This is a genomic window from Corynebacterium sp. LK14, from assembly GCF_008042215.1.
GTDB classification, from domain to species: domain Bacteria; phylum Actinomycetota; class Actinomycetes; order Mycobacteriales; family Mycobacteriaceae; genus Corynebacterium; species Corynebacterium striatum.
In genome coordinates, this window is record NZ_NOVQ01000009.1 from 339,496 (window position 1) to 397,166 (window position 57,671).

Genomic DNA, 57,671 nt, shown 5'->3' on the forward strand with positions numbered 1-57,671 from the left:
TTGATGGCGTGTCAGACGGATAGGCGCCGTTTCCATGGTTCTTTGGAAGACATGCGCGCGGCGCGCTCAGCCATTGATATCCCGATGATTTGCCGTGACATCGTGGTGGACCCCTATCAGATTCACGAGGCGCGCTGTTACGGTGCCGACGCCGTGCCGCTGCAGGTGGAGCTTTTGGAACAGGCACGTTTGGAGGCTCTGCTCGACCGCATCGAGTCCTTAGGGATGACGGCCATCTTGGAGGTCCGGTCCTGCGACGAGGTTGACCGCGCTATCAAAGCCGGCGGCAGCGTGGTGGCCATTAATGCGTGGTCGGTGGTCTCGGATGCGATTAACCGCGAGGCCTTTTCGGAGATTGTGCCGGGCCTGCCGGAATCGATTGTCCGCATCGCGATTGGTGGCGTGAATTCGCCGCGCAACGTGCTCTCCTATGCTTCGCAGGGGGCGGATGCGGTGTTGGTTGGCGAGGCGATCATGGCCGCCCAAGACCCAGCGGCTACGGCGCGTTCCTTGGTGGCGGCGGGCCAACACCCGGCGTGTCCCTCGCGCAAGATGGACTAGGCGGCGTCACATAGGGCAAACTATTTAGCGTGCAAATCCTCGCGAACATCCCTTCCCCGCCGCAAGGCGTGTGGCAACTTGGTCCAATCCCGCTGCGTGCGTACGCACTCTGCATCATTGCAGGCATTCTGGTGGCGATGTGGATGACTCACCGGCGCTACGTAGCGCGCGGCGGCAACCCAGATGTGGTGTGGGATGCCGCGATTGTCATCATCCCGGCCGGAATCATCGGCGGGCGTTTGTACCACGTCATCACTGACCACGAGAAGTACTTTTGCGCGGACTGCAACCCGGTCGATGCGCTGAAAGTCACCAACGGCGGACTCGGCATCTGGGGCGCGGTGGCGCTTGGCGTGTTTGCTATCTGGGTCATGTTCAAGGTCAAAAAGGTGCCCATGGCGCCGTTTGCCGACGCCGTCGCCCCCGGCCTCATCCTGGCCCAAGCCATCGGACGCTTGGGTAATTGGTTCAACCAGGAACTCTACGGGCGCCCTACCGACGTTCCGTGGGCACTTGATATCTTCTACCGCGTTAACGAGGCGGGGGAGTACGCACCAGTCTCCGGGCACTCCACGGGCGAGGTTATGACCTCCGTGCATCCGACCTTCCTCTACGAACTGGTGTGGAACGTGCTCGTGTGCCTGTTCCTGTTGTGGGCGCAAAAAGCTTGGAAACTGGGCCATGGTCGTCTCTTTGCCCTCTACGTGGCGGGCTATACGTTGGGCCGCTTCTTCGTGGAGAACATGCGAGCCGACGAGGCCACGTTGGTATTCGGGCTGCGCATCAACGTCATTGTTTCGGTGGTTCTGTTTGTGGTGGCGCTCATTGTGTTCTTCCGTCTGCCGCGCGGGCAGGAAAGTCCGGAGGAGGTCAATCCACGCGGGGATGAGGGGGGCGTCGTCAAGAGCGTCGGCTGAATCACACTAGGAATTTGGCAGCGTTTATGCTTCTTTGACGCGTGGCCATTCTGCCCGCTCACGCCCGTTTATGACCGTTTTAAGGTCCTTTTTACCCGGTTTCCCAAAGATTTTTCTGTGGGCGTGAGGTTTTGTGTTGGCTTTTGCAGTGGCCGTTGAGCGCGAACGCGGGTACGTTGGGTGGCGTTAGCATTTCCGACGTGAATAGGGCTTTCAATGCTGGATAGAAGAACCAAAATCGTTTGTACTCTGGGACCGGCCGTGGCAAGCAAGGACGGAATCCTTGGCCTCGTGCGCGAGGGTATGGACGTAGCACGCCTCAATATGTCCCACGGTGATCACACCGATCACGAAGCCAACTACCGTTGGGTTCGTGAAGCAACGGACGAGACTGGCCGGGCAGTCGGCATCCTCGCCGACCTGCAGGGGCCAAAGATCCGTCTCGGTCGCTTCGTCAATGGCGAAGAGATGTGGGCAGACGGCGAAATCGTCCGCATCACCGTGGATGACGTCGAGGGCACTCACGACCGAGTTTCCACTACTTACAAGAACCTGGCCAACGACGCGAAGCCAGGTGACCGCCTGCTTATCGACGACGGCAAGGTCGCCGTTGTCTGCAAGGAAGTGGACGGCAACGACGTCGTATGCGAGGTCACCGAGGGTGGCCCAGTGTCTAACAACAAGGGTGTTTCCCTGCCAGGCATGGACATTTCCGTGCCTGCCCTGTCCGAGAAGGACATTGCCGACCTGCGCTTCGCCCTGAAGCTGGGCGTCGACATGATTGCGCTTTCCTTCGTGCGCTCGCCAGCTGACGTGGACTTGGTTCACGCCATCATGGATGAGGAAGGCCGTCGCATTCCTGTCATCGCGAAGCTGGAGAAGCCAGAGGCAGTCGATGCTCTGGAGTCCATCGTTCTGGCTTTCGACGCCATCATGATTGCTCGCGGCGACCTCGGCGTTGAGGTTCCGCTCGAGCAGGTTCCGCTCTTCCAGAAGCGCGCTATCCAGATTGCACGCGAGAACGCCAAGCCAGTCATCGTGGCTACCCAGATGCTGGATTCCATGATCAGCAACTTGCGCCCGACCCGTGCCGAGGCTTCCGACGTCGCCAACGCCGTCCTTGATGGCGCCGATGCCGTGATGCTCTCCGGAGAAACTTCCGTTGGTATCGACCCGCAGAACGTCGTCCGCACTATGAGTCGCATTGTCCAGAACGCTGAGTCTGGCGGACAGGTTCCGCCGCTGTCGCACGTTCCACGCACCAAGCGCGGCGTTGTGTCCTACTCTGCTCGCGATATCGCAGAGCGCCTCAACGCGAAGGCAATCGTTGCGTTCACCACCTCCGGTGACACCGCAAAGCGCGTGGCTCGTCTGCACTCCAAGCTACCGCTGCTGGCCTTTACACCGGACCCAGCTGTCCGTTCGCAGCTTGCCCTGACCTGGGGCGCTCAGACTTTCTTGAGCGACGCTGTCGACTCCACTGACGACATGATGGCCACCATCGATCGTTCTCTGCTTGCTATGGAGAACTACAAGGAAGGCGACCTCATCGTGGTTATCGCCGGTACTCCTCCGGGAATCGCTGGCAACACCAACATGATTCAGTGCCACCTGCTTGGTGAGAGCAACTAATTCTCACTCGTTGACTCCCTGCCTCGCGCAGGGGGTTTCGTGGTTTTGGGGATAACTTTGTTGTCGGGTCATCTGAGGCTGTGAAAAAAGCAGATTTTTGCGGGAGTTATCCACAGGCTTAGAAATCGCTCTTGTAGGGGCCTGGGAAATGCTTCTAGCGTGTGAGGTATGAACCTTCAGACGTATTTTCAGGCGCGTGCCCTCGGCGTGGAACTCCTCGCCGAGGCAGCTGCGCTGAGTAAGTCTGACATGGTTTCCATGGGAGCCGCGCCTGACGACGCCGACTTCCTGCTCACCCTCGCAGCGGCTTACTATGGCAAGACACCTTTTAGTCGCAAACAAGCGCAGGCGGTCGCCGGTGCGCGGCGCCAGCGCCATGGTCTCAGCACGCTGGGTCAGATTGAGAAGTATGTCTCGCGGGTGCGCGGCCAGCGACAAGCGTGGGACCTGCGCGTCGAGCTGTGCCAGACTCCGGGCAACCGTATCGACTTTGTCGCCCGCAAGCGACTGCGCGAAATCCTCACCCCACCGCAACCGGCTCCGAAGGTTACACACTCCCGTCACGCCAACGGACTCGGGTCCATCCGCATCACCGACACTGCGCTAACCATTGCCGACTTCCGCGCCCTGCTCCGTCATGCAGAAGGAGAGCTGGAAGGATTCCGGGCTTTGGTCGCAGGAGGAAGCGATAGCGGGGTAGTAAAAGTTCATACCTCGGCGATTGTGTATCTGGACCAGCTCGACCGCATCGTTGACGGCGACGGTGAGGAAGTCACCATCGAGCTCAGCAATGGTGCGGTCATGTCTGGGGCGCAGTACATTCAACGAGCGCTTTCCCACCATGGCGAGGCCGTGCTGGTGCATCCGCTGGAAGGCCCCATAGACGCTTTCCGGACTCAGCGCGTGGCCAACGATAAGCAGCGTGCAATCCTCAAAGCACGCTTCCGCCATTGCGTATGGCCAGGCTGTAAGGTGCCTTTCGACGAATGTCAGATCCACCATATCGAGTCGTGGCGAGGTGGTGGGATGACTAACCTCGACAACCTGGTTCCGTTGTGCGCTTATCACAATGGCCTCAACCAAGACGACCCTGCCGGACCAGCCCACCGCGGACGTATCGGCCGGGTGGGCGGCCGGCTGGCCTGGATATCGCCTAAGTCAGGCAAGCCGGTGTTTATCAAACAAGACCTGCGGCCGCCGCCTTAAGATTCGACCACCACACGCGCAAAAGGCGCTAGGGAAGATCCCTAGCGCCTACTAGTCGTGCCTGCGGTTAGCGGTTAATCGGAGCGGGGTTGAGCTTCCACACTTCGTTGGCGTAGTCGGCAATCGTGCGGTCGGAAGAGAAGCGGCCAGACAGGCAGATGTTGAGCCATGCCTTTTTCGCCCAGTCGAGTGGGGCGGCGACGTAATCATTCGCCATACGGTCGCGTGCTTCGCGGTAGGACTCAAAGTCACCGAGGACGTAGTAGATGTCCTGGGCATGTACTCCCTGGCCGTCGAGAAGCGAAGAGCGCAGGTCCCCAAACATGCCGGAATTCTCGTGGCCCAACGTGCCGTTGTTAAGCGCATCGAGGACACGCTTGAGGCCTCGAACCGTGTTGTACAGCTCGCCTGGGTTGTAAGATTCGCGCAGGGACGGAATCTCCTCGTTGCGTGCGCCGAAGATGTAGGCGTTGTCCTCGCCAACGGCCTCCACGATCTCAACGTTCGCGCCGTCCATCGTGCCCAGCGTCAAAGCACCATTCATCATGAATTTCATGTTGGACGTGCCGGAAGCCTCTTTACCGGCAACGGAAATCTGCTCGGAAACATCCGCCGCTGGGATGATGTGCTCGGCAGGAGAGACGTTGTAGTTCTCTACGAAGACCACGCGAATGATGTCGCGGGTGTCCTCGTCGTTATTCACCAACTCCGCAATGGTGTTGATGAGCTTGATGATTTCCTTGGCGCGCACGTAACCCGGAGCCGCTTTGGCGCCGAAGATGAAGGTACGTTTCGGTACGGATTCGCCGTCTTCCTTGATACGGAAGTACAGGTCCAAGATGTACAGGGCGTTCATGAGCTGGCGCTTGTACTCGTGCAGGCGCTTAATCTGAACGTCGAAAATCGAATCCGGATCTATCTCGGCGCCTTGGTGCTCCTTTACCCACTGGGCGAAGTCCACCTTGTTCTTGTGCTTGATCTCCATGAGCTTGCGCAGAACCTTCTCATTCTCCGCCAACTCAGCCAGCTCAGCGAGCTTGGTGAGGTCAGTGACCCACTCATCCGAGCCGGACTGCTTGGTCAAAAGCTTGGCCAAGCGCGGGTTACACATCTTCAACCAGCGACGCGGGGTAACGCCGTTGGTCTTGTTGTTGAACTTCTTCGGCCACAGCTCGTGCCACTCGGACAGCGTGTCGGCCTTGATGATCTCCGTGTGCAGTGCAGCCACACCATTGATGGAGTACGCGGCGTAGCAGGCAATCCATGCCATGTGCACCTGGCCATTGGACACAGGCGCCATGTAGTCTATGCGCCCTTGATCGAGGCCCCTGGTAGCCATGTCCTCGCGGAAGCGGCGGTCGATTTCCTCCACGAGCTCCCAGATGCGCCAGAAAAGCTTCTGGAAAATGGAGACTTCCCAGCTCTCCAGCGCCTCGGCCAGCACGGTGTGGTTGGTGTAGGCAAAGGTCTCGGTCACGACCTTCCACGCGTCGTCCCACGACAAATCGTGCTCATCAAGCAGCAAACGAAGCAGCTCCGGGATGGCCAGAACCGGGTGGGTGTCATTGAGTTGGATGCTGTTGTACTTAGCGAACCCGCGCAGGTCGGAACCGTGGTGCTCGATGTAGTTATCGATCATCGCCTGCAAGGACGCAGATACGAAGAAGTATTGTTGGCGAACGCGCAGCACCTTGCCCTCGTAGGTGGTGTCGTTGGGGTAGAGCACGCGGCAGATATCCATGACGCGCTCGCGCTCGACAATCGCGTCGGTGAAGCGCTGTGAGTTGAAGGCATCGTAATCGAACTCATCGATCGGCTCAGACTTCCACAAACGCAACGTACCCACGTTGTCGGTGCCGTAGCCAGTGATTGGCATGTCATAAGGAATCGCGCGGACGTCCATGTCGTCGAAGTGAACGCGGCGCTGCTCGGAAGCGCGACGAATCACAAACTCGTAGCCATTTTCCATCCACGCATCTGGCTCCTCTTTCTGGCGGCCATTCTCGAAGGACTGGCGGAACAGACCGTAGCGGTACAACAGGCCATAGCCGGTCACCGGGTAATCCTGCGTGACCGCGGAGTCAAGGAAGCACGCTGCCAGGCGGCCAAGGCCACCGTTGCCGAGGGCCGCATCGTGCTCGGCTTCGAGGACGTTGGAAAGCTCGCGTCCGCCCTGTTTGGCGGCGGCCTTTGCCTCGTCGACGAGGTCCAGGTTCGTGAGGTTATTCAGCAGCGCGCGACCCTGCAGGAACTCGGCGGAGAAGTAGTGCTGCTGGCGGGTAGCGGCATAAGCGGCGCGGGTGGCCTCCCAGTTGTCGGCGATTTGCGCCATGACGGCAGAGGAAAGACCGGACCAGAACTTGCGGTCGGTCGCCGTGGCGGGGCGAACGCCGGCTGCGGAGCGCACGTGCGCAGGAACAGTGGACTGAAAAGCGGAGTGCTTTGGCTGGCTCAATGTTTTACCTATCCCTAAGAAGAAGATTTCCGTGTGTCAGCTTAACGGTATCGGTTCAGTTGCGCTGGCATGCGCTTGGCGACGCCGCTATTTCCCCAAGTAGGCCAGCACCGCCGCGGCAGCTGCGCGGGTACCGGATTGAACGGTGGGGGCATAGTCCGGCAGGAACGTCGACTGGTGGTTGACTGGCGGATTGTCCGCGAATTCTGCGGGCGTGGAGCCGACGAACCAGAAGTAGTAGGGAACTCCCCAAGCCTGCGGCAGATAACAGAAGTCTTCGGATGCAGTGGAAGGGGAGGCGGTGACGGACTGTTCGTCGAAGACGTCGTCGAAGATGCTGCGAACGGTTTCGTGGGTGGCTGGGTCGTTGTCGGTGACCTCGCCGTGGGCGAAGTACTCGAAGGTCGGCGGAGTAGGAGCCCCAGAGGCCTCGCACTCGGCGCGCACCATGCGCTCCAGCGACGCGTAGACGCGGGTGGCGATTTCCGGCTGGTAGTAGCGCGTGTTGAGCACCAGCTCGGCGGTCTCAGGGATGATGTTGTTCTTATCGCCCGAATGCAACTCGCCGACAGAAATAACGAAGAAGTCATGTGGAGCAACCTCGCGGCCCACGATGGCCTGCAGGCGAGTGACGATCATCGCCGCTATATATGTCGGGTCGATGCACTCGTGGGGCATGGATGCATGCGCGGAGCGGCCAAAGACGCGGATGCGGAGCGAATCGCAGCCAGCCATGATGGGTCCAGGACGTGACTGCACGTCGCCCGCTTTACCCGGCATGATGTGCTGGCCCAGGCAGATGTCGGGCTTCGGTACACGGGAGGTCAGTGAGTCGGAAATCATGAACTTTGCGCCCATCGACGACTCCTCCGCCGGTTGGAAAAGCGCGAGGAAGGTGCCGGTCCAGGCGTCGCGGTGGGCGTCGAGAAGCGCACATGCTCCCAGCAGAGTCGTGGTGTGCATGTCGTGGCCGCAGGCGTGCATCTTGCCGTTCGTGGCGGCAAAGTCGACACCCGTTTCCTCCGCGACAGGCAGCCCGTCGAAGTCCGCGCGCATCAGTGCCGTAGGGCCGTCGCCGTTGCGGAAGATCGCGACGATGCCGTGGCCACCGATGGAGTCGACAATCTCGCAGTCGAAAGCGCGCAACTTCTCCAGGATACGGCCCGCGGTTCGTTCCTCTTCGTGGGAGAGCTCGGGATGGCGGTGGAGGTCTTCGTAGAATTCGCGCTGCCAGCTTAGGTCAACGCCACTGGTCGTGAGGAGGTCTGCGATTTTAAGGGAGTCTGCCATAGCTAATCTTCTTCTAGTTTGGGTAGGGTTACCTACATGCCAATTATTCAGTTTGATGTCCTTGTGCCGGATGCCCAAGCCGAGCGCGTCGCCGAAGTCTTTAGCACCGCCACTCAAAAGCTCCTAGATAACGGAACTCTGTCTGCCGCAAACGTTACTCGCGTGGCCGATCCCAAAATCCCAGAGGGCCTCGATGCGCAGCTGCGCCAGACCTACCGCGATGAGCACGAGGATCGCGAGCTAGAAGACGCTAACGTTTACCGCTACGACATCAACGTCGAAGGAGTAAAAGGCTCCGTCAATCAGCTGACGATGGTGCTCGCGCGCCTGCTTACCCCGCATGCGGTGCTCCCGAAGGACCACGTCTTGTTGGAAGACGAGGTGGCACACGAGCGTCCTGCTATCTTCCCATGGTCCGTCCAGGTGCAGCCCTAGCTTGCAAACTTAGCTGCTAGCTGGATGGCTGCTTCACGCAGTTGCTCGATGACGTCGCCTTCCTCACCCAGCTCCACGCCTATCGCGCCGTCGGGCAGTGGGGCGTCGATGCTCCCGGCGATGATGCCTAGGGGAGTCTTGTCCGCCAGGTCCGCGAGGGTTCCCACGACCTTGCCGGTGAGCGACTGCTCGTCGAAGCGGCCTTCACCGGTGATGATGAGGTCTGCCTGAGAAATCTTCTCGGGCAGGCCCATTTTTTCTGCCACGTAAGCTCCGCCGGCAAGCAACTCGAAGTGCTCGTCGTTGCCCCACAGCGTTTCCGAGAGCCAGCGCAGCGCAATGGGGATGCCGCCTGCGGCGCCGAAGGATTCGGCGGTTTCGTCGACGCCCGTTACCTCGCACAGCTGCAGCAGCGCACCCGCGAGCAATGCAACTTGTTCGCCCTCGGCGCCCTTTTGTGGGCCGTACATGGTGGCGGCCTGGACAGGGATGGCGCGGGTATCTGCGAGGAGCGTGTAGTCGAGCGCACCCGCCTTGATGTTGAGCTGCGCAGTATCGATGCTTGCCAGGCGCACCAGCGGGGCGCCGCCCTTTGGCAGGGCATAGCCACGGTCGTCGTGAGCCGCTGCGCCCAGCGCCGCAAGGATGCCCATGCCGCCGTCGATGGTGGCGCTGCCGCCGAGGCACAGCACGATGTGCTTGGCGCCGCGCGACTCCGCGTCAGCGATGAGCACACCCGTGCCATAGGAATCCGAGTGCAGTGGGTTCAACGCATCGGCGACGGCGGGCAAACCGGTGGCGGAGGCGACGTCGATAAGCGCTTGCTCGCCGGCCAAGTAGTAGCTGGCCTCGGTGAGTCGGCCCACGGCGTCGGTAGTCGGAAGCGTGACGGTCTGCACTTCAGCTCCGAAAAGGGCGGCGGCGTTAGCGAGGATTTCTGCTGTGCCTTCGCCGCCATCGGCCATGGGGAGGGTGGTGATGGTGGCGTCGGGAAGCGCGGCGCGCAAGCCCCCAGCGATGGCTGCGGCGGCTTGGGCTGCGCTTGCCGTTCCTTTGAAAGAGTCTGGTGCGACGATTATATGCATGCGGAAAAGTATAGGCGTAGGGGTGTTTCTGCTCATACCGAGTTGCATTTTTGGTCGATTAATAGAAAACTACTTCTTGTTCTGCAAGACATAAGCCGCCCTGCGGCCGCAGCGAAAGGTGACCCACGTGTCGATCGACCAGCAAATCTCCGAATACTACGACAAGCTCCTCAAGCGCAACGCCGGCGAGCCAGAGTTCCACCAGGCATTGTTCGAGGTCTTGGATTCCCTCAAGATCGTCTTGAATAAGGATCCTCACTACGCTGATTACGGCCTCGTTGAGCGCCTGTGTGAGCCGGAGCGTCAGCTGATTTTCCGTGTTCCGTGGACCGACGACCAGGGCAACATTCACGTCAACCGTGGCTTCCGCGTTCAGTTCAACTCCGCGCTTGGCCCGTACAAGGGCGGCCTGCGTTTCCACCCGTCCGTGAACCTAGGGATCATCAAGTTCCTGGGCTTTGAGCAAATCTTCAAGAACTCCCTGACCGGCCTGCCCATCGGCGGCGGCAAGGGTGGCTCTGACTTCGACCCGAAGGGCAAGTCCGACGCTGAAGTCATGCGCTTCTGCCAGTCCTTCATGACTGAGCTACACCGCCACATCGGCGAGTATCGCGACGTTCCTGCGGGCGACATCGGCGTCGGCGGCCGCGAGATTGGCTACCTGTTTGGTCAATACCGTCGCCTGGAAAACAAGCACGAATCCGGCGTCCTTACCGGTAAGGGGCTGACCTGGGGTGGTTCCTTGGTGCGCACCGAGGCTACCGGCTACGGCCTGGTCTACTTGACCTCCGAGATGATGAAGGCCCACGGCGAGTCCTTCGAGGGGGCAAGGGTCATCGTCTCCGGTTCCGGTAATGTGGCCATCTACGCCGCAGAGAAGGTTCAACAGCTCGGCGGCACCGTCGTAGCGATGTCTGACTCCGCTGGTTACGTCACCACCCCGAATGGCGTGGACATCGAGCTGATTAAAGACATTAAGGAAGTCCGCCGCGAGCGCATTTCCGCCTATGCTGCAGAAGCCGGCGAGGGAGTGGAGTACCACGCAGGTGGCAACATCTGGGAGGTTGCTGCCGACGTCGCCCTGCCTTGCGCAACTCAGAACGAACTCGACGTCGACTCTGCTAAGGTCATGGCAGCGAACGGCGTCCGCTACGTCGCTGAAGGAGCAAATATGCCGTGTACCGCGGATGCTGTCCACTACTTCTTGGGCTCTGACGTGAACTTCGCGCCGGGCAAGGCTGCTAATGCCGGCGGCGTTGCAACGTCTGCTCTGGAGATGCAGCAGAACGCTTCGCGTGATTCTTGGTCTTTCGATTACACGGACCAGCGCCTGCACGAGATCATGTCAAACATCTTCAAGAACATCGACAAGACTGCCAAGGAATACGACATGGCAGGCGACTACGTCGCTGGTGCGAACATCGCTGGCTTTAAGAAGGTTGCTGACGCCATGCTCGCCCAGGGTGTCATCTAAGACTTAAGGTACCTGCATAAGTGGAAAGAGCTCTCCGGGGCTCTTTTTTCATGCCAACTTCAAGTCGAACTTGAGATTTTTGGCTAAAGTGCCGCGTGGGATACGTGTGACGAAAGTTTCTTTGGTTACTCTGAGCGCATGTACCGCGTATTTGAGTCCCTCGATGAACTTGTTCGCAACCTGGAGCAGGCTTACTCCGTTCCCATGACCGCCAACTGCATGGTTCCGCGCCACGAAATGCTGGCGCTTCTTGACGACCTTCGTAACGCCCTACCTGTCGAAATGGACGACGCCCAAGACGTCCTCGATAAGCAGGACGAAATCCTGGCTGGCGCCGAGGAGCGCGCCGCCCAGATTGTCGCCGACGCCAACGCGCAGGCTGATGAGATCATGTCCCGCGCGCAGGAAGACTCTGACGCCATGCTTTCCGACGCCCAGCACCGTTCCACCACCATGGTGGCTCAGGCAGAAGACGACGCCAGTGCCATGATCGAAAGCGCCCGTGCCGACGCGGACCGCACCATCGCACAGGGCAACAAGGAGTACGAGCGCAGCGTCGCTGCCGGCCAGGCCGAGCAGGACCGCTTGGTCTCCGAGTCTGAGGTGGTTCGCCGCTCCAACGACGAGGCACACCGCATCGTCGAGACCGCCCACACCGAGTCCAACCGCCTGCGCACCGAGTGCGACGAGTTCGTTGATTCCAAGCTGGGCGAGTTCGAGTCCACGCTGTCTGGCCTGCTGCGCACCGTTAATTCTGACCGCCAGGCGCTGCGTCGTGGCGCCGGTGTGCGTGCGCGCGGCACCGAGCGCAGCTCGGAACGCTACGAGCGTTAAATCCTGTCCCTAGCGGGGTTCTGCTAGGGACGTCGCCAGTGGCCCCTGCTGGTGGCCAGACGGTCTGTCGTACACCGCCTGGCCATCAGCAGGGGTCGTTGTCTTTGCTGCGGCGGCAATAGCGGCACTCACGAAGGCAGGGAGCCCGAAGATGGCCCAAAGAAGCAGGCACATGCTCGACGGGCTGGATGCGAAGGCGTCGAACTGCGTGAACGCTTCGACGACGTACATCAGGGCGACCATCGTGCTGATTCCGGCAATCGTCGAGGCGGTAGTCATGAATACGCCCGCCACCGATTCGCGGGAGTACCACGTCAGCCAGCCCACACCAACGCCGAGTGCGCCGGAGGCGATGATGATAGTGACGTCGAAAGGCAGTGGCAGCGCGAAGAACGCTCCGAGAATCATCCCGAACATCAATCCGCGCCATGCAACCGAGCGCAGCGGATATCCCTGAGCAGTGCGTTTGGCATGGCGATGACAGTAAGCTGCGACACCAACGAGCAGGCACACGGGAGTTACGCAATAGAGGGGAAACGCCCAACCAAGCTGGGACAATTCGCCGGGCAGGCCTGCGGTGTCGAAATTCATAAGAGCTAGCGTAGGGGCGTTTAGGTCATGTGTGAACCCTATAAACATGGTGCATAGGGGCTTGTGCGGTGGGTTTCAGGTAATCCCCAGGTATGGTTGCGGCGGCTAGGTGCGGCGTCGGCTAAGAGTATGACGCCCCACAGGGTAGGCTATGAGGCGTTATGGCAGATGTATTGGAATCACCGCTGAAATTTAATGTGGCCGAGTTGCTGCGCAGCCAGGGCGCTGCCGCGATGCCTGAGCAGCGCGTGCAGAAGGGACCCGCGCCGGAGCGCATCGGTGTGGAAATGATCGCCGTCGAAAAGGGCGACGAAATCACCGTCGACGCCACCTTGACGCCGCTGGGATCGGGCGTGCTTGTCGACGCCGCCGTTACCGGCACCCTCACCGGGGAGTGCGCGCGGTGCCTTAAGGAGCTCCATCCGGAGCTGGACCTCCACGTATCGCAAGTATTCGCCGCGGATGAGGGCTTCATTGGCGGCGACGAAGCCGACGCCGAGGACCAAGGCTCGGGCGACGAAGTCCCGGAAATCGTCAACGACGAGCTCGACCTTCTGCAGACCGTCATTGATGAGGCGGGCCTCGGCTTGCCCTTCGCACCGGTGTGCGAGAACGGCTGCGACATCGAAACCCCAGAGGGTGTCACCACCGGAGTATCCGGTGAGGAGGAAGATAAGGTCGATCCTCGATGGTCCGGACTGGAGAAGTTCCTGTGAGCAAGAAAAATAAGCTAACCGGTGAAGAGGCTCTCGAGCACGCATATGCTGCGGTCGACCATGCGCCACTTCTGAAGTCTTTGGGCGTCGAGCTGGCCGATGAAAACCTGCGTCTGGCCCTGACGCACCGCTCTTTTGCCAACGAAAACGGCTACCTTCCCAACAACGAGCGGCTCGAGTTCTTAGGCGATGCAGTCCTCGGATTGTCTGTGGCTTCGAAGCTGTACGAGCAGTACCCGTCGCGTCCGGAGTCGGATATCTCGAAGATGCGTGCTTCCATCGTGTCTCGCTACGGCTTGTCCGATATCGCCCGCGAGATCGAGCTTGGCCAGCACATTCTGCTGGGCAAGGGCGAGCAGTCCACGGGCGGTCGCGACAAGGATTCCATCCTTGCGGATACCACCGAGGCCATCTTTGGCGCCATCTACCGCCAGTACGGCTTTGAAACCGCACGCGACGTCATCCTGCGTCTGTTCCAGAAGAAGATCGACAACGCTGTCGTCTCCGGTCGCCACATGGACTGGAAGACCAACCTGCAGGAACTCTGCGCTGAGCTCAAGGCGCCGATGCCGGTCTACACCGCGACGTCGACGGGCCCTGAGCATGATCAAACCTTCACCGCTGTGGCTACCGTCGCCGGCCTGACCGTAGGAAATGGTGTGGGCCACAACAAGAAGTTGGCCGAGCAGCAGGCCGCGCAAGAAGCGTGCCAAACGCTGCGCGAGACTCCGCTTCTCGTTCAGGGCACCGCAAACCGCGAGCTTTAATGCCGGAGCTGCCCGAAGTTGAGTCAGTCCGCCGCGGGTTGGAGGGTTACCTTCCCGGGCGGACTTTCGAGCGCGTTGAAGTCCTGCACCCGCGCGCGAACCGTGGGCAGGAAGGTCCTCTCGACCAGCTGTTGGTGGGGCGGGAGATAGGCGGCGTCGCAAGGCGCGGCAAATTCATGTGGATTGAGTTCGCCGACGAGAATCTCCACGACCCCGGTCGCGACGTCCTCTTCGTGCACTTGGGCATGTCCGGCCAGATGCGGGTGGGGGAGACGGACTCGAAACATGTGCGGATCAGGGCGTCGTTAAGCGGCGGCGTGGACCTGTCCTTTATTGACCAACGTACTTTTGGCTACTGGTTGTTGGCCCCGTGGCTGAAGATTGCGCACATCGCCCCGGACCCCCTCGAGCCTGATTTCGATATCGTCGCGGCCGCGCGGCGGATTCGCGCGAAGAAAACCGCGGTGAAGACCGCCCTGCTGGACCAGACGGTGGTTTCGGGCATCGGCAACATCTATGCCGACGAGGCTTTGTGGGCCGCGCAGGTGCAGCCCCAAAAGAAGGCTTCTACACTGCGGCAACGTGACGCTATAGCGCTTATCGACGCCGCCGCCTCCGTCATGCGCGCCGCCCTCAAGGTCGGTGGCACGAGCTTCGATGCCTTATACGTCAACGTCAATGGTGAGTCGGGGTATTTTGAGCGATCCCTGCACGCGTATGGGCGCACCGGAGCGCCGTGCGACAGGTGCGGAACCGAGCTGGTGCGCGTCGTAGTGGGTGGTAGATCCACCCATTTTTGCCCCCGCTGCCAGACCTATTAATGGATCGATAGGGGATACATAGCGTTAAATATTCTCCATGGAATTTCTTGAGAACGCTGTGACAACGTTCAATGACTCAGTCTGGACCTATCTGATCCCATGGATCTTGATCGCTGCCGGACTCTTTTTTGGTTTCCGTACCGTTTTGGTGCAAATCCGAATGGTGCCGGAAATGTTCAAGGCCGTGGTTGAGCGCCCGAAGGGCGTCGGTCGCGACGAAGACGAGGACTACGGCGGCATTTCTGCTTTTAAGGCCTTCACCATTTCGGCGGCGTCGCGCGTGGGCACCGGCAACGTGGCTGGTGTGGCCGTGGCCATCTCCGTTGGCGGCCCGGGTTCTGTCTTCTGGATGTGGCTCATTGCGATTCTGGGCGGTGCGACTGCGTTTGTCGAGTCCACCCTGGCGCAGGTGTGGAAGGTCCGCGAGGGCTCCGCTTATCGCGGTGGCCCGGCCTACTACATGAAGCGCGGTCTGGGCTGGGGCCCGCTGGCTGCGATTTTCTCGGTGGCTATCGCGTTTACCTTCGGCTTTGTCTACAACGCTTTCCAGACCAACGCGATTGCTGACTCCATCGCGTTCTCCTTCGGCTGCGAGGACACCATGTTCCGCGCTATCGTCGGCCTGATTGTGGCTGCTGTGGCTGCACTCATCATCTTCGGTGGAGTGCAGCGCATCGCGAACATCACCCAGGTCATCGTTCCTTTCATGGCTATTGCTTATCTGCTCATCGGTGGCTTCGTGGTGATTATGAACTTCGACAAGGTGCCGGGCATGATTGGCGACATCATCGGCCACGCCCTCGGCTTCAAGGAGATCGCCGGTGCTGGTTTGGGTACCGCGATGATGAAGGGTATCCAGCGTGGTCTGTTCTCCAACGAGGCCGGTGAGGGTTCTGCTCCTAACGCAGCTGCCACCGCAACGGTGTCCCACCCAGTTAAGCAGGGCCTCGTGCAGACCTTGGGCGTCTACTTCGATACCTTGGTGGTCTGCTCCATCACGGCGTTCATTATTTTGCTCGGCCCGTCCATTGCTTATGGTGAGGAGGCTGAGGGTGTTTCCCTGACCCAGGCGGCTTTGGCTTCTGAGGTCGGGAACTGGGGCATTCACTTCGTGACCTTCATCCTCTTCTTCCTGGCTTTCTCTTCAATTCTCGGCAACTACTACTTGGCCGAGGCCAACGTTGAGTACCTGACCCGCAGCAAGGTAGTCCTCAACATCTTCCGCTTGGTCGTGCTTTTCTTCGTGTGGTTCGGTGCGGTCGGCTCCCTTCCGTTCGTCTTCGCACTGGCCGATACCGGCGCTGCGACGATGGTCTTCCTCAACATCCTGGCTATCGTTCCGCTCTCAGGCGTGGCCATCAAGCTGCTCAAGAACTACAACGAGCAGCGCCGTAAGGGCATCGATCCCGTCTTCCACCGCGACATGTTGCCGGAGCTTAAGAACGTCGAGTGCTGGGACGGCTCTGACCCAGTTACCCGCCGCAGTCCGGAGGACCGCCAGCGCCTGCAGCACCAGTACGACCTGGGCGACCACTCCAACTTGAGGGAGTACTAAATGGAGCGCATGACTGCGTTTGTCCACGGTTCGGTCCAGGGTGTGGGCTTCCGCTGGTGGACGCGTTCGCGCGCTTTGGAGCTAGGCCTTGCCGGCCATGCCACCAACTTGGCTGATGGCCGCGTGCAGGTGGTGGCGGAGGGCCCATGCGTCGACTGCAAGCGTTTGCTCGAGTTGTTGCGCGAGGAGCCTTCAACCACTCGCCGCCCGGGCGTGGTCACCACCGTGGTGGAGCAATGGTCGACGCCGCGGGGCGAAAGCGGATTCATCGAACGCTAGCGCCGTAGTAGTTGCTAAACTTTCACGAATGCACCTCAAATCGCTCACGCTCAAAGGCTTTAAGTCTTTTGCGTCTGCGACGAACCTAAAATTCGAGCCCGGTATCTGTGCCGTTGTGGGGCCCAATGGCTCGGGCAAGTCGAACGTCGTTGACGCCTTGGCGTGGGTAATGGGCGAAGGCAGCGCCAAGACCCTGCGCGGCGGCAAGATGCAGGACGTCATCTTCGCCGGAGCGGGCGACCGCAAGGCGCTGGGGCGCGCCGAGGTCACGCTGACCATCGATAACTCGGATGGCGCGCTGCCCATCGACTATTCTGAGGTCTCCGTTACCCGCCGCATGTTCCGCGACGGCGCCAGCGAATACGAAATCAACGGCTCTAAAGCCCGTTTGATGGACATTCAGGAGCTGCTATCTGATTCAGGCATCGGCCGCGAGATGCACATCATCGTCGGCCAGGGAAAGTTGGCGGAGATTCTTGAATCGCGCCCTGAGGACCGCCGCGCCTACATCGAAGAGGCCGCCGGCGTGCTCAAGCATCGCCGCCGCAAGGAGAAGGCGCAGCGCAAGCTTACCGGCATGCAGGCCAACTTGGATCGCCTCCAGGATCTTACCGACGAACTGGGAAAACAACTCAAGCCGCTGGCGCGTCAAGCAGAGGCAGCCAAGCGCGCCGCCACGGTGCAAGCAGATCTGCGCGACGCGCGCCTGCGGATCGCCGGCGACCAAGTAGTCCAACTGCGCAAGAAGTTCGCCGACGCCAAGCACCAGGCTGCCATGCTGGCGGAGCAGGTCGCCGAAATCACCGAGCAGCTTGAGGAAGCCTCCGGCGTGCAGCTCGAAATCGAGGCTGAGCTCGGCGAGACCATCCCCAAAGCCGAGGCCGCTCAGAAGCTGTGGTTTGACCTTTCGACCCTTTCCGAGCGAATCTCCGCGACCCAGCGCATCGCCGCCGAGCGTGCCAGCAATGTCGGCGCGCAGGTCGCCTATGCAGGTCAAGACCCCGAGGAACTCGAGGCCCGCGCACTCCGCGCAGATGAGGAGCACGCGGAGCTGCTCATGGTCGCCGAGGAGGCCGCTGAGCGTCTCGAGGGCATCCGCGAGGAAGTCGCGGAGCGCCGCGCAGCCTTCGAAGAGGCCGAAAAAGAACACATGGCGCAGCTGCGAGCCATCGCGGACCGCAGAGAGGGCGTCGTCAGGCTCATCGCCGCTGAGGATAACCTGGCAAGCCAGGTCACCGCAGCAGAAGAAGAGCTGCAGCGCCAGGAAGAGACCCTGCAGTCCACCAAGTCTCGCACGCGCACGGCGCAAGCCGAGGCAGACGATGTCGCCGACAAACTCCGAGCGCTCAATGCCGAGCGCGAGCCTCTCGAAGAGGCACACGTGCGCGCTGCCAGCGAGTCGAGCGCCGCCGACAAGCGCCTCGAGCAGCTGCGCGACGGCCAACGCGAACGCGAGCGCGCCGTTTACACCCTGCGCTCGCGTATCGATACCCTGGCGCAGACGGCGCCTGAGCACATCGACCTGGGCGAGGACTTCCAGCCGCTGGCAAACTTCATCTCCACCAAACACGAGACCGCCGTCGCGGCAGCATTGGGTGCCTTTGCAGAGGCCCAAGCCGGCGAGGTCACCGACAGCGTCGTTGAAAGCCTCAACAACGCCACGCGCACCCCGCTCATTGACATCGCCAGCAACGCTGCCGCACAGTGGCGCTTGGACTCCGACCTTCCCTCCACAGCCACGTGGTTGCTCGACGAAGTGGTGCTGGTGCCGGAGGTGCAGGCTGCGGTCACACGCCTGCTTTCCGACGTCGTCCTGGTCCCGGATCTCTCCGCCGCCCGCGAGGTGGTGCGCGAGGACCCGCGCCTGCGCGCCGTGACCCCGGAAGGCCTGCTGGTGGGCGAGGGCTGGGTCGAGGCCGGCACCGGCGCTTCCTCCACGGTAGAGGTCTCCGCCCGCATCGCGGAGGCTGAGTCCCAGCTGGAGTCCGCTACGCAGGAGCTCGAGGAACTCTCCGGCACGTTGGAGGGCGCCAAGATTGCAGCTGACGAAGCCCGCGTTGCCGCGGCGTCGGCTAAAGCTGCTCTCCGCGAGCACGACACTGAGGTCGAGGCCTGGCGCCGCGACCACCAGCGTCTTATCAAGCAGCACGAGGTCAACAAAGCCGAGCACGAGAAGGCCGCCGCGCGCGCAACCGACATCGAGGTCAAACTCGCGGAGCTGCGCGAGCAACTTGCCGAAGCTCGGGATCGCCTTGCGCGCGTCGACGATGACGAGCACGACAACGAGCCTTCCTCCGTCGAGCGTGACTCCGCGTCGAGGATACTCGAGCAGGTCAAAGCCATGGAGATGGAAGCTCAGCTCGCGGCCCGCACCGCCCAGGATAGGGTGGGCCAGGCTGCGGGCAAGGGGGACGCGCTGCGTCGCCAAGCAGAGCATGAACGTCAGGCAAAAGCTCGCCATGAGCAGGCGATGGCGCGTCGCAAAGCGCAAGCTGCCCTGGCTGGCGCGGTGTCCAAGCACGCCCAGGACCTGGCTACCCGCACGGCCCATGCCTTGGAGCGTGCCACCGCCGAGCGCGATGACTTGGTCAACCAGCGCAACGTCTTGAACGCCCGCTTGCAGTCCGCGAAGCAGCACGTCTCTGCCACCCGCCAGCAGCTCGACCACCTGACCTCCAATGCTCATGACTCGGAGATTGCGCGTTCCCAGGCGCAGGTGCGTGCCGATGAGGCGGAAGCGAAGATTGTAGAACAGCTGGGGATCGCCATCCCGGACCTGCTCAAGGATTACACCCCGGGCGAGGATTTCGACCGCGGCGCCGAGACCGCGCGCCTGAAGCAGGCGGAGAAGGACCTCAACTCGTTGGGCAAGGTCAACCCGTTGGCGCTGGAGGAGTACAAGGCTTTGGAGGAGCGTTACTCCTTTTTGTCAACGCAGCTTGACGACGTCATCCAGGCCCGCAAGGATCTCTCGGGGGTTATTGAGGATGTCGATAAGCAGATCCTGCAGCTGTTCACTGATGCCTGGAAAGACGTGGAAGCGGAGTTCCCGAAGGTCTTCCAGACGCTGTTCCCAGGCGGTGAGGGACGCCTGATTTTGACGGAGCCGGACGACATGTTGGCTACCGGAATTGAGGTGGAAGCCCGTCCGCCGGGCAAGAAGGTCAAGCGTCTGTCCTTGCTCTCTGGTGGTGAGAAGTCCTTGACGGCGTTGGCGATGCTGGTGGCGATTTTCCGCGCGCGACCGAGCCCGTTCTACGTGATGGATGAGGTTGAAGCCGCGCTTGACGACGTCAACCTCCGACGTCTCATCGCCCTTTTCGAGGAGCTGCGCAAGGACTCGCAGCTGATTGTGATCACGCACCAGAAGCCGACAATGGACGTGGCTAACGTCTTGTACGGCGTGACTATGCGTGGCGACGGTGTCACGCGTGTGATTTCCCAGCGCATGAGTCCAGCTGGCGCTGCGCCGGGAACTGACGCTGCGGCCCAGGACGCCACCCGCCTGGGCGTCGACGCGCCGCGCGGACCTGCCGCTGTTGACGGCGCAGGAGATACTGACGGCAATTAATGTACGGCAAGTGGTGCCCGATGGGGTTAAGCCTGGCACTATAGAGGGCATGAATACTATCTCGTGGATTCTTATTGCCGTAGCTGTCATTGTGGTGCTGGCTATCGTGCTGATAGTTGTTGGCAAGAAGCGTGGTGATTCGAAGAAGGTTTCCTTCGAAAAGCCCGCCGAGGAAGCACCGAAAGAGCTGACCCAGGAGCAGAAGTCTGGCAACTACCAGGCTAAATCCGGTTTTAACTTCGCTCCGGCTGGTAGCGGCGCCGACAAGCAGCCAGAAAAGGTTCCTGCTGCTCAGCCTGCAGCCCAGCCTGAGGCAAAGCCTGCAGAGGCGCCAGCCGAGCCAAGCGATACCCGCGATGCAACCGAGCTCGCCAATGCCCAGCTCGCAGACGAGGACGTTGAGGCTCCTGTAGCCGAGGAGACTCCAGAAGTTGACTCCACCGATACTGCGGCGGGCATTGCCGCAGGCGCCGACGAAGAGGAGCCAGTCGCGCAAGACGTGCCAGACCTTCCAGAGGCTGAGGAAGCGGCTGTCGCTGCGGAAGCGCAGACTGCGGGCGCTGAGGCCGCTCTTGATGCTGAGCCGGAGGATCTGCAGGTCTCCGAGGACGCTGAAGTTATTCCAGCGCCGTCCGAACCAGATGCTGACATCGAGCCGGCGGGCGGGCGCCTGGGCCGCTTGCGCGGCCGTCTGTCCCGGTCCCAGAACGCTATTGGTCAGGGCCTCTTGGGCATCCTGTCTGCAGGCGACCTCGACGAGGACGCCTGGGAAGAAATCGAAGACACCCTCATCATGGCAGACCTGGGCACCAAGTCCACGCTGAAGGTCACCGAGTCCCTGCGCGACAAGATCGCTGAGCGCGGCGTGTCCAGCGAGGAAGAAGCACGCGCGATGCTGCGTGAGTCCCTCATCGAGGCCGCCCACCCAGAGATGGACCGCTCTATCAAGGCCATGCCAAACGAGGGCAAGCCGGCCGTCATCATGGTCGTCGGCGTCAACGGCACCGGCAAGACCACGACCACAGGCAAGCTGGCTCGCGTTCTCGTCGCCATGGGCCACAAGGTGTTGCTGGGCGCGGCCGATACCTTCCGCGCTGCTGCCGCCGATCAGCTGGAGACCTGGGGGCGCCGCGTCGGCGCCACGACCGTTCGCGGTAAGGAGGGGGCTGACCCCGCATCCGTTGCTTTCGATGCCGTGGCAGCCGGCGTCGACCAGGGTGTCGACGTGGTACTCGTCGACACCGCCGGTCGTCTGCACACCTCCGTCGACCTGATGGATCAGCTGGGTAAGGTCAAGCGCGTCGTCGAGAAGAAGACCGAAGTAGACGAGGTGCTGCTGGTGCTCGACGCCACCGTCGGCCAGAACGGCCTGACCCAGGCTCGCATTTTCCGCGAGGTCGTGGACATCACCGGTGTTGTCCTCACCAAGCTTGATGGCACGGCCAAGGGCGGCATTGTCTTCCAAGTACAGGAGGAACTCGGTGTACCGGTCAAGTTGGTTGGCCTTGGCGAGGGTGCCGATGACCTGGCTCCATTCGAGGTCGAGGGCTTTGTCGACGCCCTGCTAGGGGAGAAGTAGCAGCGTCGTTGCACTCATGCGTGAAAAGCCGCCGGGAAAACCCGGCGGCTTTTTCTGTACCTATTTTGCTTCTAATATCGAGTAGCCGTTAGAATTTTGGGAAAGGTTGCGTCGAAAAGCCCAGCTCCTGCGGTGTTTTTCTGGCAACCTAAAACGTCCCAGCGTCACCTTGGGCACAGAAACAATGTGCTTTGCTCTAAACCACAGTGGTACTGTGGATACGTCTTATTTTTTGCACGCTCAAAGTTATAAATCTCTAAACAATGGTTCGTGAGGCTCATCTTTCGTGACACTTCTGTATGTTGTCCTCCTCGCAGCTTTGGCAGTGGTTCTTGCCCCGGTGACCGTCCGGGTCGCCGATCGCGCCGCCGGCTATCCGCTAGCCGGCATTTTTGTTGTGGCGGCAGTTCTCCTTGCTAAAGAATTCGGAACTCTATCCGAGGGCAAAGAAATTTCCTTTAGTCGCACCTGGGTTCGCGATGTCGTGGACTTAGGTATCGACGTCAATTTCGCCCTCCGCGGCGATGCCCTCGGCGTTTTCTTCGCCATGCTGGCACTCGTTATCGGTGCGGTGGTATTTACCTATTCGGCGGCCTACCTTCCTGCGGGCAAAGGCAACGTCAGCTTCTATACGCTGATGACTTCCTTTACAATGTCCATTCTGCTGCTAGCTCTGGCGAACGACGTCATTTTGCTGTTCCTCGCCTGGGAGCTGGTGTCCTTGGCGTCGTTTATGCTCATTGCTCGCTCCGGCAAGGCAGGTGAGGCAGGCTCGCAGCGCACCTTGATTCTTACCTTCATCGGCGGCCTGACCCTGCTTGCTGCCGTGGCGATTGCCGCGACCGCGGCGGGAACCACGAATCTGGAGGAGATCCTTGCCTCCGGCGTGTGGGCACAGCGTCCTGGTCTTACTGCCGGTGTTGCCGTCCTGATTGCGTGCTCGGCGTTTACCAAGGCAGCGCAGTTCCCCTTCCACTTCTGGCTCCCCGAAGCCATGGCAGCTGCGACCCCGGTCTCGGCCTTCCTGCACGCGGCCGCAGTGGTTAAGGCGGGCGTTTACCTGCTTATTCGTTTCTCCACTATCTTCCACGACGTGGCGGTATGGAACTGGTTGCTGATAGTGGTCGGCATGGGCACCGCGGTGATGTCCGCGGTCTTTGCCGTGCAGAAGACGGACCTGAAGAAGCTCACCGCTTATTCCACGGTCTCGCACTTGGGCTGGATTGTGGCCACCATCGGCGTCGGAACGCCATTCGCTATCACCGCGGCCCTCGTGCACACGCTGGCTCACGCGCTGTTTAAGTCCTCTATCTTTATGCTGATCGGTGTAGTCGACCACGAGGCCGGCTCCCGAGACATCCGCCGTCTGGGCGTGTTGTGGAACAAGATGCCATTCACGTTTGCCTCGATGGCTATCGGCGCGGCGTCGATGGCCGCAGTTCCGCCGCTTCTGGGCTTTGTCTCGAAGGAAGGCATGCTGACTGCCTTTGAAGAGGCTCCAATCGGTGGGGCAGGGCAGGTCATCTTGCTGCTCGTCGCCGCGATTGGCGCGTTCTTTACCTTCACGTATTCCGCGAAGATTGTCTTCGGCGCCTTTTTCGACGGTCCGCGCAACATGTCCAAGGTCCACGAGGCGCCTGTTCGCCTGTGGCTTCCGGCTGCGCTGCCGGGCTTTATGTCCCTGCCGCTGGTGTTCTTCCTGGGCACCTTCGACAAGCCTTTGGACTTGATGGCCGGTTCTGTCGGTATGCATTCCCACGCACACCTGGCTTTGTGGCACGGCATTAATGTTCCGCTGATCATCTCCACCGTGGTCCTACTCGCGGGTATCGCGGGAGTCTTCGTGCGCAAGCAGCTGTGGGCCGCGTTTGAGGGCACCAAGCTGGTGCCGCGCACCGGTAACGAAATGCTCAACCTCGTGCAGAAGTGGGCCACCTCCATCGGCCGCTTTGTAGGCCGCATGTCGGATACTCACAACCCTTCGCGCCTCATGCTTCCGATCGTCTTGCTGCTCATCATCTTGGCGGCCGCGGGGCTCATCAGCGAGGGCGTCGACGGCGTCGCTCTGGCGCCCCGCGTCGATGGCCTGGACAACCCTTGGGATCTGCTGCCGCTCTCCATCGTGGCGCTGTCCATGATTGGCCTCGTCCGCACCCGCAACCGTCTTACGGGTGCTGTGATGATCGGCATTGCCGGTACCGGCGTGACCCTGCAGATGTTCCTGCTGGGCGCGCCCGACGTCGCCCTCACACAGTTCACCGTTGAGGCACTGTCGGTCATCGTCATGATGATGGTCCTGCGCTACCTGCCGGAGAAGTTCCACCCAGTGCAGGACACCTCGCGTAAGGCTGGCTCGATTGTGATCGCAGTCTTCGCTGGTGTCGCCGCATTCCTCGGCGTTTGGGGCCTGATGGGTCGCCACGAGCGCTCGGACCTTGCCATGTGGTACTTGAACAACGCTCCGGATATCACCGGCGGCGACAACGTCGTGGCCACCATCATCGTTGAGTTCCGTGCACTCGATACCTTGGGTGAGCTTTCGGTTCTGGGTATGGCCGCAGTGGTTATCGCAGCGGTCACTTCGACGCTGCCGCGTTTCCCGTTCACCTCGGGTACTCGTCCGGCGCCGTTTGGACAGTCCCAGCTCAACTCCGTTCCGCTGCGCAAGGGCATTGCGATTGTTATCCCGATTCTGGTCATCATGTCCGTGGTTGTGTTCTACCGCGGCCACCAGGCCTCGGGCGGTGGCTTCCCGGCGGCGCTGATTATGGGCGCGGCTATCGGCTTAACCTACCTCTCGCGCGGTTCGGACGAGATTGTCTTCGGCCGCATGACCCCGATTCATCTGACAGGCATCGGCATCATCGTTGCGCTGACAGCCGGTTTCATCGGCTACATCCCGCATCACGGCGAGCCGGGCGGCTTCCTCACCGCCATCCACGGCCATGCTCTGGGGCAACACTGGACCACGTCGCTCATCTTCGATCTCGGTATCTACCTGGCAGTGCTGGGTATGCTCACCATGGCCATCAACGCTTTGGGTGGCTACCTGCGCCCAGGTACTGAACGTGACTACCTGCCGTGGGTGCACGACGACGATTCCGCGTTGCCTACGACCCCACGCGTGGTGCTTGACGACGTCGATGATCCTTACCCCGAGCCCATCAATCCCTCGAGCAACCCCTTGGCGCTGCTCAACAAATCGGAAGCTCGAACCAAGAAGGAATCCCCTCGCACTATTCGAAAGAGGGGCGAGGATAACTAATGATTCTTGCACTGACTATTGCACTGCTCATCGGCTCTGCTGTCTACCTCATTCAGCAGCGTGGCCTGGTCCACATCGTGTTGGGCATGATGGCCTTCGGTCACGGCGCGAACCTGACTCTTCTGGCAACGGGGGTGTACTCCTACCGCGGTGAGTCCTTCCCATCGCAGGTACCAGCTGACCAGATGGCGGATCCGCTGCCGCAGGCCTTCGTGCTGACCGCCGTGGTCATTTCCATGGCGACCTCGACGATTTTGCTCACCATGGCCGCTATGGGCGCCAATGATGACACGGACATCGTGGAGCCGGTTGATGACAACACTATTGACCACGCGTTCTCCACGCTGGGTCGTGATTCTAAGAATCGAGAGATTTTGCAGCGTTCTGCCAACAAGATGGATCGCCTGAAGGAACTTGACCAAGCTGAGGAAGGGGAGAAGTAATGGCTGAACTCGTCAGTGCACTGTTGCCGCTGTTCCCAGCGGTGCCCCTCGTCGCTGCGGCGTTGGCTCTGCTCGCGCCGTGGCGCGGCGTGCGCGATTCCATCATGCTTGTCATCCCCGGCGTGGGCATTTTCGCGGGCTTCGCGTTGCTGTTATACACCATGAACAATGGCGTCGTGGCGCACACGGTTGGTTTGTATCCAGGCAACGCCGGTATCGCGTTTGCTGCGGATACCTTCTCTGCTTTGATGATCGTCACCACGATGATCGTAGCCTTCGGCGCCAACTGGTTCGCCATCGTGGGCGGCGAGACCAAGTCACGCTATTACGCGTCGCTGACCCTCATCCTAGTCACCGGTGTGTGTGGCACCTTGCTGACTGCGGACCTCTTCAACTTCTTCGTGTTTATCGAGGTCATGCTGTTGCCGTCTTATGGCCTCATCACCATGTCGGGTACGTGGTCTCGCCTTGCTGCGGGCCGCGCGTTCGTGTTGGTCAACCTCTTTGCGTCCACTTTGCTGGTGGTCGGCGTCGGCTACATTTACTCGGTTACGGGCGTGGTGAACCTCGCGGCGCTCGAGAGCGCAGCCGCGGGTAACGGCCCAGTGACCGTCGCTTCCGGCATCGTGGTCATCGCCATCGCGGCGAAGGCCGGCGTGTTCCCTGTACAGTCTTGGCTGCCACGCACGTACCCCGGAACCTCCGCCGCTGTTATGGGCTTGTTCTCGGGCCTGCATACTAAGGTCGCGGTCTACATGCTCTACCGCCTCCGGGTCCACCTCTTTGACATGGACCAGCGCTGGGGCACCCTCATCATCGTGGTCATGATTGTCTCCATGATCATCGGTGCCTTCGGCGGTATGGCCGAGAACTCGATCCGTCGCGTGCTGGGCTACCAAATGCTCAACGGCATGCCGTTCATCCTCGTGATGATGGCATTTACCACCCACGACCCGCAGCGCGCTCTGGGCGCGGGCATCCTGTACACCATCCACCACATGCTCACCGTGGGCTCGTTGATTCTGGCCTCGGGTGCCATCGAGGAGACCTACGGCACGGGCCTGCTCTCCAAGCTGTCGGGCCTGGCTCGCCGCGACCCGATCATCGCCTGGATTTTCGCAGCCGGTGCCTTTTCCGTGGTGGGCTTCCCGCCATTTTCCGGTATGTGGGGCAAGGTCCTCATCGTCGTCGAGATTGCGCGCACCGGTGACCTATGGGCATGGATTGTCATCGCCGTCATCATCATTGCATCCTTCGCCGCCTTCCTGTCGATGCTGCGCGTGTGGCGCGAGGTCTTCTGGGGCAAGGATCTGCCGAAGGAAAAGGTCCCCGCTGAGCTCATCATCCGCAAGAAGCTGATGGCGCCGTCGGCTGCGCTCATCATGGGCTCGCTCACCATGTTTATTTTGGCGGGCCCAGTCATCGACGTCACGATGCACGCCGCCGAGGACCTGCTCGACACCGAGGCCTACACTCAAGCTGTGCTTGGCGACGCCCCCGTTGCCCTGCCGGACATCGACTCCATCCAGGGAGGTCGCTAAATGAAACTCTTCTTTCACTCCTGCGTGTATGCGCTGTGGCTGGTGAAGGAAATCTTCGTCGCTGGCTTTGGACTGGCGGCTGAGTCCTTCAAGCCAAAGAACAATTACCACCCAGTCGTCGTGCGCTACCCGCTGCGCGTGACGGGCGCGTGGGAAATCTTCTGGTTTACATCCTCCATTACCGCTACCCCTGGCACACTATCGCTGGGCCTGCGCGAGCCGGTGGCCGAGGGCTTGCCGCGCATTGTGCTCGTCCAAGCCGTCATGGGCGACGATCCAGTCGAGATCATGGAATCCTTGGCCGACATGGAAGAGCGCCTCGCCCCGCACGTTAAAGAGCTGGACTACGGCGTTCCCGGCCAGAGTGACACCAAGGTACTCGACCCGGCTTTCTACGAGTACCCACTCGAGACGCTCGGTCGTCACATGCGCGCGCCGGACATCGCGCAGGTTGAGGACACTCCGCTTCCTGCCAACGAGACTGAGAAGTATTCCGTGTGGCCATTGCGCCCTGAAAGGAAAGGCGAATAATGCTGGATTTCGCGCAATTTAGTGCTTTCGAATGGGTCATTTTCGTCTGCATCTTCATCATGGGCGGCGCCCTTGCCTCCGCGTTGCTTCTAGCTCTGCGCTCCCGCGACGAGCTGACCCGCACGGTCATGTCAGACATGGCCTTCTATGGCATGCTTTGCATGTACATCGCGTGGACGATTACGAACCACGCGTCGATTCTCTACGACATTGCCATGCTGGCGGCTATCGCGGCCGGCGTGCTCCCGACGCTGTCGATGGCGCGCATCATCTCGAAGGGACGTCGATAAGCATGGCGATTTACGAGATTATCGCATCCATCCTGCTCATCGTGGCCACCATCCTCGTGGTCGCCACCGCAATTGCACTCTGGCGCGCTCCTGACGCCTTGACCCGAGTCAATCTGCTTGGGCCCACCGTCGGTCTGGCTGTGCCGCTTTTGCTCGTGGCGAAACTCATCGTGGACTTCTCGGAAAACGGCTTTTCGCTGTGGTCGCTGGTGCGCGTGCTCATCGCGTGCTTCGGTGTCTGGATTATCGGCTCCGTGGGCTCGTTCTACATGGGCCGTTCGATTTATGGAGTCACCGTCACGGACGTGAAGTACGCTCGCCGTGTTCATAAAAAACTGCGCACTGTCAAGGCCGACGAAGACGAGTTCTAACTGACCCCTTGTCTTTTCTATAGAAAAGATGTGGAAGACGACGACAGATCAAGTAATTGCCGCTTCCGGCAACTCCTCATGAGCCCAGGCATGGCGCTCTTCTACGGCGGAATGTCGGGGCGTCGTCAAGTGCTCAACATGATGATGCCTTTCGGAGTCATGGCCGTGGTCCCCGTCATCTACGTCTTGTGGGGCTGGTCCATGTCCTACGGCTCCCGGTCCGTCGCTGGCCTCTTCGGCAGCCCTTTCCAATTCTTCGGCCGCAGCGGCCAAAATCGTAGACGACGCGGGCAACTACGTCGAGGGCGCCTCTGGCTACCCGAACGTCATCGATATTGCCTTCCAAGTCACCTTCGCCATCATCTCCACCGCTCTCATTTCCGGCGCGCTGGCTGGCCGTGTGAAGTTCTCCGCGTGGCTCTTGTTTACTAGCCTGTGGACCACCATCGTCTACATCCCGCTGGCACGGCTGCAATGGTCCTAGCGCTGGTCGTAGGCAAGCGTGCGGGTTCCCGGGCAAGCTCGCGCGTCCGCACAGCCTGCCCATGGTGATGCTCGGCGCCGCGCTCCTGTGGCTCGGATGGTTCGGCTTCAACGGTGGATCCGCCTTCGCCGCTGATGGTGTGGCGGGCCTGGCGCTGGTTGCTGACGGATCTGGCGTCTTTACCTGCGACGTCGTCTACGGCCTCAAGTTGTTGGCCGTCCAGGCTGTCATTGCGGTGGTAGCCATGGATGTCTCTGCTATTGGCACCTATCTCATTGCCTTGCTTATCAAGACGACCATTGGTTGGAGAATTGATGCAGAAGGCGAGTCTGGCGGAATCGATGTTGCGCAGCACCGTGAGTCCGCTTATGACCTAAGCAGTGGTGGTGACTCCTCCCGTGGGCGCATGGGCGCTACTATTAACGGGCAGGGAAACACTTCCACGTTGGGCACTGCGCCCGTTATCCCGCCGCGTACCGAAGTCAAGGAGTAAGACATGAAACTCATTACCGCTGTTGTTAAGCCTTTTACGCTGCCCGATATCCGTGAAGCACTGGAGCAGCTCGAGGTTCATGGCCTTACCGTTACCGAGACCCAAGGCTTTGGCCAGCAGCGCGGTCACAGCGAGGTCTACCGCGGCGCCGAATACGCTACCGACTTTGTTCCGAAGGTCAAGTTGGAGATCGTGGTCTCCGATGAGTCCGTCGATGAGATTATTAACGCCGTCGTGGAGGCCGCCTACACCGGCAAGATTGGCGACGGCAAGATCTGGGTAACCCCAGTTGAGGACGTCATCCGAGTCCGTACTGGCGAGCGCGGCGAAGCTGCTGTTTAAGATGCACAACGCCGCCGAGCTTCGAGCACAAGCGTATGAAGCGGCGCTCGCATTAACCAAGACCCTGGAGTTGCCAGAGGGGACCGCCCTCGCAGCTACAGGGTCTTTTGCGCGCCGCGAGATGACGCCGTATTCCGACCTCGACTTCCTCCTCATTCACGCGGATGGCACGGAGGTTGATGAGGACGCGGTGGCAGATATTTGGTACCCCATTTGGGAGGCCAAATACCACTTGGATTATGCCCTGCGCACCCCTACCGAGTGTGCGGAAATCGCTGGGGCCGATCCCGCGGCAGGTTTCGCGCAACTGGATCTGTCCTACGTGGCGGGGAACAAGGCGCTTGTCGACGAAGCGCGCGCCAAGATTATTTCCCAGTGGCGGATTTTGCTGCAGAAGCACTTTGACTCTTTTCTCAACACTGCCATCGCGAGGTGGCGGCGGTCCGGAACGCTGGCAACGATGACCAACCCGGATATCAAGAACGGCCGCGGTGGCTTGCGCGATATTCAGTTCATCAGGGCCTTGGCATTGGGCAACTTGGCAGATACCCCGCGTTTGGAATCTGAGCGCGACCTGCTGCTGGATGTTCGCACTCTGCTGCATGTTCACGCCCACCGGCACCGCGACCTGCTCGACCCTGAGTTTGCGGCCGAAATTGCGGAGGAGCTGGGTTTTGTAGATCGCTACGAGCTTTCGGCTGCGGTGGTCAAGGCGGCGTCGACAGTGGATAAGGCCATGGAGAGGGCATTGGCCACAGCACGGGGCGTCGTGCGCAGGCGCCAGCGCCTCGGTAGCCGCAAACCACTCGATGTCGGTGTTGTGGATAGTGGCGGTTACGTCACATTGGCCCGTAATGCAGATCTCGATGATCCGGGCCTCGGGCTGCGCGTGGCCGCGGCATCAGCGCGGACCAACCGCCCTATCGAACCAGGTGTATGGAAGTTGTTGCCTGCATCGCCTGAGCTACCGCAGAGGTGGAAAGCTGCCACTACCGACGCCTTTTTTACCATCTTGTCTTCTCCCACAGACACACCTCGTCTGATTCAGGAATTAGATCGGGTAGGGATGTGGGAGAAACTCGTTCCCGAATGGGCTCATATTCGTGGCATGCTGCCCCGCGAGCGTAGCCACGCACACACGGTGGACTACCACACGATGCTGACGGTGGCGCGGTGCGCCGAGGTGCGCACCACTGTCGCCCGCCCAGACCTTCTCCTGCTCGCGGCGCTCTACCACGACATTGGCAAGGGCTACGACCGCCCCCATGCCGCCGTCGGAGCGGAGATGGTGGCCAAAGCTGCCGCTAAGATGCGATTAAATTTGGCGGATCGCTCTCGAGTGCAAACCCTAGTAGCTGAGCACACGACGCTAGCCAAACTGGTTTCTCGAATGGATCCTTGCTCAGATGAGGCGCGCGATAAGCTGCTCGCGGCAGTCCATTATGACTACCTCACGCTGTCCCTGCTCCTCGTCTTGACCAAAGCCGATGCCGAATCTACAGGGCCTAATGTATGGAACCCGCGTTTAGAGTCCGGAATAAAGGTCTTGAGCGAGCGTGCTTTTGACCAGTTGGAAGCGCTCACACCCACTAAACCGGTGGTTTACGCCGAAGAGGAAATAGCTTTGAGCACTGACTATGAAGAGCGCACGCTCACCGTGACGTGGCGGGGCAAATACCAGCGGGAAGTTGTTCGCCCTTTGGCGCTCATCGCGGCGCTGGGCTGGACCATTGTGTCTTCGCGGATGGCGCGCGTTTCGGATGCGCAAGGGGAGGGGTTTGCCGCGGAGTTCGATGTGCGCACCGTGGCGGAGAGCTTCGATGCCGCGGCGGACGAGGCACGGTTTATCCAGTCTTATAAATCAGGCGTATTCACGGTACTACCGGAGATTGACGGGGCGCCGACCACTGCGATGTGGACCGGCGGGGTGTTCGAGGTTCGCACAGTGGAGCGCACCGGTGTGCTGGGACACGTGCTGGCGAAGCTACCGGACTGTGAGTGGATCACCAGCTATGTTCCGGGTGCCACGATGGTCCTGCACGCGAAGCCGCTTGGCGACGTCCCCCGCGCGACATTGGTCAGGAATGTGACCCAAGCGCTTGTGAGCGGCTAAGCTGGGGGAGTTAAAAATTACCCGAGATTCTGAGGGAGCACTCACTCGTGTTTGAGTCACTGTCCGATCGCTTGCAAACAGCCTTGTCAGGTCTGCGTGGCAAGGGCAAGCTGACCGAGGCCGACATCAATGCCACCGCCCGCGAGATTCGTCTCGCGCTGCTGGAGGCCGACGTCTCGCTCACCGTCGTCCGTGCCTTCATCAAGCGCATCAAGGAGCGCGCCGCTGGCGCAGAGGTCTCCGAGGCGCTGAACCCGGCGCAGCAGGTCATCAAGATCGTCAACGAGGAGCTCGTTGACATCCTCGGTGGCGAGACCCGCCGCCTGCAGTTTGCCAAGAACCCACCTACGGTCATCATGCTGGCCGGTCTGCAGGGTGCTGGTAAGACCACCCTCGCCGGCAAGCTGGCCAAGTACCTGTCCAAGCAGGGCCACACCCCAATGCTGGTGGCTTGTGACTTGCAGCGTCCAGGCGCGGTCCAGCAGCTGCAGATCGTCGGCGAGCGTGCGGAGGTCGCGGTCTTTGCTCCGGACCCGGGTACCTCCATCGATTCCCATGAGCACGAGATGGGCACCTCCCACGGTGACCCAGTCGCCGTCGCCCAGGCGGGTATTGAGGAAGCCAAGCGCTCCCAGCACGACATCGTGATCATCGATACCGCGGGCCGCCTCGGTATTGATGAGACCCTGATGACTCAGGCACGCAACATTCGCGACGCCGTGAACCCAGATGAAGTCCTCTTCGTCATCGACTCCATGATTGGTCAGGACGCAGTCCAGACCGCCGAGGCCTTCCGCGACGGAGTCGACTTCACCGGCGTGGTCCTGACCAAGCTCGACGGTGACGCCCGCGGTGGTGCGGCGCTGTCTATCCGTGAGGTCACGGGTAAGCCCATCATGTTCGCCTCCACGGGCGAGAAACTCCAGGACTTTGACGTCTTCCACCCTGAGCGCATGGCTTCGCGCATCCTGGGTATGGGTGACTTGCTCTCGCTCATCGAGCAGGCTGAGGCCACCCTCGACCACCAGAAGGCCGAAGAAGCTGCTGCCAAGCTTGGCACCGGTGAGCTTACCCTGAATGACTTTTTGGATCAGATGCTGATGATCCGCCGCATGGGCCCAATCGGCAACCTGTTGAAGATGATGCCGGGCGGCAAGCAGATGAACCAGATGGCAGAGATGGTCGATGAGAAGCAGCTCGACCGCATCCAGGCCATCATTCGCGGCATGACCCCGCAAGAGCGTGAGAATCCGAAGATCCTCAACGCCTCCCGCCGCAAGCGTATTGCGAACGGTTCCGGCGTTTCGGTCTCTGAGGTCAACCAGCTCATCGAGCGCTTCAACGAAGCCAAGAAGATGATGTCCAAGATGGCTGGCCAGTTCGGCATGGGCCCAGGCATGGGCCGTTCTGCGACCAAGAAGAAGGCCAAGGGCCGCAAGGGTAAGAACGGCAAGCGCAAGCCTGCCAAGAATCGTCCACGCGGCGGCATGCCGGGAATGCCTGGTGGAATGCCGTCCATGGAGGAACTGCAGAAGCTGCAGAGCCAGATGGGTGGCGGTGGAATGCCAGGAATGCCGGGCATGCCGAAGATGCCCAAGGGAATGGAAAACATCGATCTCAACAACCTCGACTTTGGGCAGGGCAAGAAGTAAATAGATTCCCACCACGAGGGGGCGGATGCGCGTTGCGTGTCCGCCCCTTTTTGTCTTCGCCGGTTTGGCCCCTATTTTTTCTACGGCTAAAGTTGGATTTAAGAACTTCCGAGTCCAAAGGTCACCGAACGCGCCATGAAGCCCACCCCAGTTGTCCGCCAAGTCCACCATGACATCAACGCGAAGCCCTTCATCGCCATTTGGGAGGTAACACGCGCCTGCCAGCTGGTATGTCAGCACTGCCGCGCCGATGCGCAGCACGAGCCAGCTCCCGGACAGCTGACCACGGAACAGGGCAAGGCGCTACTGGACTCCATTGCGAGCTATGACAAACCGCGCCCCATCGTGGTGCTCACCGGCGGCGACCCTTTTGAACGCGGTGACCTCGGAGAGCTCACCGAATACGCCACCTCCCTCGGACTGAACGTGTCGCTGTCGCCGTCGGTGACACCGCGTCTCACGCGTGAGCGCTTGGAAGGGCTGCGCGCCGCTGGCGGTTCCGCATTGTCCCTTTCCCTTGACGGTGCTACCGCCGAGACCCACGACTATTTTCGCGGATTTTCGGGCATTTTCGACCAAACTATCAAGATGGCTGAAGTAGTCACGGACGTGGGCTATCGACTGCAGATTAACTCCACCATCACCAAGAACAACGTCAGGGAAGCACCTCAGCTGCTCAAGCGCGTTATCGAAATGGGTGCGAAGCTGTGGAGCGTGTTCTTCCTCGTTCCCACCGGCCGTGGCACTGGTTTGAAAGCGCTGACGCCGCTCGAGCGCGAGGACGCCATGCATTGGCTGCACGACGTCTCCAATCGCGTCGCCATCAAGACCACCGAAGGCCCGCAGTATCGACGCGTCGTCATCGAAGCCCAGCGGGGAATCGAATACGAGGGCGGCGAGCTCTATAAGTTCCTCACTGAGGAAACCGAGCGAGTTCTCGGGCCCGCGGATGCCTCACATACGCGCCGCCCCCGCCCGCCGATGGCCATCAATGCTGGATCCGGGTTCGTCTTCATTGATCATCTGGGCGACGTCTACCCGAACGGCTTCTTGCCCATGCATTGCGGCAACGTCAAGGAGCAAACCCTGCCGGATATCTATGCCAATTCGCCGGTGTTTAAGAAACTGCGCGATCCTGCACAGTGGTCGGGCAAGTGCGCGGTGTGTGAGTATGCAAGTGTCTGTGGCGGCTCGCGCTCGACCGCATTCGCGATGACGGGCGATCCTTTGGCCTCCGATCCCACGTGTGCTTATGTTCCGCTTGCATGGGAAGGTCAGAAGGACAAGCTTGACGACGCCGCCCACGTTAACAACAGCTAACTTAGACGGCGTCGTTGTCGAAGTAATAAGGGTAGGGAACCGGCTGAGGTGCTTCCGAAGTGGGGGACGAAGTTTTCGGCGTCGAAGACTGCGGCGTGGGCTTCGGAGTTGATGATGGGGATTCAGGCGGGTCCTGTTTTTGCTTCTTGCCTTCGAGGAAGGGAGCGATAGCTTTGCGCAGCATGGGGGCTGCGGACTCTGCAAAAGCATTGCTGATGTGGTGCATATCGCGGTACACCATGGTATTTCCGATGACAACGGGGCAAGCGCCGTCCTTGTCACAGAACCAAGAAGAGGTGTCCAGGGAAATCATGTTGTCATACTTAGACAAGATCTCGGCGCCTGGATCAACAGGCGCGTAAACCTCGTCAAAAGTCATGCCGCAACCTTCAATGTCTTCGGTAGCTACGTAGCATTCATCAAACTCGCGGCCTTTACCGGCGTCATCGAAGCCCCAGGGGTTATCACGCAGACCGAGGAAAGGTATCTTCTCTTCAGCCAAGCGGTCCCAGAACTCGATGTATCCGGCTGGGACGTAGTCCGGACCTTGACCAAGTGGGCCCGAAGGGCGGGTGGTGTTGGAAATGACCAGAGCCGGCTTGGCGTCGACGATGCGTTCAGTGACCATCTCGCCCCACTTATTGCACTCAGGGGTGACTGTGAGGTCGTCGCCAAGCTCAATCGGGCAGTCCTGTCGCAGCATCGGGACAATCTTGAAGTGCATTTCGCGGCCCAGGCGGTCAAGGCCAGCTATCCACTGCTCTGCGTGAGAACCGCCAACCACATAGACTTCAGTCTTTGCTTCACGGTCACCAAATGTGCAAGGTGTGCCGTCGAGGCGTGCGCTAGGCAAGTAATCGGCAGGCATGTCTTGGCCGATGAAACAGAAGGCCACAGCAGTTGGAGGCATAATGCCGCCGACCAAAATAGGGTCTGGCTTAAACTCCACGCCCTTCGGGGTGTCAGCGTCCATGGCAAATGCGGCTGCGCCTGGGTACAGCTTTGGATCGAGGTTTTCCGCATTCTCGGAGTAGATGGTGCTCATCCACATCGGTTGGATTAATAGCAGGCCAGCTACACAGGCGCTGATAAGCACACCACCAACAGCGCGCAAGGAACCAGGTGTGCGCTTCATCGATGCAACAGCGCTGTTGACTGGAAGATCATCCTTGGTCGGGCGATTGCGAGCCTGACGCAGAGGCTTTTCCAGGAAGCGGTGCGTGAGGTCTGCGAGGACCAAGGAAATCGCGATGATAATAACGCCCAGCCACCACGGCGGGGTCTGCAGATCCAATGCCTTTGTGGACAGGATCAACAGTGGCCAGTGCCAGAGGTAGAGCGGGTACGCGACGTCGCCAAGCCAGCGTGCCTTTGGGGAAGCCATGTGGCGGGAAATAGATCCGCCGCCACCCAAGATAATTAGGACAGCGCCGCCGAGCGGAAGCAAGGAAAGCGGTCCCGGGTAAGCGGTGGTCTCTGCGATAACGGCGCCGGTAAAAACCAAGCACACGAGGCCGAGCCCGGTGAAGAAATTGGAGAATCGAGTCGGGATATTCCACTTCGAGCCGTAAATCGCGAGTACGGCGCCGAGCGTTAGCTCCCATGCGCGGGACCACGTGGAGTAGTAGTTAGCGGGCGAACCGTACAGCCCCTCCCGAGATGCATAGGCAAAGGATGCGATCGTAGCGACGATAAGAATGGGGCCAGCGATTTGATTGACAGTGGGGAAGCGCACCTGCTTGAGGCGCTTAGGGTCCTCGGCTGGGCGCAGTTTCATGATGGCCGCGAGAATCAGCGCGAAAACGATGCCCATGATGTAGAACTGGCCCTGCACAGCCATTGACCACATGTGCTGCAGTGGCGAGGTGCTTGCAGAGGCAGCCGTGTAATCCGCGTTTTGCCTCGCTAGTTCCCAGTTCTGGAAGTAGAGCATCGTGGCTGTAATTTGCTGAGCCAGCTCGGTGCGCGTGAGTTCCGGCGTGAAAGTGCGTACCAAGAAATAGGTGGCGCCGATAACTAGAACGAGGCTTGGTACGAGGCGCCTGAGTGTGCGCCAAATCGGCCACCATGGATTCAGGGATGCATTTGGCTTGGTGGCATAGCGAAGCTGCGAGCCCAAGAAGAAGTAGCCAGAAAGTAGCAAGAAGACATCGACGCCGCCGGACACTCGCCCGACGAATACGTGATAAATAACCACGAGTGCGATGGCGATGCCGCGAAGACCGTCTAGGTCGTAGCGGTAGCGGAAGCTGCGTGGCGAATCTTCAGTCATAATTTCTCTCAGCAGGCCGGGCAATTGCAAAAATATTTTGAATACTCTTGTGTGGGACCGCCCTAGAGGAGGGCGCAGTGTTCAATCGCTTAAGGTAAGGCCTGAAAGGGTCATGGGTTTGCGTCAAACAGATTACTCTGTTGTGGGCCCAAGGACATAACGGTGCGGCTACTAAGCGGCAGAAGTTGCTTAGGCCGTTGCGCAGATTTCATTTTTCATTCGCGTGGCGCTAAACTCGTTTAGGTTGTCTGTCGCGTGCTTCTTTTGAAGAAGAGTATGCACACGTGCGGATTGCACCTCAAACTTAAAATTCTGCGTAACGCCGGTACCGCCTACGGACGGCCGGCATGTCACGCGCAGAGTAAATCCAAGGGCTGAACCGGCGCACCGCTATCAGGTTGTGCGTGTCTGAACTGCCCGGTGACTAGAAAAGGAGCCAATCATGGCTGTCAAGATCAAGCTGCAGCGTATCGGTAAGATCCGCAACGCTGAGTACCGCGTCATCATCGCTGATGCACGCACCCGCCGCTCCGGCAAGGCTATCGAGAACATCGGTATCTACCAGCCGAAGCAGGAGCCTTCCCTCATCCAGATCGATTCCGAGCGCGCACAGTACTGGCTGGGTGTCGGCGCACAGCCGACCGAGCCGGTTCTCGCGCTGCTGAAGGTCACCGGTGACTGGCAGAAGTTCAAGGGCCTGCCGGGCGCTGAGGGCACCCTGAAGGTTGCTGAGCCGAAGCCGTCCAAGCTGGAGCTGTTCAACGCTGCACTGGCTGAGGCTAACAACGGCCCATCCATCGAGGCCATCACCGAAAAGAAGAAGAAGGCTAAGGAAGAGGCAGAAGCTAAGGCTGCTGCTGAGAAGGCTGCTGCTGAGGCTGCTGCAGCAGAGTCCGAGGAGTCCGCTGAGGCTTCTGAGGAGTCCGCAGAGTAATCTCGCCGCGCTTTTGCGTAACTAGATCTTCTAAGGGGCGCCTGTTACCTCCCGTAAAGGGGAACGGTAACAGGTGCCCTTTGCTATTTCGCTTCCGAGCGCACGTTGCCTGGGTAGTTGCGAAAAGGATTTTCCGGATTCTTAAAATCGGTGCCGCGGATGGAGGCAGCGAAGGCGGATTTGGCGATGTCGAGCTTCATTTGCTCCGGCAGCGCGGTGGCGAGGTGGCGAGATGCTTGAGGAGCTCATCAATCGAGGCGTCGGCAATCGCGTGTAGCGGTTCCTCCTGATCCATGATCAGTGGCGGTCCGCCGAGGTGGGGGCACGCCAACGGTACTCATGATTTGGCTGTGTTATCACCGTTTTAAGCGCTGGCTATTGTTTCTCCTGTCAACATTGTGAGCAGCATAATTGCCGGTGAATCGCCGTCAGATTCCACCGCGTCAACCCGGTGTGGAACATAGGCTGGCAGGTGGATGATCTGGCCTGGCCGGAGGAGGGCTTCTTTGCCTCCACATGTAAACAAGACTTCTCCGCGCAACGTTTGCAAGGTAATCGGATGTGCGGCCTTATGGTCCGGCAAACTTTGGCCCGCGTTAAAGGTGAATAGGATGAGGTTGCCGCCATCGGCGCTCAACACGCGTTTGACGGCTGGGCGCGGGCGCTGCGCGTTTGGTTCCGGCGCCTCCGCTAGGAGGTCTAGGTTGAACATTTTATCGCCGTGATGGCTGGCATTGCCGAAGGTGGTTACGTCATTGATTGGAAGCTCTGCCATGGGCTTCTCCTTAATCTAAAAGCGGTGGTCTCATTCTCAACGGTACCCAAAAATATCGGATTTAATAAGTCTGAAACCGTATAAAATATCGCAGTTCGTGCCGTCAGTTGGAAGCGATTAAAGTTGAGCAAATGGAACTAATGATCGGCCGTGTCATCAAATCGCACGGAATCAAAGGCGAGCTGAGCGTCGAAGCCACCACCGACGAGCCCGAAATCCGCTTCGCGGTGGACGAGGTGCTCCATGGCCGCCAAGGAAAGAAGGAACACGAACTCACCATCAAGGCAGTTCGCGTGCACAAGGGGCGCCTGCTCATCACCTTTGAAGAGATAAAGGACCGCACCGCGGCAGATTCGCTCCGCGGCACGCAATTCTTCGCCCCGCCGCTCGATGACCCTGACGATGACGGTTTCTACGACCATGAGTTGGAAGGCTTGCGCGTCATCCATGATGGCAACGACATCGGCGAGGTCACTGGACTTACCCATGGGCCAACCCAGTCCTTACTGGAGGTGCGATTGGAATCTGGCAAGGAAGCCTTGATTCCCTTCGTTGAAGAAATCGTTCCCGAGGTCGATCTCGACGAAGGCACCTGCACCATCACTCCACCGGAAGGATTGTTGGACCTGTGAGGCTCGATGTCATTACGATTTTCCCCGCGTACTTGGACCCGCTGCGACATGCTCTGCTGGGCAAGGCCATCGAGCAGGGCAAGCTATCTGTAGGCGTCCACGATCTGCGTGCCTGGGCTACGGATGTCCACAAATCTGTGGACGATTCCCCCTTTGGCGGCGGCCCAGGCATGGTCATGAAACCGGAAGTCTGGGGCCCTGCGCTTGACGACGTCGCCAGTGGTGCCGCGCGCACCACGGACCTGGAATCCTCCCTCCCGCACCTCAATAGGCCGCGCCACGACGACGTCGAGGGCGTGGAGGCCATCGGCTACGAGCGGTCGGTAGGGGAGGACGGCGTTGCTGAGGATCCGTCCTTGCCGCTGCTGATCGTGCCGACCCCCGCGGGTAAACCTTTTAGCCAAGCAGACGCGCGCGAGTGGTCCAACGAGGAACACATCGTCTTTGCCTGTGGCCGCTACGAGGGCATCGACCAGCGTGTCATTGACGATGCAGCGCAGCGCTACCGCGTGCGAGAAGTCTCCATCGGGGACTACGTGTTGATCGGCGGGGAGGTGGCGGTGCTGGTTATTGCTGAGGCCATCGTGCGCCTCATCCCAGGCGTGCTGGGCAATAAGCGCTCTCATGAGGAAGATTCATTCTCCGATGGTTTGCTCGAGGGCCCGAGCTACACCAAACCACGCGAGTGGCGTGGGCTGGCCGTGCCTGAGGTGCTGACCTCTGGAAACCACGCGCGGGTGGATGAATGGCGCCGGCAACAGTCGCTAAAACGTACGCTGGAACGCCGTCCGGAACTGCTCGAAAAAGTTGAGCTGGATAAGAAAGACAAGAAGTTCCTGGAGAGTCTTCGTAATGGAAGTTAGTACTGACCTGTCAGTTTTGATGACGGAAAAAGAGTGGAACGAGATTCTCGAAGGCATGCCAGAACAGCTGGCTGCAAACGGTTTTGAACCGGCGAATATTAGCGCTGAGGTCGTCTCTTTCACGTGTGAGCCGGATAATGTGCTCGTCAACGAGTACATGGACAAGCATGGCTCCGCGCCGGTTAGTGAGAATGTCTGGCGCGTCATCGTCAATGGAACCTCAACGTTGCCGCTGACCAAGGTGACCGCGGCAGTGGTGGACTGCCTGCCACCACACATTCTGTGGTACGGAACCTCCGAGATCGGTCACACCGAGTTCGGGTTGGGCACCGCCTGCGCGTGGCAACCATAGATCTTTAGGTAGTAACTGGGTGACGAAAATGGGGAGCCTCGCCCTCTGATTAGTTGCTGCAGAACCATCTTGCGAGCTGTGGAAAGAGGAATGTTCCCCGAAATCAATCGTCGTTGCTAGAGCCTGTCTTATCGTGAAGTCATCAAAAGGAAGTTTCCTTACTTCACTCTCTCTTTACTCGATACAAGGCAGGTGCACCGCATGTCCATTCCCAACAATTTCCCCCAGGCCAACAACGGCGTTGGTTTCACCTATCCGGCAGATAACTACCTGGCGCCCACAGAGCAGCGCGGCGGGATTTCAGCCGGCTTGGCAGTGGCTATTACGGCCATCGTTGGTCTTTGCCTAGCTGCAATCGTGGCGGGCGTCATGGCGTTCATGGGCAAAAGCGGCGGCTCTGATGCTGCTGCTGGTGCGGCCTCCCCAGTGCCCGTCTCCTCTGCACAGGACGTCGCCCCAGTAACTGTCACTGAGCAGCGCCCAGCCACCGTGACTGTGCAGGCGCCAGAACCCGTCGCACCCGTTCAGCGCGTTACACATGCTCCGTCCTACTCCTCTGGATACACCAGCTATCGAGCGCTCACCGGCAACACCTCGCAAAGCTTTGCAGCAAATGTTTATTCATCCTTTGTAAGCAACTACGCCGCGACCGGCTCCCCGAACGCAACGCTGAAGGTTTATTCTCCGGTTACCGGCGGCAACTACTACATGTACTGCTCCGGCACGTCCTCCTCTGTCCGCTGTTCTGGAGGCGACAACGCAGCAGTTCTCATCTACTAACGCCCTGCGAGCACGTCAAAGCGTTACGCTTCCTGGACGAGTCGCCCCGACACGAATGTGTTGGGGCGTTACTGCGTGAGGGAAAAGTAATTGAGGAGTTGGAGCGCTCATCGCTGGGATGAAAAGGCGGTGCGGTACCTTTGTTGAGTCCAGAAAATCAGCCACAAAGGTGAGGATTTCTTTTGAAGATTGCAGCTACCATTGCCGCAGAAATTGGTGTAAAGGAGTCTCAGGTTGAGACTGCTTTGACGCTTCTGGCGGAGGGAAACACCGTCCCATTTATCGCACGTTACCGCAAAGAAGCCACTGGTGGTTTGGATGATTCGCAGTTGCGCACCATCGAGGAGCGCGCGACGTACCTGCGCGAATTGGAAGAGCGCAAAGAGGCAATTTTGGCGGCTATCGATGAGCAAGGAAAGCTCACCGACGAGCTGCGTGCACAGATTCTCGCGTGCGAGACCAAGGCGCGTTTGGAAGACCTGTACCTGCCATACAAGAAGCGCCGCAAGACCAAGGCCGACATCGCTCGTGAGGCCGGCCTGGAAGAGTTGACGGACAAGCTCATTGAGAACCCCACGGCCAATCCAGAAGAGATGGCGGGGCAGTTCCTGACTGAAGGATTTGAAGACACCAAGAAGGCTCTCGAGGGCGCGCGTTCCATCATCATCGACCGCTTTGCTCTCGACGCCGACCTTGTGGGTGACGTGCGCGAGCGCATGTTTAGCCAGGGCACCATGGGGGCCAGTGTAGTGGCCGGAAAAGAAGCTGAGGGCGCAAAGTTTAAGGACTACTTCGAGTTCTCTGAGCCCTTTGATCAGCTGCCTTCGCACCGGATTTTGGCCTTGCTGCGTGGTGAAAACGAGGGCGTTCTCCAGCTCAACCTGGATGCCGGTGAAGACGAAGTCTATGAGGGCATGATTGCTGAGCGTTTTGATCTCGCGGTCAAGGATTCCAAGTGGCTTTCCGACGCCGTGCACTGGGGCTGGCGCACGAAGCTCTACATCTCTTCTGGCCTTGATGTGCGCATGCGCCTGAAGGAGATCGCCGAAGAGGGCGCCTTGAAGGTCTTTGCCACCAACCTGCGTGACGTTCTCCTTGCCGCGCCGGCTGGCCAGCGCGCCACCATCGGTTTGGATCCGGGCTACCGCAATGGCGTGAAGTGCGCGGTGGTGGATTCCACTGGCAAGGTAATCGACACTGCAATTGTCTATCCGCACCAGCCACAGAACCAGTGGAGCCAGGCAGTAAATACTCTGGCCACGCTGTGCGCGAAGCACTCTGTGGATCTCATGGCCATCGGCAACGGCACCGCTTCCCGTGAGACGGAGAAACTGGCCAACGAGATCGCTGACATGCTGAAGCAGGCCGGCGGCCAGCGTCCGACGCCCGTCGTTGTCTCCGAGTCGGGTGCTTCGGTGTACTCGGCCTCCCAGCTTGCCGCGGATGAGTTCCCAGACATGGACGTCTCCCTACGCGGTGCGGTCTCCATCGCTCGCCGTCTCCAGGATCCCCTGGCTGAGCTGGTAAAGATCGATCCGAAGGCCATCGGCGTTGGCCAGTATCAGCATGATGTTAACCAGACTGCACTCGCTCGCACCCTCGATGGCGTGGTTGAGGACGCCGTGAACGGTGTGGGCGTGGACCTGAATACTGCTTCCGTGCCGCTGCTAGAGCGCGTCGCAGGTGTGAACGCCACCATCGCCACCAACATCGTGGCCTACCGCGATGAGAACGGTTCCTTCGCATCCCGCAAGGAACTCAAGAAGGTTCCGCGCTTGGGGCCAAAGGCCTTCGAGCAGGCAGCAGGCTTCTTGCGCATCAATGGCGGAACCGATCCGCTCGATAGCTCGGCAGTTCACCCTGAGGCCTACCCGGTGGTGGCGCGTATCGCGGAGTCCACGGGGCTCGGTGTGGCTGAACTTATCGGTAACTCCAGAGTGCTGCAGAAACTGCAGCCGGCAGACTTCGCTGACGATACTTTCGGTGTCCCCACCGTCACGGACATCATCGCTGAGCTGGATAAGCCAGGCCGCGATCCACGCCCTGAGTTCAAGACCGCTACTTTCAAGGAAGGAGTGGACAAAGTCTCAGACCTGGTACCGGGCATGATTTTGGAGGGGACCGTCACCAACGTTGCGGCCTTCGGCGCCTTCGTGGACGTCGGAGTGCACCAGGACGGTCTGGTACACGTTTCCGCGATGAGCAATAAGTTCATCTCCGATCCGCACGAGGTCGTGCGCTCCGGGCAGGTAGTAAAGGTTAAGGTCATGGAGGTTGACGTGCAGCGTCAGCGCATCGGCCTCTCGCTGCGCCTCGATGATGAACCAGGCCAGCCTGCACAACGCCAGGGTGGCGGCAAGCGTGGTGGCAACACTGGCAATGGCGCCAAAGGTGGCCGTGGAGCGCGCGGCGGCCGCGGCAATTCCGGTGGACGTCCTGCCGGCGGCTCCATGGCGGATGCACTGAAGAAGGCCGGCTTCGGCAAATAAAATCTATTAAATGTTGCTTCGTGGCGCGTTAGTGCAGTGCGGCGAGTTAATGATAAGTTTGGCGAAACAAACAAAAGGGTGGCTGCAGTCACCATGCCTTCATGAGGGAGATTTTCGCCTTGCATCAGAAACAAACACCGTTCCACGCCACGCAGCCGGCTGCCCATGCCGTGCAAGAAACGGAAGCGGAAGGGTGGCATCGCATCCTGGACTGGCGCCCGCGGAGCACACTCTCGCGGGTGCTGATTGTTTTCCTGCTGGTAGCGCCAGTCATCCTCGCAGCCACGATGATGTGGGCGATGTGGGACCCTTCCAAGTACATGCGGCAGATTGACCTGGCGGTGGTCAACGAGGACGCAGGCGTGGAAAAGCAGGGCAAATACGTCAACTACGGCGATCAAGTAGTAGAAGGCCTCCTGGAAACTGACTACCTGAACTTCGCCGAGATGAACGCCCAGGAGGCAAACGATGGGTTGTTAAAGGGCAAGTACCTGATGGTGGTGACCATCCCAAAGGTTTTCTCGGAGCAAGCGGTCACCATCATCAGCGATAAGCCGGTCAAACCGCAGATCCACTTCGCCAGCAACGACTATTACGGAACGAATGGCTCGGTGATTTCTTCGAGCCTGGTTCCGCAGGTGCAGACCAGCGTTGAGAACGCGATTTCCAAAAAGTATGCGGATCAAGTCATCGAGGGCCTGGTCAAGCTCAGCGATGGCATCGGTGCCGCAGCCGCAGGCGCAAGCCGTCTTGACGAGGGCGTGGGCAAGCTGCAGGCCGGCGGCGAGAAGGCGGTGACCGGCATCGACAAGCTGGATGCCGGAGCGGGCGAGCTCAACAACGGTGCGGGGCAGCTGCACGATGGCACTGGCCGGCTAGTCCAGGGCGTAAGCGAGCTTTCCACGGGCGCGGGCCGGCTTGACGACGGCGCGAATAAGCTGGCGACGGGCTCCGATAAGTTGCTGGAGGGCACGGGCAAGCTTGGCGAAGGCGCCAGCCAAATCGAAGGCGGCGTCGGCCAGCTCACCGGCATGCTCATCCCACTCCTGCAGCAAGCACAGTCAGTGGTGCCGAGCCTCATCGGCTTGGTGGATGTGCTGCGCGGAATGGGAATGACGGACCAGGCAGACCAGCTTTCCGCTTTGCTGACGAAGCTGGATCCGGCAAATAGCAGCAACATGGTCTCCCAGCTGGAGAAACTGCGTGATGGTACGAAGCAGCTGAATTACAACTTGTCCGACCCGAATTCCGAGTACCTAGGTGGCATGCTCAAGCTCAACCAGGGCACGCATCAGCTGGCGGAGGGAACCGGCCAGCTGAAAAGTGGAGTGGGCAAGCTATCGACCGGTGCCGTGCAGCTGAATGAAGGCGCGGGACGCCTGGCAGAGGGCACCACGAGCCTCAAGGATGGTACCGGTCAGTTGAAGAGCGGCGGTGCCCAATTGAAAGACGGCATCGATAGGCTCAAGGATGGTTCGGGTCAGCTCGCCACGAAGCTGGGCGAGGGCGCTGCGAAGGCCCCGCGTATTACCCAGCCGGACGTGACCGCACAGAATATGGCGGTGCCGATCAACTTCACTGAATCCAACGTCCATCCGGTGCAGACCGGCGTTAGTGCCGTCGACCCAACCAAGAAGGAAATCACGGGCGGCGTCTCGATGCTTCTGGTGCTCGTCTTTGGCTTCCTAGCCATGCTGCTGCTCGCTATGACCCTGCCTTATTATCTGCGTGGCATTTTGCCCGCATTCGCGCTGGTTAGCGGCATCAACTTCTTGTTGTTGCTGGGTATGGCGCTGATGTCCACGCTTATGGGCTGGCACCCGGCAAGCTGGCCGATGATGCTGGGAGTGCTCGCAGCAATCGCGATGGTGGGTGCTGCCACCTACCAGCTGCTGCTGGTGACCTTCGGGCGCAGGATTGGCGCCATCTTCGCGGTCGGCGTTTTTGCCATGGGCGTCATGGTCTTCGGCGGCGTGTGGCCCACGGCGGCCATCCCGGCACCGCTGCGTTTGCTGCATCCATTGCACCCGATGACCTATGCCAAGAATGCCTTCACCCGCGCCACCGATGGCATTCATGACGGCACCTTCGCCGGCGGCATCATGGTCTTGTTCAGCGTCACCGTCTTGGCGGTAGCCGCTAGCTACCTCATCTTCCGCGCACGCCACCACGGTACCGCGCGCCTATTGGACGAGCACAAGGTCATGACAGCGACCACGGCTTAAGCGGCGTGCGCGAGCTAACTAAGCTCCCGGTGTAGGCGCTCCGCGCCGCCGGGGTAGCTGCGCAGCCGCAGTCCAAGCCCTGCGGCGAGCTCGCCATAGCGCAGCGCGAACCCGGCGCTCCGGCTGCCAGAATCACAAATTACCCAGACGGTGCCGCCAGCCGGAGCATCTAAAGAGCCCAGCGCCTCGCGCACCATCTCATCGCCAGCGGTGCCTGCAGCAATCGTGTGAAAAGGCAGAGCGCGCTGGCGCAAGTTCGCCGGCAGCGAGCTATAAAGCAGTGCGGACGGGTCGCGGATGTCGAGGAAGCACTCCGCAGCTTCGCCAGCGCTAGCAGCAACGCCAGCGCTAGCAGCAACGCTGGCGTTGGAGTCGAGCTCGGCATGAGCCTCCAGTGAGGTGCATAGTGCGCGCCCGGGATCGGCGCTGACGCGGAAGCTGCGCAGACTAGCTGGGTACGCGGTGTAGCTGGATACCTGGCCCACGGTGGTGTCGATTCCGGTGAACCAGCCAATCGCGGCGGTGGCCATCAGCCCGCCGATGACGGAGGTGGTAGCTCCCAGAACACCGGCGCTGGCGCAATCGGGAAGGGCATCGGCAGTGGGAGCGGCAGGGAAGAGGTCGCGCAAACCGCAGCCGCGGCCATCCGGGGTGAAAGTGCCTGAATGCCATAGTGCTACGTCGCCGCGAAAACCCAAGACGGTGCCCCAGACCAGCGGAGTCGAGGTTGCCTCGCAGGCGTCGGCGATGAGGTACTTCGTGTCGAAGGTATCTGTGCCGTCGATAACGAGGTCTGTGTCCTGACACAGATGCAGTGCATTGTCTGCGCTAAATCGGGCGACTTTCGCCTCGATGTGTATCTCTGGCTGTAGCTCGCGGGCGCGCCGGGCGGCGACCGCGGCCTTGGGCTGGCCCACGTCATCCACACCGAAGAGCACCTGGCGGTGGATATTGCTCAGCGCTACCTCGTCATCGTCGATGAGCGTAATGTGCCCGATACCCGCGGCGGCCAGCTGCTGCAGGACCGGGCAGCCCAATCCGCCCGCACCCACGATGAGCACGTGCGCGCGGTTAAGCGCAACCTGCGCATCCTGGCCGATTAGCACCTGTTGGCGCGCGGTGCGGGCAGACTCGAGTTCGCTAAGGCCCACTAGAGCACCTCATCGGCCCAGCTGGCAAGGCCTTCAAAGGTCGAGGAGGCTTGGGCATGCTCGCGGCGCGGGATGCGTCCTGCTTGGCGGGCATAGTGCCCGGCGGCCACCGCATGACGCATAGCGTGGGCCATGGCCACGGGGTCTTGGCAGCGGTTGATAGCGCTGGCCAGCAGAACCCCGTCACAGCCTAGCTCCATCGCGAGGGCGGCGTCGGAGGCGGTGCCGATGCCGGCGTCGACAAGCACGGGCACACTGGCGCGCGCGGCGATGAGCTCGATGTTGTGGGGATTTAAGATACCCAGCCCCGTGCCGATCGGCGCGCCCAGCGGCATCACGGCGGAAGCGCCCGCATCCTCCAAGCGCAGCGCCGCCACTGGGTCATCGCTGGTATAGGCCAAGACCGTAAACCCCTCTGCCACGAGGAGCTCGGTGGCGTCGATGGTTTCTACGACATCGGGAAGCAGCGTGTGTTCATCCGCGATGACTTCTACCTTGACCCAATTGGTGCCTAGCGCCTCGCGTGCCAGCTGCGCCGTGAGCACGGCATCGCGCGCGGTGCGGCAGCCCGCGGTATTCGGCAGCGGCTCGATGTTAAGCCGGCGCAGCAAGTCAAAGACGCTCTCGCCACCTGCCTGCGCGCTGTGGCGGCGCATCGCCACGGTGGTCAGCTGCGTGCCGGAGGCTACCAGCGCTTTTTCCAGCGCGTCCTGGCTGCTTGCGCCTCCCGTGCCCATGATGAGCCGGGATTCAAAGCTCTTATCCGCGATTGTCAGCACTTTACTAGCCTCCCTGGATTGCAGTAAGAACATCGATGACCGCGCTTTCTTCGAGGCGGGTGTCTTCCCACGCCGAGCGCGGAACCACCGCGCCATTAATAGCCACCGCAGTGCCCGCTTCTGGTGCATTGACCTCGGCAATCAGTGATGCCACTGTTGCTGCGGTGGTATCCATCTTCTGCCCGTTGTAGGTGATTGTCATCGTGTTCCTTTTACCTGTCTTGATATAGCTGTCTGTACTTCGGCTCTAGCGCGCAAAGCGCAGCGGGTCACAGGCCGAAAGGTCGATGCTGGGGTCCTCGCCGAGGACGAGCTCGCGCGTACACCGTGCGCCGAAGGCGGCTAGCAGGATGCCATGGCGGAAATACCCAGTGGAGACAATGAGCCTGTCACTCACGCGCCCCAAGTAGGGAAGATCATCAGGCGTGCCCGGGCGGGCGCCGGTGGTGGCTTCTAGGAACTCGCAATCCTCGATGCCCGGCAGCACCCGGATGGCATCGCGCAGCAAGTCATAGACACCGCCGGCCAGCGGGGCATGGAGGCTATCCTCGCGGCTGGTCGCGCCCACGGCGATGGTTCCGTCGCCGCGTGGAATCAGATAGATAGGGCGGTCTTCCACGAATCCGCGCACCACGCGGTTTAGTAGCGGGCGGCGTTGCTCTGGCACACGTAGGCGCAGGATGTCGCCATAGACTGGGCGCAGCGGTTGCGACCATCCGCTAAGACCATTCGCCCCCAGTCCGGCGGCCAGCACCACCTGGTCTGCGGCGAAGGTACCTTCTTCGGTGTGTACCATTCCGCCGTCGACTCCATCGTCGATGTGTGTGACCTTTGTGCGGTGAAAGCGCACGCCTAAGTTTTCCGCGGCGTCATATAGCGCGAGCGCCCATTGCCGGGGGAAGACCTGCGTATCCCCAGGAATTGAGACGGCGCCGGCCAGGCGTGGGCTCAGCCCCGGTTCGAGGGAGCGCGCCTGCCGCACGGTGATGCGCTCGACCTGCATGCCGTGCGCATTCTGGTAGTCCATGAGCTCTGACAAATGCTGGGAATCGGCGCGGTCCGCGGCTACCACGAGCGTGCCTTCGTCGCGGTAGCCGGTATCGAGGTCGCTGTGCTTGGCGACGGCCGCGATAAGCTCCGGATACCACTTGCCTGAGGCCTGCATCAGCGGAAAGAGCGGGTCTTGTTGATAGACCACCTCCGCGGCGGGAGCCAGCATGCCGCCGGCATGGTGCGTGGCGCCGGATGCCGGCGCTGGGTCGAAGACATCGACATTGATCCCTGACTGCGCCATCTCTACTGCGGTGGCAAGGCCAATGACCCCGGCGCCGACGATGGCAACGCTTGAGCTGGCAGTGCTCATGCGCGACCTTTCTCGAATTCGCTCAGGAGACGCTCGCAGTAGGCGGCCGGGTCCGGGGCATTCATGATTCCGCGCACGACGGCCAGGCCGTCGACGCCGGTTGCAGCGAGCTCGGCGGCATCATCCGCGGTGACGTCGCCGATGGCGACTACGGGCAGCTGCGAGGCGGCGACGATCTCTGGGTAGCCCTGGAGCCCCAGCGGGGTGCGCCCGGAATCCTTCGTCGGGGTAGCGCGGAAGGGACCGCAGCCGACGTAGTCGAGGACGTCCGCGTACTGGTTCGCGTCCCTAATTAACTCAAGCGTTCCCGTGGTCAGGCCAATTATGGCATCGGGGCCGAGCAGCTCACGCGCGGCACGTGGGCAGAGATCGTCCTGGCCGATGTGCACGCCGTGTACGGGCGCGCCCGCGCAACGCAGAGCTAGGGCGACGTCGACGCGGTCGTCGATAAGCACGTGCGCGCGCGGATTTACCTCGTGCACCGTCTCGGCCACGCGGGCGCCCAAATCATAGAGCGAGCGGGCAGAAATAGGCTTTGAGCGCACCTGCACCACGCCCGCGCCGCCACGCACGGCGGCCGCGGCAATCTCCGGTGTCATATTGGTGCCGGTGACGAAGTAACAGCGCAGATCAAGCACGGCCGGCTGGCTCCTTGTCTGCCGTTTGATAGAGCTTGGAGCCTTGAGCCTTGAACTCGGCTGACATCATTGCCTCGCCCGCCTTGGCATCGACGGGGAAGCTCGGCATGCCCAGGGAATCTGAGAAAGTATCGCGAATATCCTGGCTAATCCGCATGGAGCAGAACTTCGGGCCGCACATCGAGCAGAAGTGCGCGGTCTTAGCAGGCTCGGCGGGCAGAGTCTCGTCGTGGTATTCCTGTGCGGTTTCCGGGTCGAGGGAAAGCGCGAATTGATCGTGCCACCGGAACTCGAAGCGCGCCTTGCTCATCGCGTCATCCCACGCCCGCGCGCCGGGGTGCCCCTTTGCCACGTCGGCGGCATGCGCGGCGAGCTTATAGGTGATGACACCGGTCTTGACGTCGTCGCGGTTGGGAAGGCCCAGGTGCTCCTTTGGGGTGACGTAGCAGAGCATCGCGGTGCCGCCCATTGCAATGTGCGCGGCGCCGATGGCGGAAGTGATGTGGTCGTAACCAGGCGCGATGTCGGTGACCAAGGGGCCGAGTGTGTAGAACGGGGCGTCGGAAGCCCAGTCCTGTTCCAGCTCGTTGTTTTCCTGGATCATGTTGAGCGGGACGTGGCCGGGGCCCTCCACCATGACCTGCACGTCGTACTCCCAGGCCCGGCGGGTGAGCTCGCCGATGGTCTTGAGCTCGGCGAATTGCGCGGTGTCGTTTGCGTCGGCAAGGCTGCCCGGGCGCAGGCCATCGCCCAAGGAGAAAGCTACGTCGTACTGCGCGAAAATCTCGCAGAGCTCGTCGAAGTTCTCGTAGAGGAAGGACTCCTTGTGGTGAGCCAAGCACCAGCCCGCCATGATGGAACCGCCGCGGGAGACAATTCCGGTGACGCGCCCCGTGGTCAACGGGATGAAGGGCAGCAACACACCGGCGTGGATGGTCATGTAGTCAACGCCCTGTTCGCACTGCTCGATGACGGTGTCGCGGAAGATCTCCCAGGTGAGGTCCTCGGCGATGCCGCCCACCTTCTCCAGCGCCTGGTAGATGGGCACGGTGCCAATTGGCACAGGGGAGTTGCGCAGGATCCACTCGCGGGTGGTGTGGATGTCGTCACCCGTGGACAGGTCCATCACCGTGTCTGCGCCCCAACGGGTAGCCCAGCGCAGTTTGGACACTTCTTCGGCGATAGAAGAAGTCACTGCGGAGTTGCCGATGTTGGCGTTGATCTTGGTGAGGAACTTGCGGCCGATAATCATCGGCTCCGATTCCGGGTGGTTGATGTTGTTCGGAATGATGGCGCGGCCGCGGGCCACTTCAGAGCGGACAAACTCCGGATCGCAGTGCTCGCGTAGCGCCACAAACTCCATTTCCTTGGTGATGATTCCCTGGCGTGCATAGTGCATCTGCGTGACTCGCTTGCCCGGCTTGGCGCGCAAAGGAGCGCGCTTTTGCCCGCGCCATTCCTGGGATGCAGCGCCGCGGCGCTGCGCGGACTTGCCGTCGTCGGCCAGATTGCGCTCGCGGCCGGCGTACTCCTCGACGTCGTCGCGCTGAGCGATCCATTCGCTGCGCAGCCCCGGAAGGCCCACCTCCGGCTCACACTCTGGACCGCGTGTGCGGTAGACACGGAAAGGCTCGTTTGGCCCCGTTGGGGAGTCATCTAGAGCGATTTCGGTCTCCGGAACTTCCAGTCCGTTTGCGCGGATGGGGGAGTAAGAATGCTTGGGGTGGATCTCATTAGGGGTAGCCGTCATGGCGCCTTCCTCTCTTCCTTCGCTGGTGCTAACCAGACAGGTTCAAACGGTCTAGACGCGGTCTTGGCGCCTATCTCAGCCCACTTCTTCGTGGGCACCCGTGGGGTACTTGCACCGATCACAATAAAGGTCCGCGCCGTGTTTGTCTTGCAATTACCCAAATTTGGTGTCAGGGCGGCCGATATGGAACAATTCCACTGTTCTATGTAACAGGCACGAACCGGTCAGCTTCTTCAAGGTTGAAGGGGCGCTAGGGTCCTCTGTCTTAAACTGAAAAGGAAAAACAATGGCTAACCTCATTGACAAGGTAGATGCAGCCCAGCTGCGCGACGACGTCCCGGCTTTCCGCCCGGGCGACACCCTCGACGTAAACGTAAAGGTTATCGAGGGCAACACCCAGCGTGTTCAGCTCTTCAAGGGCGTTTGCATCCGCCGCCAGGGTTCTGGCATCCGTGAGACCTTCACCGTCCGTAAGGTCTCCTTCGGTATCGGCGTTGAGCGTACCTTCCCGGTTCACTCCCCGAACATCGAGTCCATCCAGGTTGTACGCCGCGGCCGCGTCCGCCGTGCAAAGCTGTACTACCTGCGCGACCTGCGCGGCAAGAAGGCTCGCATCAAGGAGCGCCGCTAGTTCTAGCGCCGAAAGCGCCCGCCTCCGTCTTCGTTCCTCATTCGAGGTTCGAGAGGGGAGCGGGCGCTTTTGCTATGTCTGGACTGTTAGCTTTGCTCTAGTTTTCTTGGTTTTGGTCCTGCGCTTAAATCTGTGCTGAGCCGGTGCCTGGCTGCGGGGTGGAGCCCTGGGCCATTCGCTGCTCGGTGAGCATTTGCTTAATGTCTTGTTGGTCGCTCCTTACCTTTTTCGCCCACCAGACGACGCCCGCGACGATCGCAACGATGATCAGTAGCGGTACGAGTATGAAAAGAAGTTCAATTATTCCTATCGACATAAACAGCACGCTACTTCAGGCGGAAAAGTAGTTCAATACTTTTTGATGGAAGCTTGTGGAGCTCGCGGGGGACTGATGGGGGATTCGGCGAGCTTAGAGTTCGCTGAATGCTTTCGTCGGGGTGCCGGTTTTCGGGCCCATTGTTGCTAGGATTTAGCCCGTGAATAACGAGAAGGAATTCGAAAACCAAAACAGTGAGATTTCTGCTGCGCCAGGTAACTCCGGTGCAAACGAAGATGTCACTGGCCGCCAGGTCGCTACCGAGAAGGTCACGCCGGTAGAAAAAGGCTTTGACAAGGGCGAGAAGAAAGAGATGCCCTGGATTCTGGAAACGCTCCTCGTTATTGTGTGTGTGCTTGCGGTCGTCGGTTTGGTACAGACCTTTATTGGCCGCCAATACGTCATCCCGTCTGGTTCTATGGAACCAACCTTGCATGGATGCGACGGTTGCACGAATGACCGCATCTTCACAGAGAAGATTTCTTACTACGGTGACAAGGGCCCAGAGCCTGGCGACGTCGTGGTCTTTGAGGGCACCGAAGACTGGAACCGTAACTACGTGTCGCCGCGCTCGAACAATAGCGTGATCCACGCGATCCAGGACGCACTTAGCTATGTGTCTTTGACCCCGCCAGATGAGAATACTCTGGTCAAGCGTGTCATTGCTACTGGTGGCCAGACTGTTTCCTGCCAGGAAGGTGATCCAGCAGTCATGGTTGACGGTAAACCCATCGAGCAGGACTATGTCATGGATCCGCCAACCTACCCTGTGGATAAAACCACCGGTTCCGAGGCATGCGGTGGCGCATACTTTGGTCCAATCACCGTTCCAGAAGGCAACATTTGGGTCATGGGTGACAACCGCACTGCCTCCGCGGACTCCCGCTACCACATGCAAGATCAGTACCATGGCACGATTCCCGTAGAAAACGTTCGCGGCAAGGTCATGTTTGTGCTGTTCCCGTTTAGCCGCATCGGTGGGATCGATGACCCAGACATCCAAGCCTAGGGGGTCTGGGGCTAACAGTCCCCGCATTCGTGCTGCAAAGCCGCGGCGGGCGGAGGAAGAGCGCGTCCGTATGCGCGATTTGCTGCCCACGGTCGTGGCCGTGTTTGTGTTCTTGGCTCTAATGCAGACTTTCGTGGGCCGGATGTATCTCATTCCTTCGGCCTCCATGGAGCCCACGTTGCATGGCTGTGCGGGGTGTAAGAATGACCGCATTGTGGTCCAAAAGCTCAGCTACTACTTCTCCGATCCACGCCCTGGCGATGTCGTGGTCTTTGCCGGTGAGGATTCCTGGAACGCCTCTTTCCAGGTTCAGCGCTCCGACAACGTGTTGGTACGCGGACTGGAAAATGCAGGTGCCGCAATCGGCTTGCTGCCCAACGGTGAGAACATTTTGGTCAAACGCGTCATAGCCACAGAAGGCCAGACGGTGTCCTGCGAAGCAGGGGATCCCGCCGTCATGGTCGATGGTTTACCCATCGACCAGTCCTACGTGAAAACACCCGCCGAAATGCCCGTCGATGAAGCCGTAGGCTCGGATGCTTGCGGCGGTGCTTACTTTGGTCCCGTGACCGTCCCGGAAGGCAACATTTGGGTCATGGGAGACAATCGCACTAACTCGCTCGACTCGCGTGCGCATTTGGGCGATCATCTGCAGGGCACCATCCCCGTGGACAACGTCCGTGGCAAGGTAGAGGCCGTTGTTTTTCCTATTCCGCGTGCTCACCTGGTCGATGACCCTGACGTTCAAAATGCGGCGTCTTAAACAACAACGCACCTACGAGGTGGCGCTGAGCAAAGCAGGTTTGGGTCCTGTCGCCGGCGTTGATGAGGCAGGGCGCGGAGCCTGCTGCGGGCCGATTACTATTGCCGCCTGCATCCTCCCGGACAGAATCATCCCGGAGCTCGACAAGCTGACGGACTCCAAAAAGCTCAGCCCGGCCACACGTGAAAAACTCTTTCCCATCATCAAGGACAAGGCTGTGGCCTGGTCCGTGGTGCATATTGACGCGCGGGACATCGACAAGCGCGGCATCCAGCACGCCAACGTTTCAGGGATGCGGCGGGCGGTAGCGCGGCTTGATGTTCGCCCGCATTACGTGCTTAGCGACGCCCTGAAAGTCCCCGGCATGCCCGCACCCCAGCTGCCGATTATTGGTGGTGATGCGGCAGCGCGCTGCATTGCCGCGGCGAGCGTGCTGGCCAAAGTCTCCCGTGACCACATCATGGATGAACTCGACGTGGCCTATCCAGGCTATGGATTGGCGGGGCACAAGGGATACGGCACCGCGGCGCATCAGGCTGCGATTGTGAAATTAGGCGCAACCCCAGAGCACCGGATGGGTTATGCCAACGTGGCGAACGCTCATGCGGAATTTCTCGCGCGCGCCTGAATCTGATTACGAAGTTTCCGCGTTAAGCTGATTCACGTTGACCCTGACATTGGAGGAAAGCTAGTGAGCGCAGAGGAACTCGACAACTACGAGGCAGAAGTAGAACTCTCCCTCTACCGTGAATATCGGGACGTCGTCAGCCAGTTCTCCTACGTGGTGGAGACCGAGCGTCGTTTCTACCTCGCCAATGCAGTGGAGCTTATTCCGCATACTTCGGGTCCTGACGTCTACTACGAAGTACGCATGTCCGATGCCTGGGTATGGGACATGTACCGTTCCGCGCGATTCGTGCGCTACGTTCGCGTGATCACCTACAAAGACGTCAACATCGAAGAGCTGGACAAGCCAGACTTCGTCCTGCCGGAGTAGAAGCCTCCGCGGAGCGGCCATACCTCCGCCAGAAATTCGCCCTAAAGTCGCGCCCCATGCGGGATTTCTTCATCCATCGCGATGAGTTATCCACAAAAGGGGCGCTGTGCGCGTTTTGGGGCTAGCGCGTCCTGTCCTCTCTCGGCTGAACTGGCGTGTGCAGGTGTGCTGCATGGACCGGATTCGGGGGAGAGAAAATGTACGGAAAAATGAATAAACGGCACTCGCTGGGCAAGCGGGGCGAGGCTTATGCGGCTTTGTTCTATCGCCAGCGCGGTGCGGAGATTATCGCAGCGAACGTCAACTACGCCGTGGGGGAAATCGACCTCATCGTGCGGGAGGATGACACGTACGTCTTTGTCGAGGTCAAGACCCGGGCGTCGGATGCTTACGGGGTGGCCGAGGCGGTGACTGCGCGCAAGTTGGCGCGCATGCGCAAGGCGGCGTTGCGGTGGCTTGAGGGAAAGCCGCGGTGTTATGTGCGCTTCGACGTGCTGGCACTGGTGGATCAGGGCGCTGAGTTCGAGGTCACGCACTATGAGGGGGTCGAAGATGGCGCTCGGTAGATGCATGACCACGGCTTTGGAGGGCGTGATTGCGCACGTGGTCACGGTGGAGGCCAACGTGGGGGCCGGGCTGCCCGGCGTGCACGTGGTGGGCCTGGCGGATACGGCCATTTCGGAGTCGCGTGACCGCATTCGCACCGCGGTGGTTAACTCGCGGCTGCCGTGGGCAAAAACGCGCGTGGTGGTTTCGATGTCGCCTGCAGCGTTACCGAAGTCGGGTGCGCACTTCGATTTGCCCATGGCCTTGGCGATTCTGGCGGCGCAGATGCCGCCCTCGGAGCGCCTGGAGCGTGCGTTGGTGTTGGGGGAGTTGGGGCTGGACGGCAGCGTGCGCCCGGTCTCTGGAATCATCCCAGCCTTGTTGGCGGCGCGCTCACAAGGTTTCGAGACGCTGGTGATCCCGCCAGGTAACGCGGCTGAAGCTACGCTGGTGCCCGATATTGATGTGGTGGTCGCGGCCACGCTGACCGATGCTTTTGCATGGGCCTATGGTGGGCGCGATCTGCCGAGTGCTCGAGCGGTAGATGCCCCTGCGCATACGCTTGGTGACGGCCCGGACTACCGCGACATCGCCGGGCAACGGGAGGCCAAGTGGGCAGCTGAAGTCGCTGCGGCCGGTGGTCATCACCTGATGTTGGTGGGCCCACCTGGCTCGGGTAAGTCGATGATTGCGGCGCGGCTGCCGTCTATCTTGCCGGCGTTGAGCACTGATCAGTGCGTGGAGGCGACAGCCATCCATTCGCTCGCGGGAACACCCGGTGCGGTCGTCGTGCGCGCGCCGTTTATCGCGCCGCATTCCTCGGTAACGCGTGCGGCCTTGCTGGGGGGCGGTTCGGGCAATCCCCGTCCTGGTGCCGTGAGTCTGGCGCATCACGGAGTGTTGTTCCTCGACGAGGCGAGTGAGGTCTCTGCACGGGTGCTCGATGGCCTGCGTGCGCCGCTGGAAGAGGGGCACGTCCGGATTTCTCGTGCACGCAGGGAGATTACGTTCCCGGCGCGCTTCCAGCTGGTGCTGGCGGCGAACCCTTGCAGGTGTGCTGCGGAGGATGCTTCGAAGTGCACGTGCCGGTCGTCGGACAGACGCAACTATCTGAGCAATCTCTCTGGGCCATTGCGGGATCGCCTCGACATGGTGGTCAACGTTTCGGGCCAAGCCGCAACCCTGAGCGCGGAAGGTGAAGAAGACTCCGCCACGATTGCGCAGCGGGTGGCGCAGGCGCGCCAGCGGGCAGCTGCCCGCTGGCGTGACGACGAGCTGTCGGTGTTCAATAACGGTGCTGTTCCAGCCTCCTATCTGCGGCGACACCGCCCAGCTACGGAAACTGCCATGGCGATGCTTGCAGCGTATTTGGCAGACGGGGAGTTGAGCCAGCGCGGTGTGGACCGCGTGCTGCGCTTGGCATGGACCCTGGCGGATCTGGACGCAAGCCCGCAACCGGACATCGACCACGTGGGCAGAGCGCTCGAGCTGCGCGGCGTCGGTGTATTGGAAAGGCTGGCGGCATGAGCGAGCTGAACTTATCGACACCTCTGCACACCTGGGTTTATCTCAACCGTGTGGTGGAGGGCCCATCCCGCACGTTGCACGGATTGCTTTCGCAGTACCCAGCAGAGGAGATTGCGCACGGAATCTACAACGCGGCCGACTGGATTGGACCGTTGAAGACTGAAACTGCCGGGAGGCGGGATTGGCTGCGGCAAGAAGAGGACATTGCCACGGCAGAAGTCGTAGGAGCACGCCTTATCACCCCGGAGGACGCGGAGTGGCCGGAG

52 protein-coding genes, 1 pseudogene and 1 riboswitch (2 of these 54 only partly in view) are annotated in these 57,671 nt (G+C 60.5%); of the genes and pseudogenes, 40 read left to right on the top strand and 13 right to left on the bottom strand.

Annotated elements, in window-relative coordinates; all coding sequences use genetic code 11:
* The 4 genes from CHU71_RS04945 to CHU71_RS04960 all read left to right on the top strand — a co-directional run.
* Positions 1-561, top strand: the 3' portion of a protein-coding gene (locus tag CHU71_RS04945; RefSeq protein ID WP_147760368.1) for an indole-3-glycerol-phosphate synthase. Its footprint begins 270 nt before the window's first position; 561 of the gene's 831 nt are visible here — the last part of the coding sequence; its start codon lies off the left edge, out of view; its stop codon occupies positions 559-561.
* Positions 562-590: 29 nt separating this feature from the next.
* Positions 591-1,478, top strand: coding sequence for a prolipoprotein diacylglyceryl transferase (gene lgt, locus CHU71_RS04950; RefSeq protein ID WP_147760369.1), 888 nt, complete (start codon positions 591-593; stop codon positions 1,476-1,478).
* A gap of 219 nt (positions 1,479-1,697) precedes the next feature.
* Positions 1,698-3,110, top strand: a complete 1,413-nt coding sequence (gene pyk, locus CHU71_RS04955) for a pyruvate kinase (protein WP_046645399.1) — start codon at positions 1,698-1,700, stop codon at positions 3,108-3,110.
* A 168-nt stretch (positions 3,111-3,278) separates the two neighbouring features.
* Positions 3,279-4,316: an HNH endonuclease signature motif containing protein gene (locus CHU71_RS04960; RefSeq protein WP_147760370.1), complete on the top strand. Its 1,038-nt coding sequence runs from the start codon at positions 3,279-3,281 to the stop codon at positions 4,314-4,316.
* A gap of 67 nt (positions 4,317-4,383) precedes the next feature.
* Here CHU71_RS04960 and CHU71_RS04965 read toward each other — a convergent pair whose 3' ends face one another.
* Entirely contained in the window at positions 4,384-6,771 is a 2,388-nt protein-coding gene (locus CHU71_RS04965) for a glycogen/starch/alpha-glucan phosphorylase (RefSeq protein ID WP_147760371.1), read from the bottom strand.
* An 87-nt stretch (positions 6,772-6,858) separates the two neighbouring features.
* Positions 6,859-8,061, bottom strand: a complete 1,203-nt coding sequence (locus CHU71_RS04970) for an amidohydrolase (protein WP_147760372.1) — start codon at positions 8,059-8,061, stop codon at positions 6,859-6,861.
* A 36-nt stretch (positions 8,062-8,097) separates the two neighbouring features.
* On the opposite strand from CHU71_RS04970, the gene CHU71_RS04975 reads away from it, so the two are divergent.
* Positions 8,098-8,496 (top strand): hypothetical protein, encoded by a 399-nt coding sequence (locus CHU71_RS04975; RefSeq protein ID WP_147760373.1) that lies wholly within the window; start codon positions 8,098-8,100, stop codon positions 8,494-8,496.
* On the opposite strand, the gene CHU71_RS04980 is transcribed toward CHU71_RS04975, so the two are convergent.
* Positions 8,493-9,581, bottom strand: a complete 1,089-nt coding sequence (locus CHU71_RS04980; protein ID WP_187272023.1) for a glycerate kinase — start codon at positions 9,579-9,581, stop codon at positions 8,493-8,495. The two genes, CHU71_RS04975 and CHU71_RS04980, sit on opposite strands and share 4 nt — an antisense overlap.
* 127 nt (positions 9,582-9,708) lie before the next feature.
* On the opposite strand from CHU71_RS04980, the gene gdhA reads away from it, so the two are divergent.
* Positions 9,709-11,055 carry an NADP-specific glutamate dehydrogenase gene (gdhA, locus tag CHU71_RS04985; protein WP_147760375.1) on the top strand — a complete coding sequence of 449 codons (1,347 nt, stop codon included), beginning with the start codon at positions 9,709-9,711 and terminating at the stop codon, positions 11,053-11,055.
* Between the two features lie 138 nt (positions 11,056-11,193).
* Positions 11,194-11,889: a DivIVA domain-containing protein gene (locus CHU71_RS04990; protein ID WP_005528822.1), complete on the top strand. Its 696-nt coding sequence runs from the start codon at positions 11,194-11,196 to the stop codon at positions 11,887-11,889.
* A gap of 9 nt (positions 11,890-11,898) precedes the next feature.
* Here CHU71_RS04990 and CHU71_RS04995 read toward each other — a convergent pair whose 3' ends face one another.
* Positions 11,899-12,306 (bottom strand): hypothetical protein, encoded by a 408-nt coding sequence (locus tag CHU71_RS04995; RefSeq protein ID WP_147760376.1) that lies wholly within the window; start codon positions 12,304-12,306, stop codon positions 11,899-11,901.
* A 335-nt stretch (positions 12,307-12,641) separates the two neighbouring features.
* Here CHU71_RS04995 and CHU71_RS05000 point away from each other — a divergent pair, with 335 nt between their 5' ends.
* The 18 genes and pseudogenes from CHU71_RS05000 to CHU71_RS05085 all read left to right on the top strand — a co-directional run bounded on the left by CHU71_RS05000 (position 12,642) and on the right by CHU71_RS05085 (position 34,613).
* Positions 12,642-13,196, top strand: a complete 555-nt coding sequence (locus tag CHU71_RS05000; protein ID WP_236592631.1) for a DUF177 domain-containing protein — start codon at positions 12,642-12,644, stop codon at positions 13,194-13,196.
* Complete coding sequence (gene rnc, locus CHU71_RS05005; RefSeq protein WP_147760377.1) at positions 13,193-13,963, top strand: ribonuclease III; 771 nt, start codon at positions 13,193-13,195, stop codon at positions 13,961-13,963. The genes CHU71_RS05000 and rnc overlap by 4 nt, the downstream gene beginning before the upstream one ends.
* Positions 13,963-14,784: a bifunctional DNA-formamidopyrimidine glycosylase/DNA-(apurinic or apyrimidinic site) lyase gene (gene mutM / locus CHU71_RS05010; protein WP_147760533.1), complete on the top strand. Its 822-nt coding sequence runs from the start codon at positions 13,963-13,965 to the stop codon at positions 14,782-14,784. The genes rnc and mutM overlap by 1 nt, the downstream gene beginning before the upstream one ends.
* A 37-nt stretch (positions 14,785-14,821) precedes the next feature.
* The gene (locus CHU71_RS05015; protein WP_147760378.1) at positions 14,822-16,339 is read left to right on the top strand and encodes a sodium:alanine symporter family protein; all 1,518 of its coding nucleotides are present in this window, start codon (positions 14,822-14,824) and stop codon (positions 16,337-16,339) included.
* Positions 16,340-16,618 carry an acylphosphatase gene (locus tag CHU71_RS05020; protein ID WP_005528834.1) on the top strand — a complete coding sequence of 93 codons (279 nt, stop codon included), beginning with the start codon at positions 16,340-16,342 and terminating at the stop codon, positions 16,616-16,618.
* A 28-nt stretch (positions 16,619-16,646) separates the two neighbouring features.
* The gene (smc, locus tag CHU71_RS05025) at positions 16,647-20,189 is read left to right on the top strand and encodes a chromosome segregation protein SMC (RefSeq protein ID WP_147760379.1); all 3,543 of its coding nucleotides are present in this window, start codon (positions 16,647-16,649) and stop codon (positions 20,187-20,189) included.
* Between the two features lie 49 nt (positions 20,190-20,238).
* Positions 20,239-21,768 (top strand): signal recognition particle-docking protein FtsY, encoded by a 1,530-nt coding sequence (gene ftsY, locus CHU71_RS05030; protein ID WP_147760380.1) that lies wholly within the window; start codon positions 20,239-20,241, stop codon positions 21,766-21,768.
* 286 nt (positions 21,769-22,054) lie between these two features.
* The gene (locus tag CHU71_RS05035) at positions 22,055-25,033 is read left to right on the top strand and encodes a DUF4040 family protein (protein ID WP_147760381.1); all 2,979 of its coding nucleotides are present in this window, start codon (positions 22,055-22,057) and stop codon (positions 25,031-25,033) included.
* Positions 25,033-25,476, top strand: coding sequence for a cation:proton antiporter subunit C (locus CHU71_RS05040; RefSeq protein ID WP_005528840.1), 444 nt, complete (start codon positions 25,033-25,035; stop codon positions 25,474-25,476). Before CHU71_RS05035 ends, CHU71_RS05040 begins: the two co-directional genes overlap by 1 nt.
* Positions 25,476-27,017 (top strand): monovalent cation/H+ antiporter subunit D family protein, encoded by a 1,542-nt coding sequence (locus tag CHU71_RS05045; RefSeq protein WP_147760382.1) that lies wholly within the window; start codon positions 25,476-25,478, stop codon positions 27,015-27,017. The genes CHU71_RS05040 and CHU71_RS05045 overlap by 1 nt, the downstream gene beginning before the upstream one ends.
* Positions 27,018-27,548: a monovalent cation/H+ antiporter subunit E gene (locus CHU71_RS05050; RefSeq protein WP_147760383.1), complete on the top strand. Its 531-nt coding sequence runs from the start codon at positions 27,018-27,020 to the stop codon at positions 27,546-27,548.
* On the top strand, positions 27,548-27,838 hold the full coding sequence (locus CHU71_RS05055; RefSeq protein WP_147760384.1) for a cation:proton antiporter: 291 nt from the start codon (positions 27,548-27,550) through the stop codon (positions 27,836-27,838). Before CHU71_RS05050 ends, CHU71_RS05055 begins: the two co-directional genes overlap by 1 nt.
* 2 nt (positions 27,839-27,840) lie before the next feature.
* Positions 27,841-28,209, top strand: coding sequence for a Na+/H+ antiporter subunit G (locus tag CHU71_RS05060; RefSeq protein WP_046645266.1), 369 nt, complete (start codon positions 27,841-27,843; stop codon positions 28,207-28,209).
* 78 nt (positions 28,210-28,287) lie between these two features.
* Positions 28,288-29,186, top strand: a pseudogene (locus tag CHU71_RS05065) (ammonium transporter).
* 3 nt (positions 29,187-29,189) lie between these two features.
* Positions 29,190-29,528 carry a P-II family nitrogen regulator gene (locus CHU71_RS05070; protein WP_005528853.1) on the top strand — a complete coding sequence of 113 codons (339 nt, stop codon included), beginning with the start codon at positions 29,190-29,192 and terminating at the stop codon, positions 29,526-29,528.
* Position 29,529: 1 nt separating this feature from the next.
* Positions 29,530-31,641, top strand: a complete 2,112-nt coding sequence (locus tag CHU71_RS05075; protein ID WP_147760385.1) for a [protein-PII] uridylyltransferase — start codon at positions 29,530-29,532, stop codon at positions 31,639-31,641.
* A 47-nt stretch (positions 31,642-31,688) separates the two neighbouring features.
* Positions 31,689-33,293, top strand: a complete 1,605-nt coding sequence (gene ffh, locus CHU71_RS05080; RefSeq protein WP_147760386.1) for a signal recognition particle protein — start codon at positions 31,689-31,691, stop codon at positions 33,291-33,293.
* A gap of 135 nt (positions 33,294-33,428) precedes the next feature.
* On the top strand, positions 33,429-34,613 hold the full coding sequence (locus tag CHU71_RS05085) for a TIGR04053 family radical SAM/SPASM domain-containing protein (RefSeq protein WP_147760387.1): 1,185 nt from the start codon (positions 33,429-33,431) through the stop codon (positions 34,611-34,613).
* A gap of 1 nt (position 34,614) precedes the next feature.
* Here the strand turns inward: CHU71_RS05085 and CHU71_RS05090 are convergent, their stop codons facing one another.
* Positions 34,615-36,885 carry an acyltransferase family protein gene (locus tag CHU71_RS05090; protein ID WP_147760388.1) on the bottom strand — a complete coding sequence of 757 codons (2,271 nt, stop codon included), beginning with the start codon at positions 36,883-36,885 and terminating at the stop codon, positions 34,615-34,617.
* A 442-nt stretch (positions 36,886-37,327) separates the two neighbouring features.
* Here CHU71_RS05090 and rpsP point away from each other — a divergent pair, with 442 nt between their 5' ends.
* A complete protein-coding gene (rpsP, locus tag CHU71_RS05095) occupies positions 37,328-37,819 on the top strand; it encodes a 30S ribosomal protein S16 (RefSeq protein WP_147760389.1) in 492 nt (163 codons plus the stop codon).
* Positions 37,820-38,183: 364 nt separating this feature from the next.
* Here the strand turns inward: rpsP and CHU71_RS05100 are convergent, their stop codons facing one another.
* On the bottom strand, positions 38,184-38,594 hold the full coding sequence (locus CHU71_RS05100) for a cupin domain-containing protein (protein WP_147760390.1): 411 nt from the start codon (positions 38,592-38,594) through the stop codon (positions 38,184-38,186).
* Between the two features lie 131 nt (positions 38,595-38,725).
* Between CHU71_RS05100 and rimM the strand changes: the two genes are divergently transcribed.
* From rimM to CHU71_RS05130, 6 genes are all read left to right on the top strand, one after another.
* A complete protein-coding gene (gene rimM, locus CHU71_RS05105; protein ID WP_147760391.1) occupies positions 38,726-39,226 on the top strand; it encodes a ribosome maturation factor RimM in 501 nt (166 codons plus the stop codon).
* On the top strand, positions 39,223-40,089 hold the full coding sequence (gene trmD, locus CHU71_RS05110; RefSeq protein ID WP_046645272.1) for a tRNA (guanosine(37)-N1)-methyltransferase TrmD: 867 nt from the start codon (positions 39,223-39,225) through the stop codon (positions 40,087-40,089). Before rimM ends, trmD begins: the two co-directional genes overlap by 4 nt.
* A complete protein-coding gene (locus tag CHU71_RS05115) occupies positions 40,079-40,441 on the top strand; it encodes a hypothetical protein (protein ID WP_046645273.1) in 363 nt (120 codons plus the stop codon). The genes trmD and CHU71_RS05115 overlap by 11 nt, the downstream gene beginning before the upstream one ends.
* A 201-nt stretch (positions 40,442-40,642) precedes the next feature.
* On the top strand, positions 40,643-41,221 hold the full coding sequence (locus tag CHU71_RS05120; protein ID WP_147760392.1) for a hypothetical protein: 579 nt from the start codon (positions 40,643-40,645) through the stop codon (positions 41,219-41,221).
* A 182-nt stretch (positions 41,222-41,403) separates the two neighbouring features.
* Entirely contained in the window at positions 41,404-43,710 is a 2,307-nt protein-coding gene (locus tag CHU71_RS05125; protein ID WP_070420626.1) for a Tex family protein, read from the top strand.
* A gap of 101 nt (positions 43,711-43,811) precedes the next feature.
* Positions 43,812-45,935, top strand: coding sequence for a YhgE/Pip family protein (locus CHU71_RS05130; protein ID WP_147760393.1), 2,124 nt, complete (start codon positions 43,812-43,814; stop codon positions 45,933-45,935).
* A gap of 14 nt (positions 45,936-45,949) precedes the next feature.
* Here the strand turns inward: CHU71_RS05130 and CHU71_RS05135 are convergent, their stop codons facing one another.
* The 6 genes from CHU71_RS05135 to thiC form a co-directional block, all read right to left on the bottom strand.
* Positions 45,950-47,086 carry a ThiF family adenylyltransferase gene (locus CHU71_RS05135; RefSeq protein WP_147760394.1) on the bottom strand — a complete coding sequence of 379 codons (1,137 nt, stop codon included), beginning with the start codon at positions 47,084-47,086 and terminating at the stop codon, positions 45,950-45,952.
* Positions 47,086-47,865 (bottom strand): thiazole synthase, encoded by a 780-nt coding sequence (locus CHU71_RS05140; protein WP_046645276.1) that lies wholly within the window; start codon positions 47,863-47,865, stop codon positions 47,086-47,088. The genes CHU71_RS05135 and CHU71_RS05140 overlap by 1 nt, the downstream gene beginning before the upstream one ends.
* A gap of 4 nt (positions 47,866-47,869) precedes the next feature.
* Entirely contained in the window at positions 47,870-48,067 is a 198-nt protein-coding gene (thiS, locus tag CHU71_RS05145) for a sulfur carrier protein ThiS (protein WP_046645277.1), read from the bottom strand.
* Between the two features lie 45 nt (positions 48,068-48,112).
* Positions 48,113-49,228 carry a glycine oxidase ThiO gene (gene thiO, locus CHU71_RS05150; RefSeq protein WP_005528883.1) on the bottom strand — a complete coding sequence of 372 codons (1,116 nt, stop codon included), beginning with the start codon at positions 49,226-49,228 and terminating at the stop codon, positions 48,113-48,115.
* Complete coding sequence (locus CHU71_RS05155) at positions 49,225-49,866, bottom strand: thiamine phosphate synthase (protein WP_082254282.1); 642 nt, start codon at positions 49,864-49,866, stop codon at positions 49,225-49,227. Before CHU71_RS05155 ends, thiO begins: the two co-directional genes overlap by 4 nt.
* On the bottom strand, positions 49,859-51,616 hold the full coding sequence (gene thiC / locus CHU71_RS05160; protein WP_147760395.1) for a phosphomethylpyrimidine synthase ThiC: 1,758 nt from the start codon (positions 51,614-51,616) through the stop codon (positions 49,859-49,861). The genes CHU71_RS05155 and thiC overlap by 8 nt, the downstream gene beginning before the upstream one ends.
* Positions 51,613-51,728, bottom strand: a riboswitch (TPP riboswitch). It overlaps the preceding gene by 4 nt.
* Before the next feature lie 174 nt (positions 51,729-51,902).
* Here thiC and rplS point away from each other — a divergent pair.
* Positions 51,903-52,247: a 50S ribosomal protein L19 gene (gene rplS, locus CHU71_RS05165; protein ID WP_086891147.1), complete on the top strand. Its 345-nt coding sequence runs from the start codon at positions 51,903-51,905 to the stop codon at positions 52,245-52,247.
* Positions 52,248-52,371: 124 nt separating this feature from the next.
* Here the strand turns inward: rplS and CHU71_RS05170 are convergent, their stop codons facing one another.
* Positions 52,372-52,563: a hypothetical protein gene (locus CHU71_RS05170; RefSeq protein WP_147760396.1), complete on the bottom strand. Its 192-nt coding sequence runs from the start codon at positions 52,561-52,563 to the stop codon at positions 52,372-52,374.
* A gap of 313 nt (positions 52,564-52,876) precedes the next feature.
* Between CHU71_RS05170 and lepB (CHU71_RS05175) the strand changes: the two genes are divergently transcribed.
* The 7 genes from lepB (CHU71_RS05175) to dprA form a co-directional block, all read left to right on the top strand.
* On the top strand, positions 52,877-53,572 hold the full coding sequence (gene lepB / locus CHU71_RS05175; protein WP_086892381.1) for a signal peptidase I: 696 nt from the start codon (positions 52,877-52,879) through the stop codon (positions 53,570-53,572).
* Positions 53,573-53,642: 70 nt separating this feature from the next.
* Complete coding sequence (lepB, locus tag CHU71_RS05180; RefSeq protein ID WP_147760397.1) at positions 53,643-54,335, top strand: signal peptidase I; 693 nt, start codon at positions 53,643-53,645, stop codon at positions 54,333-54,335.
* Positions 54,322-54,963, top strand: coding sequence for a ribonuclease HII (locus CHU71_RS05185; RefSeq protein WP_147760398.1), 642 nt, complete (start codon positions 54,322-54,324; stop codon positions 54,961-54,963). Before lepB (CHU71_RS05180) ends, CHU71_RS05185 begins: the two co-directional genes overlap by 14 nt.
* Before the next feature lie 63 nt (positions 54,964-55,026).
* Complete coding sequence (locus CHU71_RS05190; protein ID WP_005528899.1) at positions 55,027-55,332, top strand: DUF2469 domain-containing protein; 306 nt, start codon at positions 55,027-55,029, stop codon at positions 55,330-55,332.
* A 197-nt stretch (positions 55,333-55,529) separates the two neighbouring features.
* The gene (locus tag CHU71_RS05195) at positions 55,530-55,898 is read left to right on the top strand and encodes a YraN family protein (RefSeq protein ID WP_005528901.1); all 369 of its coding nucleotides are present in this window, start codon (positions 55,530-55,532) and stop codon (positions 55,896-55,898) included.
* Positions 55,885-57,405, top strand: coding sequence for a YifB family Mg chelatase-like AAA ATPase (locus CHU71_RS05200; protein WP_147760399.1), 1,521 nt, complete (start codon positions 55,885-55,887; stop codon positions 57,403-57,405). The genes CHU71_RS05195 and CHU71_RS05200 overlap by 14 nt, the downstream gene beginning before the upstream one ends.
* Positions 57,402-57,671, top strand: partial view of a DNA-processing protein DprA gene (dprA, locus tag CHU71_RS05205; protein ID WP_005528904.1) — the start only. Its footprint extends 909 nt past the window's final position; only the first 270 of its 1,179 coding nucleotides appear in the window; its start codon is at positions 57,402-57,404; its stop codon lies off the right edge, out of view. Before CHU71_RS05200 ends, dprA begins: the two co-directional genes overlap by 4 nt.

What these genes read in the sequence shown, in the direction of transcription:
- CHU71_RS04960 (WP_147760370.1), top strand. Translation starts at nt 3,279, where the DNA reads ATGAACCTTCAGACGTATTTTCAGGCGCGTGCCCTCGGCGTGGAACTC.
- CHU71_RS04970 (WP_147760372.1), bottom strand. Translation starts at nt 8,061, where the DNA reads ATGGCAGACTCCCTTAAAATCGCAGACCTCCTCACGACCAGTGGCGTT.
- CHU71_RS04975 (WP_147760373.1), top strand. Translation starts at nt 8,098, where the DNA reads ATGCCAATTATTCAGTTTGATGTCCTTGTGCCGGATGCCCAAGCCGAG.
- CHU71_RS04980 (WP_187272023.1), bottom strand. Translation starts at nt 9,581, where the DNA reads ATGCATATAATCGTCGCACCAGACTCTTTCAAAGGAACGGCAAGCGCA.
- CHU71_RS04990 (WP_005528822.1), top strand. Translation starts at nt 11,194, where the DNA reads ATGTACCGCGTATTTGAGTCCCTCGATGAACTTGTTCGCAACCTGGAG.
- CHU71_RS04995 (WP_147760376.1), bottom strand. Translation starts at nt 12,306, where the DNA reads ATGTTCGGGATGATTCTCGGAGCGTTCTTCGCGCTGCCACTGCCTTTC.
- CHU71_RS05000 (WP_236592631.1), top strand. Translation starts at nt 12,642, where the DNA reads ATGGCAGATGTATTGGAATCACCGCTGAAATTTAATGTGGCCGAGTTG.
- mutM (WP_147760533.1), top strand. Translation starts at nt 13,963, where the DNA reads ATGCCGGAGCTGCCCGAAGTTGAGTCAGTCCGCCGCGGGTTGGAGGGT.
- CHU71_RS05015 (WP_147760378.1), top strand. Translation starts at nt 14,822, where the DNA reads ATGGAATTTCTTGAGAACGCTGTGACAACGTTCAATGACTCAGTCTGG.
- CHU71_RS05020 (WP_005528834.1), top strand. Translation starts at nt 16,340, where the DNA reads ATGGAGCGCATGACTGCGTTTGTCCACGGTTCGGTCCAGGGTGTGGGC.
- smc (WP_147760379.1), top strand. Translation starts at nt 16,647, where the DNA reads ATGCACCTCAAATCGCTCACGCTCAAAGGCTTTAAGTCTTTTGCGTCT.
- ftsY (WP_147760380.1), top strand. Translation starts at nt 20,239, where the DNA reads ATGAATACTATCTCGTGGATTCTTATTGCCGTAGCTGTCATTGTGGTG.
- CHU71_RS05040 (WP_005528840.1), top strand. Translation starts at nt 25,033, where the DNA reads ATGATTCTTGCACTGACTATTGCACTGCTCATCGGCTCTGCTGTCTAC.
- CHU71_RS05045 (WP_147760382.1), top strand. Translation starts at nt 25,476, where the DNA reads ATGGCTGAACTCGTCAGTGCACTGTTGCCGCTGTTCCCAGCGGTGCCC.
- CHU71_RS05050 (WP_147760383.1), top strand. Translation starts at nt 27,018, where the DNA reads ATGAAACTCTTCTTTCACTCCTGCGTGTATGCGCTGTGGCTGGTGAAG.
- CHU71_RS05055 (WP_147760384.1), top strand. Translation starts at nt 27,548, where the DNA reads ATGCTGGATTTCGCGCAATTTAGTGCTTTCGAATGGGTCATTTTCGTC.
- CHU71_RS05060 (WP_046645266.1), top strand. Translation starts at nt 27,841, where the DNA reads ATGGCGATTTACGAGATTATCGCATCCATCCTGCTCATCGTGGCCACC.
- CHU71_RS05070 (WP_005528853.1), top strand. Translation starts at nt 29,190, where the DNA reads ATGAAACTCATTACCGCTGTTGTTAAGCCTTTTACGCTGCCCGATATC.
- CHU71_RS05075 (WP_147760385.1), top strand. Translation starts at nt 29,530, where the DNA reads ATGCACAACGCCGCCGAGCTTCGAGCACAAGCGTATGAAGCGGCGCTC.
- CHU71_RS05085 (WP_147760387.1), top strand. Translation starts at nt 33,429, where the DNA reads ATGAAGCCCACCCCAGTTGTCCGCCAAGTCCACCATGACATCAACGCG.
- CHU71_RS05090 (WP_147760388.1), bottom strand. Translation starts at nt 36,885, where the DNA reads ATGACTGAAGATTCGCCACGCAGCTTCCGCTACCGCTACGACCTAGAC.
- rpsP (WP_147760389.1), top strand. Translation starts at nt 37,328, where the DNA reads ATGGCTGTCAAGATCAAGCTGCAGCGTATCGGTAAGATCCGCAACGCT.
- CHU71_RS05100 (WP_147760390.1), bottom strand. Translation starts at nt 38,594, where the DNA reads ATGGCAGAGCTTCCAATCAATGACGTAACCACCTTCGGCAATGCCAGC.
- rimM (WP_147760391.1), top strand. Translation starts at nt 38,726, where the DNA reads ATGGAACTAATGATCGGCCGTGTCATCAAATCGCACGGAATCAAAGGC.
- CHU71_RS05115 (WP_046645273.1), top strand. Translation starts at nt 40,079, where the DNA reads ATGGAAGTTAGTACTGACCTGTCAGTTTTGATGACGGAAAAAGAGTGG.
- CHU71_RS05120 (WP_147760392.1), top strand. Translation starts at nt 40,643, where the DNA reads ATGTCCATTCCCAACAATTTCCCCCAGGCCAACAACGGCGTTGGTTTC.
- CHU71_RS05130 (WP_147760393.1), top strand. Translation starts at nt 43,812, where the DNA reads ATGAGGGAGATTTTCGCCTTGCATCAGAAACAAACACCGTTCCACGCC.
- thiS (WP_046645277.1), bottom strand. Translation starts at nt 48,067, where the DNA reads ATGACAATCACCTACAACGGGCAGAAGATGGATACCACCGCAGCAACA.
- thiO (WP_005528883.1), bottom strand. Translation starts at nt 49,228, where the DNA reads ATGAGCACTGCCAGCTCAAGCGTTGCCATCGTCGGCGCCGGGGTCATT.
- thiC (WP_147760395.1), bottom strand. Translation starts at nt 51,616, where the DNA reads ATGACGGCTACCCCTAATGAGATCCACCCCAAGCATTCTTACTCCCCC.
- rplS (WP_086891147.1), top strand. Translation starts at nt 51,903, where the DNA reads ATGGCTAACCTCATTGACAAGGTAGATGCAGCCCAGCTGCGCGACGAC.
- CHU71_RS05170 (WP_147760396.1), bottom strand. Translation starts at nt 52,563, where the DNA reads ATGTCGATAGGAATAATTGAACTTCTTTTCATACTCGTACCGCTACTG.
- lepB (WP_086892381.1), top strand. Translation starts at nt 52,877, where the DNA reads ATGCCCTGGATTCTGGAAACGCTCCTCGTTATTGTGTGTGTGCTTGCG.
- lepB (WP_147760397.1), top strand. Translation starts at nt 53,643, where the DNA reads ATGCGCGATTTGCTGCCCACGGTCGTGGCCGTGTTTGTGTTCTTGGCT.
- CHU71_RS05185 (WP_147760398.1), top strand. Translation starts at nt 54,322, where the DNA reads ATGCGGCGTCTTAAACAACAACGCACCTACGAGGTGGCGCTGAGCAAA.
- CHU71_RS05195 (WP_005528901.1), top strand. Translation starts at nt 55,530, where the DNA reads ATGTACGGAAAAATGAATAAACGGCACTCGCTGGGCAAGCGGGGCGAG.
- CHU71_RS05200 (WP_147760399.1), top strand. Translation starts at nt 55,885, where the DNA reads ATGGCGCTCGGTAGATGCATGACCACGGCTTTGGAGGGCGTGATTGCG.